This window comes from Cognatazoarcus halotolerans, assembly GCF_009800965.1.
In the GTDB taxonomy this organism is placed as follows: domain Bacteria; phylum Pseudomonadota; class Gammaproteobacteria; order Burkholderiales; family Rhodocyclaceae; genus Cognatazoarcus; species Cognatazoarcus halotolerans.
The window spans coordinates 56,135-113,805 of record NZ_WUAF01000010.1 but is presented as its reverse complement, the minus strand read 5'-3'; the positions used below and the strand labels follow the sequence as shown (position 1 = coordinate 113,805).

The following is a 57,671-nucleotide window of genomic DNA, read 5'->3' as shown; positions in this document are numbered from 1 at the left end:
CAAGCCATCACCCAGTTGCACGACGCTGCAGCGCCCGTCCTCGCGCACCGAGGCAGCGAGAATCGTCGTCGCCATCGAACTTGGGTCATTGCTCGGAAGGGCAGTCAGCCAGGCTCGGTAGAAATCCTGAATGGCGTCTCGCGGCGGCCGCTCGAACAAACCTCCGCGCAACCACTTGTCCGCCACTCGAACGGCCAGCCGAGAGCCCATATGGCTCAGCGGCCTCGATCCAATACCATCCGCCACCGCAAGAAACCAACCTCCCTCGCTTCCCCGCAATCGGAGCGCGTCCTGATTCGGGCTACCTTGCGCCTCGTGCGAGGGGCCGATAACGGTGGCAGCGGCTGCGCGGAACACTCAGAAATCCAGGTCGAGATCGTCGTCTTCGGGGATGTCTGCCAGCACGAGCGGAGCATTGCTGTTCGGCGCCGTGCTGCGCGAACGCGAGGTAACCGACATGGTCACCGCACGGAAAAAACGATGAATGTCACGCGCCTCATGTGCTTTGAAGACAGGCGACTCGGGATCATTGGCGAAGCGGCGGAGCATTTCGACGTCGGCATCGGCACCGATCGCCATGGCAAAACGGGTCGCTTTCTGCCCTCGCTCCGATTTGCACAAAGCATCGAGCGGTTGCTCCCAGTCGTCGTTCGGCAAACCATCCGACACGAGGACCAGAACAGGGCGATAGGCGCGGGACGGGATCATGTCCTTGTCCTCGATTAGCCTTCGGGCCTCTTCGAAAGCCGACCCCATCGGCGTTCTTCCGGCCGCTCGAAGCGGGCTGACCTCAGAGATCTTGTGTGCAGGGGCCAAAGGCAGATGGACGCGAGCACGCTCCCCGCCAAAAGTGATCAACCCCACTTGGATCTCGGCCCGCAACCGGGACTCTGCCGCAAATCCAGCCACCATGTCCTTGAGTGCCAGATTAAGCGCCTCGATCTTTCCACCCACCGTCATGCTTGCGCTGACATCTGCCATCACGATCACAGGTAAAGGCCGTGCTTCTGCGACAGTAAAGTCCTTGAGCTTGCTCGCATTCTCTTGCATTATCTTCGTATCCTTAGTCTCTTCAGCGCCGGCGCCACTTCCCACGAAAGGATCGTGCTCGCGACCGCGAACAATGCTCGCAGCGTAGTAGCGACTGAAATTATCTTCCTGGTACTTGGCAAAACCCATCTCGCTCTCCTGCTAGATCGACACCCTGAGTTCGGGTCACTCGACAGAAGGCGGCCTAGCTCCGTCGCCCCCTGCAGATTTGGTTGGATCTGGCTCCCTAGGGCCGAGCCACGCTATCACATAAGTTCAATGGGATGATGTGATCAACGTCATATGCGTGCGAGGTTCATGCAGCTTCTATCGCCCTCAGTGATAGACGCGATGGCGACGCTTGCTCGGGCGGATCTTTCGCAACTCGTGGTTACGGTACGCAGTCACCACTGAGCCATCGTGGGCGACCAGCACATGCACGCCGTCGGCTTCGGAAACGTCGATGCCGCGCTCAGCGCAACGGACGACCTCCTTGTGCCCGATCACACGGTAGCCCACCCCCCGCGCATGCATGGTGCGACCATAGCGCAGCACCATGGCCACAACCCTTTCCGATATTCCACGCTGCCCCATGCGCATCTGCGCATGATCAGTGAGAGGCAGATCGGTCGAAAACTTACTGGAGTCGGCTGAGCATTGCATGGCTTTATCTCCCTTTTGCTTATGTTCGATGCAATGCGAAAGCCATGCCAGGCTCCCAGCGCTAAACTTTTTCCTTTCGTTCAATGCCTTAGCGATTCCGAGGGAAACAGCTGCATTGCCGCAAGATAAAATTTCAAGCATAAAAGAAATTTTTTTACCTCGCGACACTCTTTGCTATGGTCTAGCGAGAGCAACACACTCTGATAGATCTGCACCACTCAAGCACACAAGCTGCACGCCCCTTATCCACGCTGAACAAAGAGGTCCCACAGAATGGGTTGATCAGCGAGTTGCGCGGCGAACGTCTTCGATGCTTGCATAGCAAAACCACGCACGAACACCCGGTCGCGCCTCCTGCACATAACCTGGTGTCAGAGCAACGTAGAGGCTTGAAACGACTCCGTGCCGAATCGCGCTGCGATGCGTCGCAACTCCGTCTGCACATCGCCACGGAGCGGCTGCTGACCAAGCGCCCCTTTGAAAACTTCCCTTGATTACGCTGGCATGCGCTCTTCGCATCTGGCTTGACGACGCATCGGTTGCCTGCGAAGCCCCGCGGTAAGCGATCCGGACTGTCGGCCACCTATCCCTTGTCGTCGGCGCCTTCAAGGTCGAAGCGCCTGAGCCAGTTGGTCAGCGTCTGGTAGTGCGGGAAACCGAGCAGTTCAGCCGCCAGTTTCTTCCGGTTGCTGGCTTGCTGCATGGCGCGCTCGAGATAGTGGCGCGAGACCTCGTCGAGAAGCGTCTGTAAATCAAAGCCCTTGTGAAGCGGCCTGTCGAGGACGCCCTGACAGCGCGGTGTCATTTGCAGCAGCGCCTCGCGGACCTCCTCACCGGTGATCGTATCTCCGTCGGACCAAATCACCGAACGGACAAGTGCGTGGTATAGCTCCCGGATATTGCCGGGCCACGGATGCACAAGAAGAAATCTTCTGGCCTCAGGAGAAAGTTTTTTGTGCTGCACCTCCGGCTCGAAACCCGCACCCGAGTTGAGTTGGTCGAGAAAGTGATCGATGAGCAGTTCGACGTCGCCATCACGCTCGCGCAAGGCGGGCAGATGAATGATGCCGACGGCGAGACGATGAAAGAGGTCTTCGCGAAACCGCCCAACTGCGACATCGACCTGCAGATCTCGATGGGTAGCCGCGATGATGCGGACATTGACCTCCATCGGCTTCGAGGCACCAACGGGGGTGACCTCCCTCTCCTGCAAGGTGCGCAGCAGACGCACCTGAGTATCGGATGGCAAATCACCAATCTCGTCGAGAAACAGGGTTCCGCCCTCTGCAGCCTTGAAGTGCCCCTCACGATCGCGGTCCGCACCCGTAAATGCGCCCCGTTTGTGGCCAAAAAGCTCGGAATTGGCAAGCTCGCGGGGGATGGCGCCACAGTTCACGGGGATGAACGGATGACTCGCCCTTTTGCTCGCGGCGTGGATGGCTTGGGCAAACAACTCCTTGCCAGTACCGGTCTCGCCCAGCACAAGCACCGGCACATCGAAGGCCGCAATCCGCTTCGCGCGGTCCAGTTGCTTCCGCATCGCTGGGCTGCGGTGAATGATCCGCGCAAACTCCGGCGCCCCAAGCTGCTCGCCCGCCAAGCGCTCGATGCGGTCCTCGCTGCGCTTGAGGTACTCGGGAAGAAAGTCGCTCGCGAGGTCGAAGTTGAAGTCGACCCGTTCGAGACCTCGTTGGGCCGAAGTCTGGATCAGCCTCGCAGGGAAGCGCGTCTTGGCGAGCAGGATCCAGACCGCAATCATTGCAGGCGTCCCGGGGCTCAAGTGGAAGGTGGGCACCACCTCCGGTCTCGGAAGCCGAACCAACTTGAGCTCGGCACTGACTTTCTCGTAGATCTCCGCGTAGTTGATCGGGCTGCTCAGGTCGATCTCGTACAGATCGACATCGGCGTATCCCGTCAGCACCTCGAGCCAGTCACAGTAGGGCTTACTGCGCTCGAAGCCATAGTTGGTCAGCAGGAGCACACGATCGAACCGCTCATGTGCGAGCAACGCTGAAGCGATCGGACCAGGCCGCTCACGGTCATCAGCCTCCGCCGCTTGATGGTCCGCCGCCCCGATCCAGGCGAAGAGCCAGGATTCTTGCGTCATGGAGGCATGATACGGTGACCGTGCTGCTGGAGGAAATATTTTTCTCTCGAGAGAAAATTTCACTCAAGCTCTCGCGACGAGAGGGCGGACGACCTGTGATCGGCCTTATGCGAAGCTAATGAAATGGACTCCGATTCCCCAAGCGACGGCATCGATCGGACCTTGCGTGTGGCAAGAATAGCGGAGCCACTCGTCACCCGGAAAATGCCATTGCGATACAGCGTTCTCGGTACCTATTCTGATCAAGATCTACCCTCACCACACCCCATCGCGCCCGATTGCTCACGAAGGTTTCCAACATCGACATCGTGGGCTTCTGTCGCGCCAGGGCGAACCGGAGACCAAGCCCATGAGTCACGTGACCCTTACCGATGCCGAATGGATCAACCTGAACGTGCTCGTCGTCATACGCGCCGATCTCCAGCATGATATGGCTTCGACCTGCTGCCGATACGGGCTCGACACCGAACAGGCCAACTACCTTCGGAGCTTGAGCCTTGATGATCTATGGTCTCTGGTGATCCACGTCGGCGACACGACCCTGTTCCCGCCGCGCGCCGACCTGGTAACGCTCTTGAACGCTCCCCGGCCGCTGGCAGGCCCCATGGCACTCGTCCATCCACCCAAACCCATCGAAGGCCGGCGGTAAGGAACCGAGCCCCATGCCGACGCGCGGCGACCGGCACCTGCGCGCCATCCAACTGGCGAAGCAGTTGGCGGCGCTCGGCGCACGGCTGAAGACTATCCACCTCATCACCGGCATCCCGCCGCGTCAGGTGCAGGCTCTCTTCTTCCCCGATCCCCGAAGCATCCCACGTGGACGCGCCCCCAATTCGGCCGAGTGGTACCACGGCGCCAACCTCATTCTGCGCACCGACGCCTGCCTTATCGGCGCCAAGTATCGTCAGTTGCGCGTCCAAGGGCTCACCGCCGGCGACGCCCTGGTCCTCGCCTACCGCGCCTACCAGGCCACCACGCAGCCGCCTCACCGCGTCAGCCTGGATCGCGCCTTCAACCTCGTCTCCTATATCGATGGCATCTGGCTGGCCACCGCACCCACGCTGTCCGTGCTCCCCTGCCCGAGCTGCGGCTGCGAGTTCATCGCCGCGGTCGGCACCGTGGCACACGGCGACGCTTGCCCCTTCTGCAAGCTCCTGGAACGCTTTCACCTGGACCATCGCATCCAGGCCTCCTACCCGGCCCGCACCACCCGCGACATGACGGAGCGCCAACTGGGCATGCTGGCGCTCTTTCACCTGCTGAGCCCCGGGAGCGATACCCCCGCCGAATAGGCCCCGTTTCGACGCGACAGGCCCGCGCCGACGCCACGAGAATGGTCACATCCCATTCCTTCCGGCATCGCGGTGCCGCCATGCCTGCCACACCCAATGCCCGCCACTGCGTACCCCGCATCCGACCCCGGTTTCGCCGCGCTGCCCGTCGACGAGTTGCTGGCCGGCGAAGCAGACCTGATCGCGCGCATCAAGCTCTGCTACGGCGCCGACCGGGACGGCTTCGAGCGCGACATCTTGGCGCTGGTGCGCCACTACGCCGCCTGCGTGCACCTCCTGCCGGCGACCGCCGACAACTACTTCAGCACGCCTGGCGGGCTCTTCCGCCTCGGCCTGGAGACGGCCTTCTTCAGCCTGCAAGGCACCGACGCGCACATCTTTTCAGGGCGGATGAGCATCTCGGCACGCCGGCAACTCGAGCCGCGCTGGCGCCACGCAACCTTCATCGCTGGCCTGTGCAGCGAATTGCACCGCCTGATGAGCCATGTCATCGTCACCGATGCCGCCGGCGAGACCTGGCCGGCCTTCCTGCAACCGCTGACGGACTGGTTGGACTCGCGCGGCAGCGACCGCTATTTCCTGCGCTGGCGGCCCCAGGCCGTCGAAGCGCGCGGCCTGGGACTCTTCGCCCTGCCCCATGTGGTGCCGCCCGCGGTGATGGCCGACCTCGCCGAAGGCAATGCGGTCATCGTGCCCCACCTGCTGGCCAGCATCGGCGGCATCCCGGTCTATCGCGACCACAACATCCTCGACGAGCTCGTGCGCCGCTCGCTGGCGCTCGTCATCGACCGCAATCTGATCGCCAGCGCCGACCGCTACGGTTCGCCGCAATATGGCTCCCACCTCGAACGCTACCTGGTCGATGCCCTGCGGCGGCTCACCCGCGGCAACTCCGCCTGGCTGCCCAACCGCGATAAATCGCGTCTGTGGTTCGGGCAGGATGGCCTGTTCCTGATTTGGCCCGGCGGCGCCGAGGATATCCACCAGTTGCTCGAGGCCGACCAACTGGCCGGCATTCCCAAGGCGCCCGAGACCGTGCTGGAACTGCTGCTGGCCGCGGGCGTGTTCGAGGCGGCGACGGCAGGCCGCTCGACCTGGTCGATCCAGCCGCCCGGTGCCAAGGCCCCGCTCGAAGCCGTCAAGCTCTCGGCCCCGGCGATTCTGCTCGCGGGAATCGATCCGCCACCGGTAGCCCTACCTCAGGCGCTGGAATTCAAACCGGAGCGTGCGCCCGCCCCACCTGCGCCGCAAGCGCCCGGGCCCGAGCCTGCGTCGGTGATTCCCGTCAAGAGCGGCACCCAGCTATCGCTGATACCGCCGCCCGAGCCGCCCGCCGGCAGCAAAGCCAGTGCAGCGGTTGAAAAAACGCCCGACCCATCCCCGCCGGAGCCAGTCTCGGAGCCGCCCCCCGCCACCTTCGCCCTGCAAGCCCCGATGCGTCTGAATCCGGTCGTGCGCGACGCCCTGGCCGAGGCCATCCGCACGCTCAACGATGGCATGGGGCCGCCCGCCGTGTGCACCATCGCCCAAGGGGTGTTCGTGCCCTTGGTCGAATTCGAGCGACGCGGCATCCAGCCGTCGCTCGCCATGCGAGCGCTCACCGAAACCAAGCTCTTGGTCAGGCCAAATCGGGACGGGCCGCCGACCCTGTCGCGCGATTTCAACGGCAATCCCACCGTTGGCCTCGTGCTCGACCCGCGCTGCGTGCGCGGCCTCGATCTGGCGGGCTTTGTCGCGCCACCGGTGGAAGCAGGCTGAGATGCTGGTACGCCGCTACGAAATGCCCTGGCGCCGGGCCTACGAGGTCTATGCCGGTATCGCCTGGTGGCTGGCGCTGCTCTATTTCGTCGGCGTCGGCGTGACCGGCGCCCTCCCCCCGCAATTGGCCCTGCCGCTGGCGCTCGTCTGCTTAGCCATGGGCGTGCTGCGGGTAGCCCAGGCGCTGCACATGCTCGTCTTGCGGGCGTCGTTGGGCGGGCGCGGTATCGAGGTCATCGGCACCGACGACCTGGCCCACTGGTGCAAGGATCCGGCCGCGGTCTTCCTGGGCTTCGGCTTCGAATGGCGGCCAGTGCATTCGCAACGGCTCTACGAGCTCGCCAAGATCGACTACCGGGAATTCGCGGTGTCACCACGCCTGCTGCGGCTGCTCGGCTACAACGCCAAGCCCCAGCCTGACGCCGAGATCGGCCTGCCCTACATCCACGGCGTCGAACCGAAGGAAGGCCCCCTGCACCGGCCGCTGCAGAATTTCGAGGGCGGCACGCTGCTGGTCGGCACCACCCAGTCCGGCAAGGGTGTGGCGCTCGCCAACCTGATCACCCAGGCGATCCGGCGCGGTGACGTGGTGATCGTCATCGACCCGAAGAACAGCCGGCGGCTCAAACGCGTCGTCGAGCGTGCCTGCACCGACTACCGCGAGCCGGACACCTTCCTGGAATTCCACCCAGCCTTCCCGGAACGGGGCGTGCGCCTGGACTTCACCTTCAACTGGCAGAAGCCCACCGAGATCGCTTCGCGCATCCAGTCGATCATGCCGCCGGATACCGCCGGCGCCTTCTCGGCCTTCGGCTGGGATGCGGTCAACGTCGTCGTGCAGGGCCTGGTCGAGATCGAGGAGCGGCCGAATCTGGTGAAGCTCACCAAGTACATCGAGGGCGGCATCGAGCCGGTTCTGGAGAGCTCACTGCGCCGCTACTACGACCACACCCTCGGTGCCGGCTGGCGGGAACTGCCCGAGATGAAGAAGCTCCTCAACGACGCCCACCGCGGCAACCTCAAGCGCCCGTCGGAAGCGGCCAGCGCCGACCTGGTGGCCTTCGTCGCCTACTACGAGCACCACATCGCCCAAAACCAGCGCAACAAGGTGATCGACGCCCAGGTGCGCACCTTCCGCCACAACCGGGAGCACTATCAGAAGATCACCGCCAACCTGCTCCCCATCCTGTCGATGCTGACCTCGGGCGATCTGGGGAAGAGCCTCTCACCCGACCCCTTCGATGCGGAGGACAGGCGGCCCATCATGAATTTCGAGAAGATCGAGCGGGCAGGTCATGTTCTCTACATGTGCCTGGACTCCCTGCCCGACCCGTCCGTCGCCTCTGCCATCGGCGCCCTGGCGCTGGCCGACCAGGCGGCGCGGGCCGGCATGCGCTACAACCTGGGCAGCTATCGGCGCATCGCGCTCTTCGTCGATGAGGTCTCGAACGTCATCAACCAGCCGCTGATCGAGATCCTCAACAAGGGCGCCGAGGGCGGCATCTTCACCACCTGCGCGATGCAGACCCTGGCGGACCTGGCCAAGCGGCTGGGCAGCGAAGATGCGGCACGCATGGCGCTGGGCAACCTCAACAACCTGATTGCCCTGCGCACCAAGGACCGGCCGACCCAGGACTTTGTCGTCGAGACCTTCGGCAAGACGGCGATCCACACCGTGCGCGTGGGCTTGAGCCACGGCTCGGACGCCCACCTCGGCGACTTCTCGTCGAGCTATTCCACGCAGCTCACCGAGAGCTTCGAGGAGATGGTGCCGGCCGACGTGCTGGGGAAGCTGCCCAACCTCCAGTACTTCGCTTCGGTGTCAGGCGGGCGGATCGTCAAGGGGCGGTTTCCGATCCTCGACCCCGATGCGACGCCGCACCGCCCGGCAGGGAAGACGCCATGATCCGCGCCGTCGCCGTGGTATCGCTGCTCATCCTGCTGGTACTCGTGCTGTATGTACCTGCGGCACATCCGCCGGAGCGCTTCCTCGCCCAACTGCGCGCCGAACATGAGGCGGCGGCTGCATACTGGGGGGGCGAGCCGGCCACCCGCATGCTGAATCGGTCGCTGAGAATGCAGGAGACGACGGCCGAGATTACCCCGATTCCTGCCGCGAAGGATGCGCCCTCGCCGGCGGGCGTGAATGGCGCCGTGTCCCGGGAGATGTCGTCGGTCAACCAGCGCCTCTTCAATAACGCCTACTTCCGCGCCGTCGACGCCCTGCTCCTGCTCGCCAGCTACCGGTTCGCCACTCTGCTCGAATGGCTGCCCGAGTTGACGGTGTTCGTCCTGGCCGCCCTCGTTGATGGCGGGTTCGCACGGCTCATCAAGGCCAAGGAATTCCTGCAGCACGATCCGGAGATGTTCGCGCTGTATGCCAGCCTGGGAATCGCGGCGCTTTGCGCCACGGTAATCGGCTTCGTGCTACCGGTGAGGCTGCATCCCTTGCTGTTGCCTTGCGTGCCGCTGGTGGTCGGGCTGCTGGCGGGACGGGCGGTGGGATGTTTTCACCGGAGAGGGTAAGGAGCAAGTCTCGCGTTTCTCGATTGACTCAGCTCCAAGCCTCATATTTTATGGACCACATTCAGGCGTCCGTGGCGGCTCCGGAAGGGACAGAGGCGCCTGGCTTGCCGTCCCCATAACTCTTGCCGACAGGTCTGCCCCCGAAACATCCTCGTAGCGCGCGGGAATCTTGTCCTTCAGACGAAAGAGCCGCTGGTGAGCAGTCCTCGTTAGTTGGCCGTAGGTCGTGGCGACCACCCGTCCGCGCAGCACGCCCTCCTCCTTGATCTCCTTCTCGCGCGACGTCTTCTGAGCGATCTCGTGTCCCACTACGAAAGCCCTGAACATCGGCGTGCCGTCCAGAGCACCACTTCCGAGGAAGTCCTGCACGTATCCATCGGCCTGGTTCATTTCTTCTCTACCAATGGTCGATTTGCCCTTCTTCAACTCAACGATCAGCACGTCTCGAATGCGCATGAGGTTCGAATCGGCCGCGTCGAAGGACTCTGTGCCCACCACGGAGCAGGTGGCGTCGGCCAGGACCACAATATCAGGACGCTGGCGTGAGTTGGCGAACGCAGTCGTGGACACCCTCTTGCCGAAAACCTTCTCGGTGGCTGTTCTGAGGCTGACGTTCGAAGCGTATTCGCTACTGTCGAACTCCGGGCCGAAAAGCCAACGGGCCTGGGTAACGAGAGGGTGCAGGGTGTGCAGTTCGTCCGTCGCAGGATCGCCGCAAAGCTTTTCGATGGCTGCGATAACGGCCAGACGGTGGTCTATCTCGTCCAGGACGGACAGCGCGTCCCTGACCGTCCACTGCCCGAGAAGCCTGTCCAGCCCCTCGATGTCAGCATCGTCGAGTTTGGTAAGTTTCTCGAGCAGGGCGGCCCCGCCCCGGGAGCGCTCTAGGTTGATGACGGCCTGGACGGCCGCCGAGAGAGTGTCGGGGTGGATGGCCGGGTTGGCCTTCACCAGTTCCTGGGTGAAACTGGCAACCTCGATTCGCCCCAAAGGCGAGAGTTCCCTGAACTGCTCGCGGTTGCGCACGAGCACCTCCTCGGAACTCTCCTCGACGAGCGTTGCGGAGAGTTTGGCGAAAACTTCCTGTGCGTACATGCGCACCGCAGCGAACAGTGCGTCAGTTTTCGGCCCCGCCTTGAACCGCGCCCAGTCCGCCTCGACCTCACCCATCCATCCGTCTTCGGTCTTTACCACGATCGAATAGCGCTTGGCGAAACGCGCCCTTCCGTCCACGACGGCATCCGTCCCGACGACCCAGCCCGGCGTCCCGACCAAACGACCGTTCACCCAGAAGGCAACGCCCTGGTAGATGGTCGATTTTGCCGCACGGGTTGAATCGACTACGAACGCCTCCGCGGCAGGACAACCGGGTATTTCGAGCGCGGCCCGCTCAATGAGGCCCGATTGGTCGGCCAGCGATACTGACTGACCGTTGACCCTCACAACGAATTGCGGATCGTGCAGAAAGCGCGCCGATAGGATTTCCCGAATGCGATCCGGATCCGGAAGATGGCGCGCCACAGCCACGGAAAGCCGGGTCCCGCTTCCGGTCCTAAGAAAAGACGATTCCTTCTCGATCCTGAAAGGGTTCTCTCGGCTCTGCGTACCTATCTCGAAGCCGGCCCCCTTGCCCTCGCGCCACGTTTCAACCGAATAGGAGTCGGCGAAACAGAGAAGCCCGTGGCGTCCCACGCCATTCCGGCCGTAGGCGCGTCTGCGCCAGTTCTTTCGCTCGGCGGGGAACTCGACGTTCGCCCCCTGGTGGCGCAGCCGATCATAGCCAAGCGTCATCCAGCGCCCCTTGAACTGCGCTGCGCTCATTCCGTGTCCATCGTCCTGGACGACTAGCGTACCGTCCCTAACAGGGGGAATCGTCAGATCGACCAGAGAGGCACCAGCGTCCCATGCGTTGGCCACCAGTTCAGTAAGTGCAACCTCCGGATCGTGCGCGATGCGCCCAAGCGTCCTGACGAGGTAATCTTCCTCGAACAGCGAGCCGAATCCGGTCTCCTTCTTGCGCGGCCTACTAGCCATGTCAGGGCGCCCCGTCCTTGAAGCCGGGAACCGTGAAAACGTCGATGTCCGTCCTGCGGACGCGACGGCTCGCCGGACGGTGCGAGGCCAAACCCGTGGCCGGCTTATATATGTCCAACCCTCTACCGAGCTTGAATAGCAAGCCGTGGTCGCACACCACATACCGGTCGTGAATCGTCGGGTCGATTCTGATGGTGAGGCTCGTTCCGAACGAACGAAACAGGTCGGTGCCAACCTCGTCCATGATTCGCGCGCTCGCGCCGGTACCCTCGTTCCACGTCGCGGACGTGACGACAAGGATTTCCTTCGGTTTCGCCACCTCGGCCACAACGAGTAGGAATTCCTTGAGATTCCGAACCTGATGAGGCAGAGCTAGATACGGGTCGATGAGGGCGATGCGGGAGCATCCGGAAAGAAGCGACCGTTCGAATATCTTTTCGAAAGGCCATCCAGCGTCGCCGTCGTTGAGTCTTAGCCGTTTGCGGGTCTTCGTAGCCTCCTTTTGGATCGACTCGAACCAATCCTCGGTTTCGGCGCCATACTCGCTCGTCCAAGCCCTTTCCTTCTCAGGAACGTCCGGCGGTTGCGGCACCGGGTCCTCCGGGGTCTCCAACAGCGGAGTGCAGGCCTCGACAACGCCCAGGATGGCCGAGACGGTGCCGTCGCATTCGCGCTCGAAGGATTCCCGTTCACCGCCGATATGCGCCGTGGCCGCAGCCTTGATGTCCTGCTCCGCGCCGGCAAGGGTTGCATCCACCTCGGCCAATGCGTTCCGGGGAACCCCGTCGGCCTCGACGACCAGGAACCGGCCGAAAGCCGCACCCCGCTCCCGAAGATGCGCAGTCAGCGCGTCCTGAAGTAGATTCCTGACCTCCGAGTAGAAGGCACGCACCTCGTTGGACTGGTGGTAGGTGGTGCCCTTCCCGAAGATGTCCGCAACCTTCTCACGGGCAGCAGAAATCTTGTCGGACACCTCGTCGGAGACGAAATCGTCAAGGAACGAGACGATGCGCTGCTCCTCGGCTGCGATGAGGTCGTTAGCAGCCGCCAGCGACTTTTCGAGGGAGCCGGCCAGAGTCTTGGTGAGATCGAACGGCAAGGTCGCACCGAGATCAAGTTTTTCGGCCAGTTCACCGCTCGACGACGAGAGGGCCGAAAGATGCTTCTCGAAATGTTCGACGAACACGGCGAAATGGGCCGTCATATCTGAAAGCAATTGCTGCACGCGGGGGAATATCTTGTTGGCGACCTTGCCTTGAAGGTCGTGCATATACCCCCAATAGCCGGAACGGCGCGTCTTCCAATGCTTCCCGACGTCAGTCGATTCGAAAGCTCCCAGTTCCCTGTCAGCCAGCAGCCCTATTGCCTCGATAAGGTGATCGTTCCTTTTGTCGGCGTCCTCGAGGTTCTTGCGCAGGATCGCGACATCGGATTCGGCTGCGGATTGAAATCTTTGCCGAGCAGACTCAAAGTCCTTGCGAAAGGTGGCTAGCCTTTGTTCGGCCACCTCCCCGTCCCTGATGTCGCGAAGAGCGGCCCGCCGGTTCGTGATGACACCTAGGAGATCGTCCAGGGCCGACTTCGATCCGGAAGCGATATTGTGGGCGACCATGGCCAAGCGGGACTCGGTCGAAAGCAGTTTGAGGAGTTGCGCCTTCATTCGCTCGATGCCGCCGGGATCCTCCGGGTGGATACCGTGCTCGACGGCCTTTCCATCCTTCCAGTCGCGGTGCTTGCGCGCGGAGGTGAAAACCAGGCCAACGACGCCAAGTTGTTCGCGATATCGCCGCATTGCAGGCGAATCGTCGCTCCCGAGCTCGGCCAACGTCGCGTCGATCTCGTCTCGGATGCGCCTCTCCTCCCGCCGAATGCGGTGGGCGAGCGTCTCCGGATCCTCGTCGTTGTCTTCGGCTGCTGACAGGTGCTGCTCGTAGGTCTTGTCCACCTGCGTTATGACGAAGATGAGTTGCTTGACGGTCCCTCGTCGGAGGAGCGTCAGCATGAAATCTTTCTCGGACTGGCCGTAGGCGACTCCGGATTGTGTGAGGAAGAGGACCGCGTCCACTTCTTCGACAGCCTTTTCCGTGAGCGTCACCCGGAAGCGCTCGGTGTCGTCCAGGCCCGGGGTGTCCACCAGCAGCACGCCCTCCTCCAGAAGGAGTGATGGGGAGGTGATTTCGATTCCCTCGACAAGGCAGTGGTGAGGACGAGTGCCCGAGGTAAACTCCTTGAGGCGCCTGCGGAACGCGTTCTCTGCGGACTTCTCGCCGGGCTTGTCGAGCGTGATTTCCAGAACATGCCCGCCGGGCTTCACGTACGTCCTTTCGAGGGCCGCAAGGTCAAACGTTTCAACGACCTGCCCCTCGGCGTTCTTGCGCGCCTTGCCATCGAAGCTGAGCCACATCTTCATGCGGTGGGCGTCGATGTGCTTGGGATCCTCGGCGTGGAGCTTGCGAAAGCCATCCCATGCGTCGGCTCCGACGAAGCGGATTCTGGCTTTCACCGTCGAACCATGTACGAAAGTCGTAACGGCGGCAGTTTCGGGACTGGTGTCCTCTCCGGCGAGTCTCGCGCCGAGCAGTTCGTTCACGAAGGACGACTTGCCCGCCTTGAAGCGCCCGACAACGGCAACCTTGTAGTGTTCGGGAACGACCTGGGTTTTCAGGATCGAATCAAGGGCCTCTGCCGTCCTCGCGCAGTCCCGGCCTATGCCCCAGGCAGGTTCCCTCGCATCCCTGACCTTGTGCAAGAGGGTGTCCCTGATTCCCTCGACGCTCGAACGCAGGGTTTGGATTTCCGTTCTCAGCTGTTTCGGCGATTTCACTTGGCTTGCCTCCTCAGTCATGATACTAATCACAATGCGACGGATACACGATTTCTAATGGTTTGATGGACACATTCTAGGGCGACTTATATACTTTTGGCAACGATCTGCATAATCATTCATCAACTCGACCGAGACACCCCTGGATGTCGAACGAACAGCTTGCCAACCTGACCCAGCCGCAACGGGATCGCTTGGCCTTCGTGGAGTTGCGCGTCCGCTTCATTGGTGAGATACGCCGACAGGACCTGGTGTCCCGGTTTGCAATCCAGTCAGCGGCGGCGACCCGGGACCTAGCCCTGTACAAGGAACTGGCCCCCGGCAACATCGACTACGACGCCACTGCGAAGGCATACGTCCGGGGCGAAGACTTCCGGCCGGTGTTCGACTTCCCACCGGAACGGGTGCTTTCCTGGCTCACTCAGGGCTTCGGCGACGGCGAGCCCTTGCGCATCAAGGTTTGGGTGAACAACGAAATCTCGGCGCGACTCACGCAGCCCGACCTGGATGGGCTCGCCTGCGTCACCCGGGCCATCCATCAAGAACGCCCGCTCAAAATCGAGTACCACTCGATCTCCAGCGGTCGCACCCAGCGGGAGATCGTTCCCTCCGCGCTGATCGATAACGGCTTGCGGTGGCATGTACGCGCCTTCGACCGCAAGACCCGAGAGTTCCGCGATTTCGTGCTGACCCGAATCAAGCGCCCCATCGTGCTCAAAGGCAGCGAGATCGAGGCGCACGAGCGCAGCGACCAGGACATCCAGTGGACGCGGATCGTCGAGATCGACTTGATCCCGCACCCGGATCAACCCAGGCCGGAGATCACAGAAATGGACTACGGCATGCACAACGGGGCGCTGCACATGAAGCTCAGGGCAGCGACGGTCGGCTATGTCCTTCGCAAATGGAGCGTCGACTGCTCTCCCGACCATAGCCTCCGCGGGCCTGAGTACCGACTTTGGCTGAAGGACCATCTCGCGATCTACGGCGTCAAGAACGCAGTGCTGGCCCCGGGATACCGGTCCCCTGATCTACAGCGGTTTGAAGCCGAGACGGACTGAGGAGACGGCGTGGTCGAACAGTTGGATCGCATCGTCGACGAGGTCGAAGCACTGCAAAGCAAATTGGTGTTGCTGATCGCAGAAGGCGGGATGAGCAAGTCCTCCTTACTGCATGAGCTCGCTCAACGTCGCGCCTCGACGGTGATGAACATCGGCAGCGAGTTGGGCGCGCGATTGGCCGCACCCCCTTTCAAGCAACGTGCATTGGCTGTTCCCGAGGCATTGCGGGAGCTCGCAGACAGGCATGCGGCTCACGGCGTGGTGCTGCTGGACAACATCGAGCTGCTGTTCGACCGTAGCCTGCGGCTGGATCCGCTCGACCTGCTGAAGCAACTTGCTCGGGCACGTCGGGTGGTGGCGGTCTGGCCCGGTCAGTTGCGTGAGGGACGGCTGATCTACGCCGAAATGGGACATCCGGAGCATCAGGACTACAGCATCGACGGTCTGGTGCCCTTCGAAATTCAGTAACGGGGAGGAAAGGAACGCATGCGCTACGGCGATCTCATTCAGTTCGAACCGATCGAATCGGTCATTCAGCTGCTCGACGCCAACCGGCCGGACGAGATCGGGCGGCCATGGAAGTTCAAGTTATCCGAGGCGGATGAATGGGTCCGCTCGGGAGGAGCCACGGACGATTCGTCCGACAACAAGAACGACAGGGTGTAACGACGGGTATGCTGCCTTCGATTTTTGAAACGTGCACGCCGAGAGCCGAGATCTTGGCGGGGACCCTTCCAGACGCCATCTTCGCTGCCGATCTCTGGGATGTTTTGACCGCCCGCGCACATCAGGACTACCTGGACCCGGAGCGCTTTTTTGCGGGCACCTATCCGACCGACAACCTCAAGCTGTTGCTGCGCGACGTTGCAGAACGTCTCGCCGGCGTTGAGGGTGGCAATCCCGTGTTCCGTCTGGAAACCGGCTTTGGTGGCGGCAAGACCCACAGTCTGATCGGCGCCACTCACGTAGCCAAGCACGGTAGCGACCTGGCGCAACGCCTGTCTGATTGGGGCATTCGCTCGTTCCCTATGCCCGGTTCGGCCGGGATCGCCGCATTTGTCGGAGAAAACTCCGACCCTCTGCGCGGCGTTGCACTGAGCATCGAAGGTCGGCAGGCAGTCGCCTATACGCCGTGGGGCCAGATTGCCCTCATGGCGGGGGGGCTTGCCGGCTACGAGCAAATCAAGGAAAACGACATTGCGGGCATCGCACCGTCCCGCGAAGCGCTTGAAAAATCCCTTGGTGAAGGGCCACGACTGATTCTTATCGACGAGTTGGTCTTGTATATGGCGAAGTGTGCGGCACTGCCTGAAGACCAGCCGCGTAGCCGAGTCAATGGTCAATGGCCGACCTTCTTCCAGACTCTCTTCAGCGTTGCATCGCGGCGCCCCGAGACTGTAGTCATTCTCACGCTGCCTTCCGAAAAGGACGCCAACCGCCGCTTGACTTCCGAGCTCAAACAGCACCTACCTACCGTTTTGGAGGTGGTGAACGAAATGGAGCAATCCTCGGCACGGCAAGCGCGCAACCTGACGCCTACACAGTCAACCGAAAGAGCCGCGGTGCTGGCTCGACGCCTTTTCGACAAAGTCGATTCGGGCGTTGCGACAAGTGTTGCTCAAGCATTCGTTGCGTACTACGAGGAGCAACGTGAGGCCGGCGCGCCCATCGATAACCGTGCGTTTGAAGCAAACTATGCGGAGCAGATCCGCGTCGGTTATCCCTTCCATCCAGAATTCATCCGGCTGTTCGCCGAGCGCCTGGCCGACATTCCCGAGTTCCAGGCAACGCGTGGAGCACTTCGCCTCGTGGCGCGCACTGTCGCCGCGGTTTGGGCCAACAAGCGCCAGTTGAAGGGGACGCCGCTCCTCCAGCCGCAACACGTCGATCTCAATCGCAGCGAAATCCGTGATGAGGTGCTTGCCCGTCTTGGACGCGGCGCTTTTGAGCGCGGACTCGAGGTCGACGTCATGCGCCCCGAAGGTGGAACGCATGCCAACGTTGTCGAGACGGGGTGGCCGTGGAAAGCGGCGACCGAATCGGCTCAGGTCGTCTTCCTCCATAGTCTGCCGGAAGGCTCGCGGGGACTCCTGCCCGCGGAGGTTACGCTTGCCCTTGGTCGCCCAGGCACTGACCTGCAATATGTTCCCGCAGCCCTGGAGCAGACGGAGAAACGCGCCTGGTATATGCGGCGAGAGGGCGATCACTACCTGTTCCGCACCCGAGCCTCAATCAACAAGCGCTATCAGGAACGACTCGGCGAACTGCAATCCCACCCGGGCGAGATTCGTGAAACCCTCGACCAATGGGTTGAAGACGTCTTCAGCGGGTTTCGTGACCTTCAGATCGTACTCTTCCCGCAGGATCACACGGCAATCGGCGACCAGGCCGATCGCATCCGGCTGGCTGTCATCCATTACGACAAGGAGTGCGGAGCCGTTGGCGGCGGCGACCGGCTCAATTTCGTGCGCAGGCTGTTCTCGACTACCGGCGTCAACGAAAGCCCCCGTCGTTACCGCAACAACCTGCTCTTCCTGCTCGCGGAATCGTCTCGAGTCGCTGGCTTGAAGGATGCGGTCCGCAGCCTGATCGCGTGGGAGCGTGTCCGGAAGGACATCGAGGACGAGGAAAAGGCCATGGCGCAGGCTGCCGGTGCCGACTTCCGGGCATTGCGAGATCAAGCGCGGCGCGGAGCCACCGGCGTGCCCGCCGAGTTTCTGGCACTGGAGAGCGATCTCGGCGAAGTGCTGGAAAAGCTCGGGCCCCAGGAACTCAATGTCCGCTCGAAGCTTCTCGAAGCCTACCGCATCATCACCTTTCCCAAAGGACACGGCGATGCCGATGATTTGTTCGCAGGCGGTGGTGGCGGACCCGTCCTCGAATGCTATCGCGTCGACTTTGGCGAGGTGCCGGATGGCCACCGCCAAGCGCGTCGGAATGTTCGGGAGACTGTGGAAGAGCGACCGATCCTGCAGTGTCTGCGGCAGTACCAGAAGCTCGTCCCCGAGGCGACGCCAGAGAGCCCAATCGTGCTGGCACCCGCCATCGTCAAACGGGAACCTTTGTGGAAGTCCGGAGAAAAGCGGCTCTCAACCGAGGAAATATGGGAGCGCATCCGGCGTGAGCCGGAACTGCCGATGGTATTGCGCCAGACCGATCTCTTGCCCACCTTTACCGCCGGGCTTGCCGTAGAGCCGGATGGGCTGTGGGTCTACTACAATCAGGCTGAGAAGCGCGTCTATGGTAGGGATGGTGTTCCTGCCGTATCGCCAGTCATCGCCGCCAATCAATTCTTGTATGACCCGGTGGCTGCGATCAACGACCGGATCATGCCGGTTGTCGGTCTCACTGCAGAAACGGTGTGGCAACAGTTGTGGCCGAGGGAAGGTACTGAACACAAGCGGACCATCAATTCCCAGCAACTCGCCGAGGCGGCCAAGCAGTCCGTGCATTTCCCGGTATTACCCGAACGGTCAGTTCTATGGCAGGCGCTTCAGGAAGGTGCTCGCGAAAACCGCTGGGTCCTCTATCTGCGTGGCGCCAACATCGCCATCGGTGCTCAGGAGATGGGCGAATGGCCCAATCTGCCCCGCATCGATGAAAGCACGGAGCTGTGGGCCTACGCCGCGGCGCTGGATGGCGGCATTTATCCGCGGGCGCAGGGCGGTGCTCCAGACTCCGAGACACCCATCACGCCGTCGGCAGTGAAAGCCAAGTGCTGGCCAGCAGGCGGCGACCAAGTCGGCACCGAGGATCTCGAGCGCTATGCCCGCAGTATCTGGCCGGGCCTTAGTCGAGGTGCATATCAAGAGGTGGTGCGCGAAGGGGTGACCCAGCGCATTTGGGGTATCTGGAAGAAAGGTGCCGACGAAGCCTTCCATGTGGCGCAAGACCCGCCTGCCCCCTATTGGGTTGGCACTGACTGCGTGCTCGTGGACCTCGCGGCTCCACTCGCTGGGCAACTCGATAATCTTCGGCCAGGACGAGGCCCCCAGCCCGTCGATGCTTTCGACACGCCGCGGCAGGCATTGACCGCCGTTTGGGACGCCCTCGGTGCATTTCCGGGGGTACATCTCTCTCGCATGGAACTGACGGTAAATGCCCGCGATGCGCTCGACAATACCCTGCGGGCCACCTGGGCCGATCGCCCGAGCAACGCCAAAACCGTCGCCTCGGTGTCGGCGAACGGCCAGCGAGACATGGATGGCACGCGCGAAAGCGTCAGCCTCAATTTTGAAGGCCGATTTGAGGAAGTCGCCGCCATGCTTTCCCCAGTCTGGCCGTTCCAGCGTAGCGGCGATCTGGACGTTACTGTCTGCGTCGCAATCGCTTTCGACCCGCCGGTGCCACTTGCCGATCCCGCCCTTGACACCTACCGCACAGCAGTGATGAATGCGAACCAGGGCATGTTGCACTTGCGTGCGATTCCCGCTCGAAAACGCGAGGGAAGTTAATGGAGCGGTTCAGACTCCGTGTTCGAAACGAGCCGAAGCGCGGCGACATCTGGGAACTGCATCTCTTTCCAGATCAGCCTCATCGCATCCTGCGAGAAGTCGATGCCAGAATTTTGGGCTCGGCATCCAGCCCGGAGGCCATCCTCTGGTTGCGCAAGCTGGCTACGCCATATCTCGCACGTAGCAGCGACCAGGCGGGCAATTCGGCAGCGATTGATTCTGAAGAGTTCGGTCCGCGATCCGAACCGCGTTGGCTCGAGCACGAAGACGGAATGCGCCTCGCGCTGGCGTTTTCCAGCGCCCGCTGGCTGGTGACGTCGCGCCAGCGCACCATGTTCCGGGATGGGCTGTATGCGCTGCCTTCTGAGGTGGTCTTGTATTGGTTCACGCTGTGCTTCTATGGTTATCGGCAGGCTGCCGGTCGGGCGGCCTTGCGCGTCCTGCTGGCATACGACGAAGCGAGCGATGACGCCAATGAGTCACGCAAGAAGAAGCGTTCGAGCGAGGAGCCGACCCATCCGCAGCTGTTTGGCGGCGAGTCGGTTCGCGAACAGAATTCCAACGACAATTAAGCTCGGAACACCATGAGCCAATATCGCAAGACCAAACCGTCGTTCCTCGAGGCCGGCCTGCCCTGTGCCTCACTTTCTGCCGAGTGTCAGCGCGACAATAATGCTCGGCAGCGCCCTCCGCAGAATCGGCTGCACATCTGGTGGGCGCGGCGGCCGCCAACGGTCTGCCGGGCGGCTATTCTGGCGGCACTTCTACCGCACGACACCAAGCTGGATGAGGAGGCGCTCCCGGCCAAGGTCGAAGAACCGATCGCTGGCGAGTTGGATGAGTTACCCGCCAAGCTGCGGCCTCATCGAGCTTTCTTTAAGAGGCTGCTAGATGAGGTGGGACCGACGGCACTCAATAGAGAGCATGACAGTTTCCTGCGAGCGCTCGGCATCAAAGGGGATTCGCACCGCGCATATCGCAGGATGGCCGCTCGCGAGGATTATCTGATCGGCAGCAGCCCCATCTTGTTACCAATGTCCTGGACATATCGGCACCCACCAGCGCTCACGGTCGCTCCGAGTACGCTAGTCCTAAAGGCTCTCCATCAAAAGGCGAGAGAGATGTTGGGCCTGGACCTGGATGAGCCGCTGACGGTCCTGGATTTTATGGGTGGCGGGGGTGCGATTCCTTTGGAGGGCGTACGGCACGGCTACAAGGTTTTCGCCAATGACCTGAATCCGGTTGCAAGCCTTGTCCTCAAGGCCACTTTGGAATATCCGGCAAGGTTCGGTACCAGCCTGGTCCCGAATATCGAAGCCTTCGCGAAGGAAATCGATCAACGAGTGCGCGAACGCCTCCTGCCCTTCTTTCCCATCGAGTCCGGGCCGACCTGGTGGGCGGATGAGCAGGAGAACGCGCTAGCGCAGTTTCGTACGGCGACCATTGTCAAGCGAGAGCCAGCGAATCGGGATTCGACGAAGAACTGCTACATGTGGGCTCGGGTCGTGCCGTGCTCTAAGTGCAACCTCAACATCCCCATTTCGACCAACTTCCACCTCGTAACCAAGAAGGGCAAGCCTGAGGCGTCCATCGCGGCATTTCCAGAAGTGCCGAGTCGCGAGGAAGGTAACGACTGCAGCTTCCGCATTGTCAAGCACGCCGAATGGTCGGCCTGCCGCTGGCCGAGGCCGGATTTCACCCACTGGCATCCGCGCGAGACGCCTACCTTCAAGGACGGCAAGGCAATTTGTCCGCGCTGCGCGAATGTGATGGACGGCGATGAGGTCAAAACGACCGCCCGCTCTTATGAGGGAGGGCTGCCTGCGCAGCTTTATGCGGTGTGCTCGAAGGTGCCGGTGAAGCTGACCTACCGCAACGGCGAGGAGAAGATCCGTTACCTCTGGCGCTTCCGCGCACCGACTGCGGCTGACGTAGCGGCCGTTACGGCGGCCGAGGCGGAGCTTGCGCGGTTGCTTCCGCGCTGGCAGGCGCTAGGGCTGGTGCCCGACGAGGAAATTCCGGAAGGCGACAAGACCAAGGAACCTCGCAACATGGGGCTCACCCGCTGGCGCGATCTGTTCCTACCGCGGCAGTTGCTCACCAATGGCGTGATTCTGGAGGAGATTCGCGCCGCGCAGAGCCGAGTGCGCACGGCTTTGCCGCCGGAGGAAGCCGAGGCGGTCATCGTCTATCTCGCGTTCATCCTCTCGAAGGTGGTCAATTACAACAGCGTCAATACCTTCTGGCATTACGGTCGTAAGACGGTTGCCCAGACCTTTTCTCGTCATGACTTTGCTTTCCGTCCGGCGTTTTGCGAGTTCGAAGGTGCGCGGGAGACGGTGATGTGGGGCGTGAGTCAGGTAGTGGATGCCTATGAATCAATCGCCGCGATGATCCATGGTGGGGAGGTGCACCTAGACGGCGGGGACGATGAAGGCGGGGACGGAGACGGCGAGGGCAACGACCAAGAGTCCGTGGAAACGGAGGATGATGAAGTCGAAGAGAACGGCGTGGGTTCTGCAGACGGCGAGTTGGTCCATCAGTCCCTTTCACTGCGACCGGAAATTATCGTCCCGACTGTGACCAATGAGGACGCCGCCGCACTCTCGACACCGGCACCCGGCACGGTCCACCTGATCTGCGTTGATCCGCCGTATTACAACAACGTCCAGTATTCCGAGCTTTCGAACTTCTTCTACGTCTGGCTGAAGCGGGCATTGGTGGACGAACCCGGCCTTTTCCATCTCTTCCGAGAACCGCTGGCTGAGTCCAATCGAGAGGCGGTTGCCAATGCAGCTCGCTGGGCCCGCGAATCTGCGGCCGAACAAAATGCGTGGCAGCAGCGCTACGACGCCGAATTCAAGCGCCTGCGCGCCTTGAAAGTAAAGGTGACAGAGGCCAAGGCTCTGGCGACGGAGGCGGCTGGCGCGAGGCCAGCGAGTGCCAAAGAACGTGCCGACCGCTTCTACGAAGACAAGATGGCCCAGGTGTTTCGCCGAGCGCGGCTCTTATTGCATCCGGCCGGGCGCATGGTGGTGATGTTCAACCACAAGGAGACCTACGCTTGGCGGGCGCTGGGTATGGCGCTGATCCGCGCCGGCTTCGAGATCCGCAGCTCAGTCCCCATTCATACCGAGGCAGAATCCAGCCTGAACATCCGCGGCCTCGATGCCGCCCGAAGTACCGTACTGCTGATGTGCGTTCCACGCGAGGATCGAGAGCAAGCGGCCGGAAACTGGGCCTCGGTGCAGTCGCGCGTGGCCCAACTCGCCAGAGGCGCCGCTCAGCGCTTCCAGGGGCAGGGTCTCTCGGGTACCGACCTATACCTCTCGGCGCTTGGACCGGCGATCGGAGAGGTGGCACGTAATTGGCCGGTGACCGACTTTGCTGGTCGGGAAGTCGATCTGGAAGTGGCGCTGGATGAATCCTACCACTCGGTGGGGCAATGGCGTCTCGAACAGATTCTCGACGAGCTGACCGGCAAGGCGGAGTTTTCCGAGGCGGCAGCGGGGTTCGCAGCGAGCAATGCGGATCGCGACTCACAAGCCTTGTGGCTGTGGCTCGACACCTTCCAGGGCGAGACGGCGCAGAGCGACGACGTGCGCAAACTTGCTAAATCCCTAAACGTTGATCCGGACGATTTCAAACGCATGGGTTTGCTCCACGTGAACAAGGAATTGTTCATCCTTCGCCCACCAGCGGAAACCGATCTCAAGCTGCTGTCGCGCCGCTTGGCCGGCGCTGATTTGCCGCGAGGTCGTGCAGCCCGTGAAGCGGACGTGTGGGAAGAACGCGTCTTCCCAAGCTTCCACGTTGCAGCGGTATGGAATGCGATTGCCCTTATGGGAGGCGTCGAGGACATCGGCGCTCGTGGGCCGGAAGCGGTGCGCCGCTGGCTGAACGCCTCCGGCTATAGTGCGCAACCGGAATTCTTCGGCGCATTCGCCGTGACCCTGCATTTGTTGGAGCACATTTTCGGTACTCGCCCCTCTGGCCCGTGGCACGAGGCTGTAGTTCAAGCGCGACGGGCATGGGATCTGGTACTGAAGACCTGGCAAATCTGAGCCCCTGCTGATGAGACATCTTTTCGATCAGCCTTGATGTGAAACCTTCGGTGAACTTGGCGTAAGGGTGGATGGCACGATGAGTTTCGTTGAGTTGACTGGACTCAAGCGCCGGTATGCCGGCCAGGCGGGTACCTTGGTGCGGGAGTTTTTCATCCCCGTGCTTTCAAGAGCTGTGCGTTATGATCGCCAGACGGGTTACTTCGATTCAGCCAGCTTGGTGCAGATGGCCGAAGGGCTGGCCGGCCTCATCCAGAACGCCAAACCATCCTCCAAGGAGCCGCCGATACGAATAATTGCCGGGGCAACCTGGACGGAGGCTGACGTCGATGCCTATCGTCGAGGCAAGGCGCCCTTGGCGGAATCCCTCGGGACTTCACTGCTGGATCGCTTTGCCCCTAGCGACGATGAGTGCGTCCGGCTGGGATTGCCCAAAGGCTGGAAGCCGGAGGCAGATCAGATTGCTCGCCATCGCTTGGGAACGCTGGCTTGGCTGGTCGCGTCCGGCATGCTGGAAGTCCGTGTGGCCCTGCCACTCGATCCTTCCGGACGTCCCTACCTGCCTGGACGTCAGGGCGCGCTGTATCACCCGAAATCCGGCGTACTCTACGACGGGGAGGGGCAGCGCATTTTGTTTCAGGGATCAATTAACGAAACGGGTGCGGCCTGGGCTCGCAACCGGGAAAAGTTCGACGTAAAGCGTTCTTGGTTCTCCGCACAGGACGTCGAGGATATCGACGCCGAAGAGCAGGAATTCAAGGTCATCTGGGACGGGGACGATCCGCAGCTCCTGGTGCTTCCGCTCCCCAAGGCAGTAAAGGAACGCTTGCTCGACTTCACTCCGAGCGACGGTCCACCAAATCGCGACGCATTGGAGCCCGCCGCGCTAATTCCAAGTGAGGAGGATCGGGTCACTGCCAGGCGCTATCTGGAGGCGCCGCGCCGCCCTGAGAATGCCCATTTGGTACTGTCACCCTTGTGGTCGGACGGTGCCCACTTCCGACCGTTTCCACACCAGGACCGAGTCTATCGTCGAGCGAGCGAAGAGTATCCGCGCTCCTTTCTTTTCTGCGACGAAGTTGGCCTTGGCAAGACGATCGAGGGTGGCCTTGCGCTGCGCAGGCTCCTGCTTCGAGGGCAGGTTTCTCGCATACTCCTGATTGTTCCGCGCTCGCTTGTGCGCCAGTGGATGGAAGAACTACGTGAGAAGCTGGCCCTTACTGGCTGGTTCTACGACGGGCGCGCATTACATGACGTTGCAGGTCGACGACGGGAAGTAGCCAGCGCCCTCGCCGAACCGGGAATCATCGTCACGTCGCGCCACCTTATCGCCCGTTCGGACCGGCGCGCAGAGGTTCTGGCCGCACCACCGTGGGATCTCGTGATTGTCGATGAGGCTCATGCGGCGCGTCGCTCGGGTCTCGACGATGCGCCCAACCAACTCCTCTCCCTGTTGCAAGACATTCGACGTCGCCAGCTCAGCCCGACACTCTGGCTACTGACCGCAACGCCAATGCAACTCGATCCGATCGAGGTATTCGACCTCCTGCGCCTATGTGGCCTTGAGGGTCAAGCATGGGGCGACTGGGTTCAGCCGTCTGGTTTTCAGCAATTTTTCGAAGACTTACGAACCTTTGGTAACCGCCCTCCAATGCGACAGAATGTTGTTCGCATGGCGGGCATCGCTGTTCGTCAGGGGGCACCCGCACTAAATGAAACGGCACCACCAAGACAGCACTGGTCGGGCTTCCAGTGGGAGAACTTCGTCCGGTCGGTAAATCAATCTACCGCTGAGTTCGCCACCCGCTTGGCCATTCGCTTGTCTCAGCTGAATGCCTTGCAGGCGGAGGCGCTGATCCCTTTTCTGGCGCGCCAGACACCACTCGGCGTGCTAATGTTCCGTCATACGCGATCGACCTTGCGGGCCTATCAGGCGGTGGGCATGGTCAGCAAACTCGCCTATCGCCGCCCCGAGGACGTTCCAGTCGATTTTGCATCAGCCGAAGAAGAACATCTATACCTGCGCATCGATGAAATGTGCCGTCAGTTCTACCGCCTGGCGGACTTTCCTCCTGATGAACGCAGCGGTGTAGGCTTTCTGATGGCGGTATTCCGGAAACGTCTGGCGAGCAGTTTCCATGCATTTCGACTGAGCTTGGAGCGTCGCCGGGACTTGATTCGCGCCATCCAGGACAAGTTGTCCGAATACGACATTACCGCAATCCAGCACCAGTTGGTCTCGGCAGAGAGCGAGGAAGAAGACGAAGCTGCCGAAGTCGAGGCAGCCTTCGATCGCGAACGCCAACGCTTGACGCGCCTCTACGGGGACCCAACGCGTCGGCAAAGCCTTGATGAAGAGCGAAAGTATCTGGACGACTACATTCGCGCGCTCAACCGTTGGAACAGCGACAGCAAGTTTCAACGGTTTGACGAAACCCTTAGGGCCTTGGTGGCGGGTGGTCACCGAGTGATCGTCTTTACACAGTATCTCGATACGTTGGACTTCATCCGCGATCGGCTCGTCGCTCGATTTGGCGATCGAATGGCCTGCTATTCGGGCCGAGGTGGCGAGGTGTGGGATGCGAGCGCGAATACTTGGAAATTGGTTGACAAGGCCGAAATCAAGGCACGCTCGAAGCGTGACCATGATCGCGCTATTCATGTTCTGCTGGGAACCGATGCGGCCTCTGAAGGCTTGAATCTCCAGCAGTTTTCTGCCCTTGTGAACTACGATCTGCCATGGAACCCCATGCGAGTCGAGCAGCGCATCGGCCGGATCGACCGTATCGGGCAAGAATCTGAGACAGTTGGAATTTACAACCTCTACTTCCGTGGAACGATCGAAGAGGATACCTACTTCACCCTGAAGGTCCGGATTCGGATATTTGAGGAGGTCGTCGGACCGCTGCAGCCGATCCTCGCGGAGATGCCTCGCATTATGAGCAAGGTAGCTCGCGGCGAAATGGAACAGAATGAGGCGCAACAGTTACTTGACGAGGCCACCCGGAGAACCGCGGGTAGCGGCATGCAGCCGCTCGAAGCCTTTACTCAAACGATGGCCATAGATCAGTCTGATCAGCCCCAGGCAGGCAGCGTTTCGCAGGAGGAGCTTGCCGCTTGGTGTCTGACGCACGTGCCGCCAGGGATGTCGATCATGGCGATTCCGGAGCCCGGTTCTCAGACGACGGAATCAGACGGCCGCCGAGCCTGCTTCAGATTGACGTGGCAAGGAGCCCCGGCGCCGCTTGGCATTCTCGATGACGAAGAGCTGCTTGTGACGTTCAACGGCGAGCTTGCCGATCGGCATCCTCCAACGGCGAAATCTGCTGATGACGAAGAGGAAATTACAGCAACCAGCGGCGAAGGGGTTCGCTTATTGACTTGGGGCGATCCACTGTTGGTGAGCTGGTTGGAGGCGTTTGCGGGCACAAACTGTGATGAGTCTAACGAACATACTGGTGCCACCGGGACTTGATCGAAGAATCCCTGCGCAGCGGCTACGTCTACCAGATCTATGCCTATCTTCGATCACAAGCGGGACGCGGTGACGCCCTCGCTGACTCGGCAAGCGGCTTGCTTGCATCCGTCTATCCGCGAGGAAGTGGACGAAACGGCTGTGATCCAAGGGCACAACATCCGATTTGCGACGGTCGACCTGGCGATGTCGCCTTCTGACATCCGGGCACGACTGCTGGGTCTGTGCGCGCCGGTATGGAAACCGCTTTCATAACGGTCGACTGCGGTCATCGACCTCGAACTGATACCGAAACCCCCTTCAGAAGACCTTCATTCCAGGGAGACTCCCCAGCCGGCAAGACCTACTCTTCGAGCCATACGATTGCAGCAGCGATCGACAGCCATCGACCCGAGGTCAACATCATGCTCATCGCTACGCCGAAGGAATATCCGGACAAGGCCAAGTCTGAGTCACTAAGAATCGATCGGCAGGACATCGTCGAAACGCGACTGTGGCTCGAGGAACACGACTGGCTCTACGGCCTGCTGCGCAGCGACAAGAACGTGTCACCAACGTTCCGCTTCCCGGATCTCATCAGTTCCTGCGTCTCGCTTGTCTTCACGCGCCAGGATCCGTCTGCGTGCATCTTCCAATTTCTCGGGACCGAACTCATTCTTCGATCTCCCCAGACACCGCGCCGCCGTGAATCGATGTGGCGGCGGCAGTACCAGTTGCTGTTGGAGCTACAACGTTCCCCCGCCAACCGACACCCCAACCCCAAGTTTCAACTCGACCAACTGACGACGGCCTGCGTCGCCCTGTGCCGGACAGCGGATCCGTCAGGTGCTGCCATTCTGCAGCGGGCGCGCCGCAACATGGCCGAAAGAGCCCATCACGGGTGGGATGCGCCGCCCGGTTGAGGTTTCGCTCACCTCAACGGTTGTTCCTGATCGGCATACCTACCCGTTCCTGACCCGCTCGCTCACCTCGCCCGGCTAGACGCCGGACTGACCCAAACAAGACCCTGACCGTCTGCGCACCGCCGACGGCCCAGACCTCGCTGCCCGCTTCCCGGCGGGCCGTTCCGGTTTCGTTTGGAGAGGTGACTCATGCGTCGACTGCCGCATCTTGCTGCCCTGGCTGCGTTTGCCGTCCTGGCGTTCGCGTCGACTGGGGCGCAGGCCTGCTGGGAGGAGGCTGCCCAGCGCTACGGCATCTCGGCCGACCTGCTCTATGCCATTGCCCGGGTCGAGTCGAACCTGAATCCCCTGGCGGTCAACCGCTCACACGTCCGGCGCACCGGGTCCTACGACATCGGGCTCATGCAGATCAACAGCGGACACCTGCGGACCCTGTCCCGTCACGGTATCCGCGAAGCCGATCTCTTCGAGCCCTGCACCAACATCCATGTCGGCGCCTGGCTACTCGCGGGCAGTTTTTCGCGGCGAGGCGCGACGTGGGATGCCGTCGGCGCCTACAACGCGGCCTGCTCGCAACTCAAAGGCAAGGACTGCGTCGAGGCCCGCGCCAAATACGCCTGGCGGGTGTACCGACAGTTGCCCCCGCGGCGCGGCGCACGTTCGGCGACGCAGGTGGCATCGACGACGGCGGCGCCCGCCCTGATGTCGGTGAGGGTCTCGCCATGACGACTCGCGTTCTGCATCGCGCCGGTTGGCTTGCGGTTGTCGGCTGCTGCACGGCCATCGCAGCGTCGTGCAGCCTGTTCCGCACGCCGGTACCGGCCAATCCCGCAACCGGACGGCATGCGACGGCGCCCGCACGGCTGGCCCAACTCGACTTCGGCCGCGACGCCGTGTTCGCGCAGTGCGTGGCCCCGGCCTGCCCCACCCGCACGCCCAAGACCCTGGCCAGCGAAGCGCCAAGGCAGTCGATCGACCCTGCCGCGTCACCCGTCCCGGCCGAACCCGTCGCGCCCGCCCCCGTGCAGCCCGCTCCTGCGACGATGATGGCGCAGTCCTCGCGCACGGTCATTGTGCAGTTCGCCCTGAGCAGCGCGAAGTTGAGCCGCGCCGCGCGTTCCCAGCTGAATGCGGCCATGGACGACCTGTTGCGAGTGCGCCGTATCACGATCATCGGCCGTACCGATAGCACGGGGCCCCTGGCGTTCAACCAGGACCTCGCCCTCGCGCGCGCCCTCGCGGTTCGCGACCACCTTCGCAGGACGCATCCGGCGCTGGCCGCGACGCTGACCCTGCGCGCCCGTGGTGCGTGCTGCTTCATCGCCCCGAACGACACCCTGGCCGGCCGCGCCCAGAACCGCCGGGTCGAGGTGGTCTTCCAGATGAACGAGGAGGACCTGCCATGACCTCGTGCCGGTCGTTCGCCGATCTCGAACTCCTTCACCCCTCGAGCGCTCGCGCTCCCACCCGCCGGCGCCCCGACACGCCCACCCGTCTCCCCTACCCCCGTTCAACGCTCGATCCATTTCCGGAGGTTTTCATGAACACTGCAGTGCTCGTCGCTTCCCCCCGCGTTTCCCCGCGCAAGCCGATGACCGTCGCGATGCTGCTCGCGACGATCGTGCTCGGCCTCGGCGCCGCCTTCCCCGGCTACGCCCTGGACTTGGTCGCCTTCACCGGCATCACCGGGCCGCTCACCTCGGCCCTGACCCAGCTCGCCGATCTGGGGCCGGGGATCAAGGCGCTGGTCGGTTTCATCGGCTTCGTCGTTGCGCTGATTTCGCTGTCCGCACTGCGCAACTTCGGCCCCGTCCTGTTCTACGTCGGGCTGGCCATCTTCGCCGCCGTCGGCCTTGTGATCGCGGGCGCGATCATGGGCGCGGTCATCTGAACCGCCGGCCGCCAGCTCCGGGAGACCGGCATGCGCACCGACACCTACATTCCCCGTCGTTTGGACGACCAGTGGAAGATCGGCTTCTGGGACGTCGATGTCGCGGCGCCGGTCTTCTTCATGTTCTTCGTCGGCTACCTGTCCGGCACGAGGATGTCCTTCGCCATCTGCCTGGCGACGGGCATCTTCCTCTCGCGCTGGATCTCGCGACTGAAGGCGGACAAGCACCCGGCCTATGCGATCCACTGGCTGTACTGGCATCTGCCCGCGAGCCCCCTGACCGCGATGCGGGCCACCCCGCCCTCGCACCTGCGCCGCATGGTCGGTTGAGCCCGGAGGAAAATATGAACCCCCACGCTCACTTCGTTCGCTGCCCCCCAAGGGGGCGTTCAGTGCCCTTCGGGCGGCCGGGCGGGCACTGACCATGGACTTCGAACGGCTCAACGGCGACATCAAGGAGATGCGGCGCCGCAATCGCGGGCTCGGCCTGGCGGTCGGCGTGCTGGCTGCCGGCCAGATCCTCGCCCTAATGGTCATCCTCAATCTGTTGGGAACGGTGCGCACGGTCGTCGTGCCGCCCGCCCTCAACCAGACTTTCTGGGTCACCCGCGACCAGGCCAGCCACGAATATCTCGAGCAGATGGGCAGCTTCATCGCCTGGCTGATCCTCGACGTAACGCCGGCGTCGATCGACTGGAAGAAGGACGTCCTCTTGGGTTACGTCGAGCCCGAGCAGCACGGCCCGCTCAAGGCGCGGCAGGAAGTGGAAGCCGAGCGCCTGAAGCGCATCAACGCCGCCACCGTGTTCGCGCCCCAGCAACTCGTCCCCAGCGAAGCGGCGCAGAGCGTCGTCATCCGCGGGCGCCTGCGCACCCTGGTCAACGGCTTCGAGACGGCCAACGAGCTCAAGGCCTACCTGATCGAGTTCAGCTATGCCGGCGCGCGCATGCACCTGAAAGCCTTCAAGGAGGTGCCCTATGCGAGCAAATAGATCAGCAAGTAATCCAGCCACGACACCGCTACCACTGCAGCGCATCGGACAGGCATTGTCGGCGATTGCCACGGTCGCCGCGGTCATCCTGGCAGCGCCCGCCCATGCCCTGCAACTCGTCGAGGCCAGCGACGGCGTTTCCGTCGAAGCCATCCTCTCGATCAAGGAGCCGACGCGCATCCGCATCGAGCACGCGCCGATCACCGACGTGTTCGGCAACATCCTGTCGAGCAACTGCGGCCCGTCTCCGGCGCTGCCCACGACCCCCGGCGCCACGGCGCCTGGGGCCGGCCTGCCGGCGTTCAACCCGGGCGGCGAGATCGTGCTGGAGTGCGACCGCGACAAGGGCGAGGTCTATATCCGCCCGGTAGGCGACTCGGCAAAGCCGGTCAACCTGTTCGTCTCATCGGCCGGCGCCACCTACACGCTGCTGCTGCGCCGCGCCGACACGCCGGCCGACACCATCGTCATCCGCGACAAGACGCCCAAGGCGTTCAGGGCGACGGGGACGAATCAAGCAGCGGCCGGGCCGTCGCCGAATCCCATCGGGGCGATGAAGGCCCTGCTGGTGGCGATGGCCTCGGACCGTGTGCCGGCGGACATCCAGGTGGACGAAGTGCACCGCACGATCCAGCTATGGACCGAAGTGCGCTTCTCCTTGGTACGCCAGTACGAGGGGCGCGGTCTCATCGGCGAGAAGTTCCTGCTGCAGAACGTCGGCACCGAACCCATGGTGGTGGCTGAGCAGGAGTTCGACCGAGACGGCGGCGAGGTCGCCGGAATCGCCATTGAGCACCACAACCTGCGCCCCGGCGAGAGCACCAGCGTCTACGTGATCCGGCGCGGAGGTGGGCGATGAACGCGCCGCGCCAACCCGCCCACACCCTGCGCGCCCTGCTGGAACGCCTGTCGCCCAAGCAGCGCCAGTACGCGATGCTGGGGACCATCGTCGCCGGCGGCGTCGGCATCCTCTGGCTGATCTTCGCCTTCACCGGCTCCAATGCCAGGAACGGCGAGGCCCGCACTGCCGCTGGGCAACCCGGCACCGTCACCAACATAGGCGTCATGCCGCCCGGCGGCCAGGTCAACCCGGTGGACCAATGGGTCGGCACGGCAGGACGCAAGCTCGCCCAGTACGAAAGCGAACGCGAAGAGCAGGCGCGGCTCAACAAGGACCGCCAAGCCTTCGAGGCGAAGACCCTGCAGCGCTTCGCGGAGCTGGAACAACGGCTCACCTCGGCCCAACAAGCCGCCGCCACACCGGCCCCGCCGAAGCCGGCAGATCCGCCGACATCCATGCCGCCGGCGCCACCGCCGCCCAAGGCAGTATCGGCGGGCGCGATGCCTCCCGGCGTCCCGGGGAACCTGCCACCACCCGCGATCGCGCCGGCCATACCCACGATCACCCGCATCTCCTTGGGCGATCGTTCCCGGGCCAGCACGGGTTCCAGAGCGACATCGAACACAGAAACGGCCCCGGCGTCAGGCGCCGGGGCGCGGACGCCACCTACCCTCTCCACCTTCCTGCCGGTGAGTTTCACGCGCGGCACCTTGTTGGGCGGGCTCGATGCGCCCACCGGAGGGCAGTCCCAGGCCAACCCCCACCCAGTGCTGATCCGCCTCTCGGACAACAGCGTGCTACCGAATCGCTTCCGCGGCGAATACCGCGAGTGCTTCGTGATCGCGGCCGGCTACGGCGACATCAGCTCCGAGCGCGCCTATCTGCGCACTGAGAGCCTGTCCTGCGTGCGGGCCGACGGCGCCACGCTGGAAGTGAAGATCCAGGGCAGCGTCTACGGCGAGGACGGCAAGGTCGGCATGCGCGGGCGCCTGGTCACCAAGCAGGGCCAGATGCTTGCCAATGCGCTGCTGGCCGGCGTGGTGAGCGGCATCGGCCAGGGCCTGGCCACCTCGTCAACTGAATACAGCACCTCGGCGCTGGGCACTGTCGCCAGTGCCACCGGCGCCGAAGCCTACCGTGCCGGCCTCGGCACCGGGGTCGGCAAGGCGCTGGACCGCCTGGCCCAGTACTACATCAAGCTCGCCGAGAACACCTTCCCGGTCATCGAGGTCGATGCCGGCCGCGAAATCGACGTGGTGATCACCAAGGGCGTGCGCATCGACGTGCCGATGGCCGCGAATGCCGCCCCGGCATCGCGCTTCCCCGCCTCTCCCGAAACCCGCTACCTGGAGACCTCCGACGATGGCAACTACTGAAGCCGTGCGCGGCCGCCTCGCGGCGATCGCGCTGATCACGGCGTTAGCGGGCGAATTCCCGCCGGCGCACGCCGCGACGTCCGACGAATCCCGCCTTCTGGCCGCCTTGCAGAAGGCCCATCCCGGCACGCGCTTCACCGAGGTCACGCGCTCCCCGGTGGCCGGCCTTTTTGAGGTCTGGATGGACGGCAACGTCGCCTACGTCTCGGCGAGCGCCCCGCGCTATTTCCTGTTCGGCCGGCTGTTCGACACCGAGACCCTGCGGGACCTCACCGGCCCGAAGCTGGCGCAGGCCGCGCGCACCGGCAGCCCGGGCGAATCGGCCGACGTGCAAGCACCAATCCCTCCGGTTGCCTTCGACCAGTTGCCGATGGCCGATGCGATCAAGACGGTGCGCGGCAAGGGCGAGCGCCGGCTCGCCGTCTTCAGCGATCCCAACTGCCCCTACTGCCAGCAGTTGGAGCCGGAGTTGGCGAGCCTCGACAACGTCACCGTCTACACCTTCCTCGTGCCCTTCCAGGGCGAGACCAAACCGATCGCGGTGTGGTGTGCGGCCGATCGTGAGCAGGCCTGGGAGCGCCTGATGCTCCAGGGCGACGAGACGCTCCTCAGCCCCGGCGCAACCTGCGACCACCCCATCGCCCGCAACCTGGAGTTGGCCCGCCGCCTCGGCGTGCAAGGCACGCCCACCCTGGTCTGGGCAGATGGCACGCGTACCGAAGGCTTCGTGGGGCGCACGGTACTGAAGGCGCGACTCGCCCAGGCCGGCATCCCGGAGCGGCAGCCATGAGGACCCTCATCCTGCGCATCGCCACGGCCTGCCTGCTCCTCCCCCTGGGTGCCTGCATGAACATGTCGGGACTGGGCGGCGACTCGAAGTACGCCTGCAAGGCGCCCGAAGGGGTCGCCTGCGAATCGGTGGCGGGCACCTATGCCAATGCCCTGCATCACAACCTGCCCAGCCAGCGGGCGCGGCGCTCCCCCGCCGCCCGGCAAGATGAATCCGACAAGCGGGCTCCCGAAGCGACGACGCGCGCCGCATTTCCCGCAACCGCCGGCGATTCGGGTCCCGGCGTGGCGCCCAGCCCCTTGCGCTCGCAGGCCCGCGTCCTGCGCCTGTGGATCAAGCCCTGGGAAGACGCGGACGGTGACCTGTACGACCAGGGCTACGTGTATGTGCAGGTGGACAACGGTCAATGGCTGATCGACCACGTGCAGCGCCAGATCCGCGACGCCTATGCGCCACTGAAGCCACCGCCGAACTTGCCAACTAAGTCCGCTCCGGATACCGCCACCGAATCGAACCCCGGAGGCAACTCGCCGGCGGCGCCTAGCTTGCTGCAGCGGCCAACCGTCACCGGACCCGGCGCCAGCCGCGCACAGTGAGGACGCCATGAGCACCCCGCATCTCGACACTACTACACCCCGCGGCCGCTCCGAGGCACCGCGCTTCGCCTTCAGCCGGCCGGTGGAGACGCCGGCCGAGCAGTTCGCCAACTGGCTGCCCTACTCCGCCTACCTCGCCGCCGAGAAGATCTTCGTCAATCGCGACAGCATGGGCTTCCTGCTGGAACTCATGCCCCAGTCCGGCGCGGACGAGCGCATGGCGGAAGTCCTGGTCTCGCTCTACGCCAACTGCCCGACCGGCACTGGCATCCAGTTCCACCTTTTCGCCTCGCCCCAGGTGCGCGAGCCCTTGCGGCGCTACGCCAATTTGCGGGTCGAGGACGCGACCCAGGCCGAACAGGCCAAAGCTTGGGGCCGCCCGGCCCGCAACGGCAACCTGTTCAGGAAGCTCGCCCGCCAGCGCGTCGGCCATCTGCTGCAAGGCGCGCAGAAGTCGCTCACGGCGGGCTTCCACTACACGATCCGGGACTTCCGCCTGATGCTCTCCGTCGCCTTCCCGGGCGATGCCGAAGATCTCAACCGGCGCGACGAATTGATGGCGCTGCGCGACTCGATGGCCTCGACGCTGCGCTCGGCCTCCCTCCCGAACCGTGTCTGCGACGCCGCCGACCTGATCAACTGGTGCGCCCTCTTCACCAACCCGGATCGCATTTCGCAGACCGACGCTCCGGACCTTCACTACGACGACGGGCGCGAGCTGCGCGACCAGATCGTGGACTTCGACACCATCCAGGACCCGCACCCGGGCGGCCTCACCTTGTGGAAGGAAGCGATCTCCGACGTGCTGGAGGCGCGCTTCTACTCGATCAAGAGCTTCCCGGAACGCTTCGCGCTCTGGCAGATGGGTTCCCTCATCGGCGACCTGATGCAGCCGGCGCTGCAGTACAGCGCCCCCTTCCTGCTGACGCTGGGCGTGCATGTGCTCGACCCCAACGTCACCAAGTCGGTGGTGACCGCCAACCATGTGCGGGCGACGCAGAACGCCAAGTCGAAGATGGCCGACGTCATGCCCGACGTGAAAAAGAAGCTGGACGACTGGACGGCCGCGGCGGATGCCATCGACACCGGCGGCAGCCTGGTGAGCCTCTACCACCAGCTGGCGCTCTTCACCGCCCCAGACAAAGCGGTCGCCGCCCACGAAGCCGCCAACGCCATCTGGCGCGGCCGCGGTTTTCAGCTCAACGCCGACGCCTACATGCACCGCCAGGCGTTGCTGGCCAGCCTTCCCATGACGCTGACCGAGAAGTTTCACAGGGACCTGGTGAAGATGCGCCGGGTCACGCGCAAGACGATGGCCAACGCCATCCATATGGCGCCGCTGATCGCCGAGTGGCGCGGCACGCGCACCCCGGCCCTGGTTTTCGGCGGCCGGCGCGGCCAGTTGATGACTCTGGATATCTTCGATAACGACCTGGGCAACTACAACTTCGCCATCATCGGCGCTCCCGGCTCGGGCAAGTCGGTGCTGATGAACGAGATGGCCTGGTCCTACCGTGCCATCGGCGCCAAGGTCTGGATGCTCGACCTCGGGCGTTCCTTCGAGAAGCTGTGCCGCAAGGCCCAGGGCACCTACATCGAGTTCCGCCCGGACGTCGACATCTGCCTCGACCCGTTCACCCACATCGTCGACATCAATGAAGACATCGACATGCTGGTGCCGGGCATCGCGAAGATGTGCTCGATGCAGCACGCGCTCGAAGAGGTCCAGTACAAGGCGATCTCGGCGATGGTCTTGAAGCTCTGGCGCGAATACGGGAACGGGCTGCGCATCACGGGGCTGCGCGACGCCTTCAAGGGCGGGACCATCGAGGAACTCGGCGTGGTCAATGATCAGCGCATCAAGGACCTCGCCATCATGCTCAACCCCTATGCACGCGGCGGGCAGTACGAGCGCTTCTTCGAGGGCCGCAACAACGTCGATTTCTCCAATGACTTCATCGTCATCGAGAACGAGGAGCTGAAGCGCCGGCCCGACCTCCATGCGGTGGTCAACATCCTGCTGCTGCACCGGATCACCGGCGAGATGTACCTCACCCGCAACCGGCGCAAGGTGCTGTTCGTCGACGAGCTGAAGCAGCAGTTGGGCGATATCGGCGCCGACGATCCTGTCAAGGCAGCCGTGATCGAGGAGGCGGCCCGGCGTGCCCGCAAGTACGGCGGTGCCTTGGGCACGGCGACGCAAAGCGCCGACGACTTCTATGGCTCGGCCCAGATGGAGGCCGCCTTCAACTGCTCGGACTGGGTCTTCCTGCTGCGCCAGAAGCCCGAGTCGATTGAGATGCTCGACCGCAAGGGCCGGCTCACCATGGACGAGCCGAAGAAGCGCCTCTTGAACTCGTTGCGCACCGAGGCCGGCGTGTTCTCCGAACTCTACATCTCCTCGCCGGTGGGCGAAGGTGTGGCCCGCGCCATCCTCGATCCGGCCACCCATCTGCTGTTCTCCAACAAGCTCGAGGACAACGCCCCCATCGACGAATTGCGCGCCCGGGGCTTCTCGATCGATGAGGCGATCACCGAACTGTTGCGGCGCCGGGGGCACGCGGTATGAAAGCGACCGTTCTCCACTGGCTTGCCCACGGCTTGGTGACGCTGGTCGTGGTGGCCGCATCGCTCGCGGCCTACGACCGCTGGGTGCTGCGGCCGGCCCTGGTCGTCGGGGTGGTCGATGTGGCCGAGGTGTACCGCGCTAAGGAAGCCGAGTTCACCCAGATCCTGACCAAGACGCTTAGTCAGCCCTCCTCGGAAGAAGACCGGCAGAAGGCGCTCTCCATGGCGAAGACCTTCGCCCAGCGCCTGCCGGCCGCCCTCGATGAGCTGCCGCGGGAATGCGGCTGCCTGGTACTCCTCAAGACCGCCGTGGCCGGATCGACGCCCAACACCGTCGACCTGACGCCACAACTGCGCAGAAAGGTGGAAGCCCCATGAAGGAACCGATCCCCCCGGTGGCATCTGAAGTCCCGGCCCGCTCCTTCGGGCGGCGTGCCCTCGACGATTTCACCGACTTCCTGCGCCACATGCGCCGGCGCTGGTACCTCTACCTGCCAATTTTAGCGATCTGGGGCCTCGCCTATGTGCGGCTCTTCGTCGATGCGACGCCGCGGCTGCCCGTGCTGTTCAACTGGACGCCCAGCTTGCCCTACCGGGTCGCGCTGCTGGTGAAGGATGCCGGAGAACTGCGTCGCGGCGACTATGTGGTGTTCGCCTTCAACGGCCGCGCGCAGGCCGACTACCCCGGCCTGCGCGGCCAGCCTTTCTTCAAGATCGTCCGCGGACTGCCCGGCGATGCGGTCACGGTGCAGGGGCGCGTCGTCGCCATCAACGGAGTGCCGGTCGGGGTCGCCAAGACCCACGCCCACGACCGGCGCCCGCTGGCACCGATCGCGCCTACGGTCATCCCGCCCGGCTACTTCTACGCGCAGGGCACCAGCTCCGACTCCTTCGATTCGCGCTATGCCGCGAGCGGGCTGGTTCGCGCCGATCAAGTTATCGGCCGAGCGGTGCCGCTGTTCTGACGGAGGCGGGCATGAAGCATCGCACCGCACCGATGTCGCGACTCGCCCCCGGGCTCGCCGCCGTGGTCCTGGCCGCCACCTCTGCCGCTCTGCCGGTCTGGGGACAAACCAGTCCGGCGCGCGGCCCGCTGCCGAGTTCGAATGCCTACGACGAAGAGATGCCGCTCGACGACTACTTGGGCTTGCTGCAGCGGATCGCGCCCGCCGCCGAAGCCGGGGCCCGGGCTTACCTGGCGGCATTTCCGCAGCGTTGCGGCCGCTCGATGCGCACCAGCGAATTGCGCCGCGCCCTTTCCCAGGGCGGCGGCGATCCAGTGCTACTGGGGCTGATCCGCGCCAGCCACCTGCGGGATGCGGCGGGAGAAGAACAATGGGCCCAGCAGGTGCGCTGCCCGGGCGGGAGCACGCCATGACCGTACTCAAGATGCTCGTCGTCGCGGCGGGTCTGAGCCTCCTTGCGCCCACCGCGTTCGCCGTGGAGTTGGGCGTCATCGGCCCAACCTACGAGATCAGCGAACCCCACCTGCTGCAGATGATCGACCGGCGCTTGCGGGACATGGAACGCAGCGGCGAACTCAAGCGCCTGGAAGAGCAAGCCCGGGGCCGCGGCATCGAGTATGTGAAACACCCACCACCGGTGGCGGGCCTGCACCCCACCGAAACCGCGCGAACCTACTACGTCGATCCGAGCTTCACCCTCGATCGCAACCTCCTCGGCACCCAGGGCGAGCTGCTATTTGCCGCCGGTACGCGCAAGAACCCGCTCGAGGTGGTGTCGCTGTCCCGGCACCTGCTGTTCTTCGACGCCCGCGACCCGCTCCAGGTCGCCCGGGCGCGGCAGCTGATGGCGTCGTACCAGGGACGCGTCAAGCCGATCCTGGTGGGTGGTTCGTACCTGGAGCTGATGAAGTCCTGGCGAACCCCCATCTACTACGACCAGCACGGCCTGCTCACGCGCCGCCTGGGCATCGCCCAGGTACCGGCCCTGGTCTCGCAGGAGGGGCTGCGGCTGCGGGTCGACGAACTGGAGCTCGCGCGATGACCCGGTCGTGTCGTCCCGCCATCTCCCTCGTGCTCGCGCTGTTCGTGGGACTCGCCACCCTGCCGGCCCGGGCCGCCGGCGCGGCCACCTGCACGGGCAAGTTCCCCAACCCGATCACCGACATCTGCTGGTCCTGCATCCTGCCCATCAGCATCGGTGCCGCACGCGTCGCCAACTTCGGCGACCAGGAAGACACCGACAACCCGTCCAGCCCCGTCTGCAGTTGCGGCGTCAATCCGACCATCGGGCTCTCCATCGGCTTCTGGGAGCCCGCACGGCACGTCGAAGCGGTGCGCAAGCCCTTCTGCCTCGTTTCCTTGGGCGGCGTCGATCTCGACCCGGGCATTCCGGCGCCGGAGGCCGCGCGCTTCACCCGCCCGGAAGGCGATGGCGACGGCGGCAGCTTCTACCAGGCGCACTTCTACGTGAACCCGGTGATGTACTGGCTAGAAGTGGTCACGGATTTCCCCTGCCTGGAGGAGGGCTCTTTCGACCTCGCCTACCTCACCGAGGTCGACCCGCTCTGGAATGACGACGAGCTCACCCTGATCCTCAACCCCGACGCCGTGCTCTTCGCCAATCCGGTCGCCATCGCCGCTTGCGCGACCGACTGCGTCGCCGCCTCGGTGGGCTTCGGCCTCAAGGATCTCTTCTGGTGCGCCGGCTGCCAGGGTGGCATTTATCCGCTCGACGGCCACGTGCCCTACCACCTGGGCGGCGTGCGCACCGCCGCGCTGATGGCCCAGCGCCTGACCGCAAAGATGCACCGCGAACTGATCGCCTGGGGCTGGCACGGAACGCCCGGCCTATGCGGACCGTACTTCGAGCCGGTCATGGACAAGACCGCCTACAAGACCCAGCTCACCTACCCGATCCCCAACACCGCGAAGGAGGCCGGCCGTTGCTGCCAGCCCTTCGGCCGCACCACAGTGCTCTGGGGTGCCGGCAAGGAATACCCCGTGCGCGGCGAGGACTTCGCCTTCATGTTGTTTCGCAAAAGGAACTGCTGTGTCGGCTTCTAATCCCGTCCTTCCAGCCCTCGCCTTCGCCGTTGTGCTGGCGGCGAGCGCCCAGACCCTGGCGCAGAACCCGCCGCTCGTCACCGACGCGGACATCGAACGGGTCCGCCGCGAACAGCCGACGATCTCCGATCAGGATATCGAGCAGGTGCGGCAGCGACATCGCATGCTGAGCGACGCCGAACTGCAAGCCGCGCCGGTGCCGGCCCCACCCCACATCGACGCACTGCCGACGCCAGCGGCCCGTGCCCCGATCGACCTCGAAGCCCTCGCGCGGGGCTATGCATCGCAAGCGCAGGCGATGAGTCGAGCAGAGGGACTGGCGTCCGGGCCGGGACTCCTGGTGTTCGTCAGCCTCTCCATGCCGCAGCCTACGCTGCAGCGCCTCATCGAGCAGGCCGCACGCGCCCAGGCTTCCATCGTCCTCCGGGGCTTCACCGACGGGTCGCTGCGCACCACCGTCGTCCAGGTGCAGCGCCTCATCGGCGACCGGCAAGTGGCGGTGCAAATCGATCCGCAGGCCTTCGACCGCTATGCCGTCACCCGGGTCCCGACCTTCGTGCTGGTGCGCGATGGCGCCCGACCGGTCCCCTGCGCCGGTGGCAGCTGCGCGCCGTCCGAGATCTTCCTGCGGACCTCCGGCGACGTGAGCTTGGACTACGCGCTGGAATACATGCAGCGGTCGGCACCCGGGTTCGGCCCGGCAGCCGACATCTTCCTGAAGCGGATTCGGGGATAGGAGGCCACGATGCGTCGCTGGGTCATCTGGATCACGCTCTTCTGCTTCGTCACAACGCAGACCGCTGCCGTGGCCGACCCGTTCGAGGAAGGCACCGCAGCCGGCCAGGCGGCCAACCCGGTGATCCGGGGGACGGTCAATGCGCCGAGCGCCTCGAGCACCGTACCGGGCTATACCACCACGCCGCCGGAAACCGCGTATTACGGCCAGCCCAGCTTGGCGGGGTCGGCCAATGCCCGCCTGACCGCCTGCGCCACCGCTACCGGCGATCCCGTCTGCGAGGCTCAGCGCGGGGCGATGACGTCGGCCAACACGCCGCGCGAGGCCATCTCGCCCTACGACCCGGCAGTGAGCGCCGCCCGAGCCATCGCCGCCAACCCCGCGACGACCCTGGAAGACATCGCCACCTATTACAGCGGCTGCGAGGTCGATAGCGTCGCCACGCCCGCCACCGAAGACCGCGTCTGCCGCCAGTACAGCGGCACCTCCCCGTACTCCTGCACGCGCTCCTTGAGCGTATCGGTGTCGCGCACCAGCAGTTGCACACCGGGCAACTGGTTCGCCAACGCCGCTTCGGGCCGCACCGGACTGGATGTGCAGTGCATACCGGACAGGCCTGCGAGCCAACAGCATTTCCGGGTTACCGACCGGGGTACGCCCTTGACGTACTTCGACCTTGATATGACCACGCCGCTGACCTTTCCCCGCATGGTCGCGACGCTCCCCCGCAGCGGCTCATGGTGGTGGGGCAGCGGCCAGAACGGACTTTGGGTCGCCGACAACCTGTGCGTCGGCGACAGTTGTCGGCTGACCGCCATGGTTGCCCAGGAATACCGGCGCGTCTGCACCGACGGAGGTGGCGACTCGGGCCTCGGGGACTGCGCGCTGGAGCGCCCCTTCCTCGAAGTCTATGGTGCCTGTCCGTCCGGGACCCAGAGTGGCGACAACATCCTGCCCTGGTGGGGCTGGGGCTGGGGCGGCGACATTTCCGCCTTCGAGGCGTCCGCCTGCTATGCGCCGTCCGCGACGGCGTCCGGACTCATCGGCTATGACGTGACGGGCACCGTGCCCGGCTACTTCTGGACCAAGGACGCGCAACGTCCCGTGGTCGGCTGGCGGGTCAATCCGGCCTATGGGTCGATTCCGCAGATGGTCCTGAATTACGAACGGCCCCACACAACGGTGAGCGAAACCGATCGATGGGACGACCAGTGCCCCGGCCTGGACGCCGGTGGCCGCTGCACGGTGGCGGGAACCGCGCGCTGCGTCGACGGCCCGGCCACCAAGGAGGTGAACGGCGCGTCCGTATCGCGTGACTGCTGGCAGTACGAGACGACGCTCGCCTGCGCGCAAGCCGCCGCGACTGATGAGTGCGCACGGCTTATTGCGGCTGGTTGTGCTCCAGCAGGCACCGTATGCCGGCAGATGAACGTGGCCACCGGCATCTGCGAGATCACTGAGAACACCTACACCTGCCCGGTGCCGCCGGGTACTACCGTCACTGCAACGAACTGTCCGGCGAACGTCTTCTGCCTCGCCGGAAACTGCTTCAACACCAGCTACACCAACGACGCCGACTTCGCCCGGTCGATGTCGCTGATGGAGGCCGCACGCGAAGCGGGCGTGTACCTCGACACCGACAACATGCAGGTCTTCAAGGGCGAGAGCAACCGCTGCCGCGACCGGTTGTTCAAGAACTGCTGCTATTCCGACTCGGCCGGCGCCGGCATGACCAATCAGAGCCTGTTCGGCACCGGCTCGCGCCTGGTTTACGACGTGCTGATGAACGCCGACAACCGCGAGTTCCTGTACCAGGGCATGCAGGCCCTGCTGCTCGGCGGCGGCTTCAGCGGCACCTTCACTACCTACGGCGTGACCGTGGCCGTCAATGGCGCCGCCCTGCCCGCCGGCTCGGCGGTCCTTTATGCGGGCGATAGCTTGGTGATCGCCTTCGATCCGTGGTCGCTCGCCATCGCCGTGGTCATCTACATCGTCATGTCCATGTCGTCCTGCAATGAGGAGGAAGGCAAGCTCGCGATGAAGGAAGGGGCCGGGCTATGCCACAAGGTCGGCACGTGGTGTTCCTCCTGCATCCGCGTTTTCGGCAAATGCGTCGCCTGCATCGAGCACATCACCGGCAAGTGCTGCTTCAACAGCAAGCTCGCGCGCATCGTCAACGAACAGGGCCGCGTGCAGGTGGGCAAGGGCTGGGGCTCCGGCAAGAACCCCGACTGCTCGGGCTTCACCATCGCGCAGCTCCAGCGCCTCGATTTCGCGGCGATGGACCTCACGGAATTCTATGCCTCCATCGTCCCGACGCTCCCCAATGTCGGAACGATCCAGGGCAGCAATGCCGCGCGCCTCACCACCTGCTACTACGGACAGGGGAAATGCCAATGAAGCTTGTCTATGCCGCAGCGCTGGCCGTGCTCGCGTCGCCCGTCCGCGCCGACGACGTATCCCGCGCGCCGGTGCCCGATGCGCGCCCGGTGATGCTGGCCGCCCTCCAGGCGACCGACGGGCAGGCCCACGGGATCCTCACCGGGGAGATGGCCGACGCGATCACGCGGCGCTTCGGCGCCACCTCGCCAATCTACATCGACGTGACGACCGAGAAGCGCTACGCGCAACCGGGCTGCGGCCGCTTGAAGGTCACGTTCTGGCAGGAGGGTGTTCTGCTGCCCGGCGCCACGACCCCGCGCCGGCAGACGATGGACTTCGGCATCGATTACTGCCTCGACGGCCGGCCGCCGCAATCCCTGAAGTAGCGGTCCGGCATGAAACGTTCCGCGTTTCCCTCGTCCGTCCGCTTGCCGCTGGCGCTGGCCTTGCTGCTGGGCGCTGGCGTGGCGTCGGCCCAGGATGCCGCTGCGCGCTACTGGTCTGACAGTTGGCGCGGCTGGCATTTCTATGAGGATCCACCGGCCGCGGAACATGAACCCCCGACGTTGCCGGAGCAGGCTGTGCCCTTGGCTCCGGCCTCGAGAGCACCGGAACTGGTCGAGTTCGAACGTCTGCAGAAAACCCTGGAGGACACGCGCAACATCGCCATCATGCGACCGACCGAGGCGAACGTGCGGCGCTACATGGAACTCGAGTCCCAGGTCGTCGCCCGTGCCTCCTATTTCGCCGACGTCGCCCAGCGGGTGGCCTGGGCGACGCCCGAGCTCGATCCGACCCTTCAGGGTCGACCGGTCAACGCCAAGGCGCTGGAGGTGTTCGAGCAGACCCAGCAGGCCGGGCGTTCCCGCGCGATCGCCGATCTGGGCAAGGACCATGTGCTGCTCTTCTTCTATCGCTCGGACTGCCCGTACTGCCATGCCTTCGCGCCGAGCCTGGCCGCCTTTCAGGCGCGCCACGGCGTCCAGGTCGTCGCCGTCAGCATGGACGGCGGTCCGATGCCGGGCTTCCCCGAGGCGCGCCCGGACAACGGCATCGCCACCACCCTGAAGGTCACCCAGGTGCCCGCCATCTTCCTGGCCCAACCCTTCACCGGAAGGATCACACCCATCGGCTTCGGCGTGCTCTCCGAATCCCAGTTGCTGGAGCGTCTCGCCATCGTCTCGACTCCGCAGGGCGAGGCAATGCTGCCCAGCGCGACGCGGCAGATCGACCTTCGTTAGGAGTCCACAACATGTCCACCCTGCCACGCCCGACGCTCCCTTCCATTACCCGCTGGACGAGCGCGTTCGCGCTGGCCGCGGTGCTGGTCGCCACGTCCGCTCCCCTGCACGCCGGCGACCTCAACGCGGAGGTTAACGACATGTTCAACAACCTCGGCGCCATCGGCAATTACACCGCGCCCGGCGCCTTCCGCGGCCAGACCTTCAACACCTATGCCGGCGGCAACCTGATGATGCGCTCGCCCAACAAGGTCTATCAACTCGCCGCCATCCAGTTCCCCAGCGCCAAGGCGGGTTGCGGCGGCATCGACGTCTTCGGCGGCAGCTTCAGCCACATCTCGGCCGAGGAATTCAAGAACATGCTGAGGAACATCACCGCCGCCCTGCCCGGCATCGCCTTCCAGTTGGCGCTCGAAGCCGTCTCGCCGCTGCTGGGCGGTCTCACCAAATGGGCCAAGGGCCTGGAGACCTGGATCAACAATGCCCGCATCAACTCGTGCGAGACCGCCAAGGCCATCGTCAGCACCGCCGCCGAGTCGCTCGGCTACAGCTCGCAGGAAACCTGCGCCGACCTCGCCATCGAGATGGGTCTGGAGAGCGACCGCGATGCGGCGCGCCGGCGCTGCGCCACCGACCGGCCCAGCATCCTGTCCTCTGCGCGGGCCTCCAGCGATCCGAACGTGAAGAACAAGGCCCCTTTCGTCGGCAACCTCACCTGGAAAGCGTTGCAGTACACCGGCTCCTATCTCGACGACCAGGAGCGCGAGCTGATCATGAGTATGGTCGGCACGATCATCTACTACCCCGAGGAATCGGCCCGTGACCCCGAGCCGATCGCGCCCACGCTCACTTCGATCAGCCAGTTGCTCTACGGCCAGAGCGCAGCGAGCGGCACGGATGTCATCCAGCACATGCTGAAGTGCAACGACTACACCAACTGCGACGTGGTCAGCCTGAACACCACCTATACCCACACGCCCTTCACCGCCAAGGTCGAGACGATGATGCGCTCCATCGCGGAGAAGATCGCCTCGCGCACCGCCATCCCCAACAACTCGGCCGAGGTCGGCTTCGTGAACCAGACCACCGAACCGGTCTACAAGATGCTGTCCATCGGCACCAGCATCCCGGGGTCGGGGCTGTCCGACAGCCTGATCGCCCAGTACCGCGACGTCATCGCCGCCGACTACGCCTACGTCTTCCTCGAACGCAACCTGCGTCTGGGCATGGCCGCCCTGGACAAGAACTACACGCTGCAGCAGACGCAACGCGAGCAGGCCACTCAGGTCCGCCAGCGCGCCCAGGCGATGCTCCTGCAAATCTCGCAGGAGAAGAACCTGCTGTACCAGAAGGTGGGCTCCTTCCGGGCGGTGGCTAGCCACCTGGAACAGCTCGAACGCCAGCTGCGTTCCAGCATGCCGCAGCACGTGATGGACATGCTCGGCCAGCAGGCCGCCTATCTGGCGCAGTAACGCCCACGGGATCGCGCGAGGAGACGGACGACCATGTGGGAGATCTATGCCTACCAGAACGCCGACAGCCTGTTCGGCGTCTTCAACGCAGCGGCGGCCATCCATGCGTCGGGCGACTACGCGGCGGCGGTGGCGGCCGTGGCCTTCTGCGGCTTCGTCGCGGCGCTCATCGCCTACGCCTTCGCCCCTGAGAAATTGCAGGGCTGGAAGTGGCTGGCCACCGTGGTGCTGGTCTTCTCGGTGCTGATCGTGCCCAAGGTGACCGTCGGCATCGTGGACAAGACGGGCGGCTCAGCGGTCAAGGTGGTCGACAACGTGCCCTTCGGCGTGGCCTTGCTGGGCAGTCTCACCAGCACCATCGGCCACACCCTGACCGGGTTGTTCGAGACGGCCTTCCAGGTCATCCCCGGCATCGGGGCGCTTCCGGCCGAACTCGCCTACCAGCAGAACGGACTGATGTTCGGCAACCGCCTGATCCGCGAGACCGGCAACGTGGTGTTCCAGGACCCGGCGTTCCGCACCGACCTCATCAACTTCATCCACAACTGCACGACCTACGACCTCATCGACGGCACTCTCGATCCGGCCGCATTCTCCACGTCGGACGATGTCTGGCCGTTGATGGCTTCGCCCAACCCTGCGCGCTTCAGCACTCTCACCAGCGCGGGTGGCAGTGTCGGCGTCGACACCTGCCCCAATGTCTATCAGAGCCTCAACGGGCGACTGCCGGCCCAGATCACTCGTATCGAGGGGCGACTCGCCTTCCAACTCAATCCGACCTTGCCGGGCGCCGCGGCTGCAGCGGCCATCGCCGGGCAGATCCAGCAGGCCTATCTCAAGAACAGCATCGCCACCGCCGCGGCCACCGCCGCCGATCTTATCCGACAGAACGCCATGCTCAATGCAATCGACGACACCAGCAAGATCGTCGGCCAGAAGGTCAACGATCCGGCGGCCATGGTGCTGGCGGTCGGCCGCGCCCAAGCCGTGGCCCAGCAGAACGCGACCTGGCTCAACTTCGGGAAGGTGGCCGAGCAGGCCCTGCCGGTGTTCCGCAACGTGGTCGAGGCGGTGACCTACGCGATGTTTCCGCTCTTCGTCCTGCTCCTCCTGCTTACCAGCGGCCGCGAGACCATGATCGCCTTCAAGGGCTACGCGGCGGTGCTGATCTGGATCCAACTCTGGCCCCCGCTCTACGCCATCCTCAACTACATGGCCTCGATCTACGCGGCCTACGATCTGGCGGCCGCGGCGGACCTCGGTACCGGCACCAAGGCGCTGGCCCTACAGACCGCCTCGACGATCTATTCGCGTGCGATCTCGGGCGAAGCCGTCGTCGGCTACTTGGCGATGAGTATCCCCTTCATTGCCTGGGCGGCCTTGAAGCGCATGGAGAATTTTGGGACGGCGCTGGTCGGCGGCCTGTCGGGCCTGCAGGCGATGATCTCGGGTGGCACCTCGGCCTCGACCGTCGGCAACATTTCCATGGGGAACGTGGGGATGGACCAGATGCACCTGGCGCCCAACCGCACCTCGGCCTTCATGCACAGCTGGCAAAACGACCTGAGCGGGAACACCTTCTCGTCGAATGTGCTGACCGGACGGACGGCCGTCAGCCTGCTGCGCAACCAGGGCTTCGCTTCCCGGATGGTGTCTATGCGCGTGTCCGAGCAGGACGTGGTACAGGCGAGTCGGCAGGCTGACGCGGCACGAAATGAAGCCATCGCAGCCAGCACCGAGCGCTCGGCCGTACTGGCGGAAGCATTCTCCCGCGGGCTGACCAAACTGCGCTCATCGCACAGTAGCAGTGGATCCACCTCCAGCAGCTTCGAGCAGATGGGCGAGACGCTGAACAGGCTGGATCAGATATCAAAGAGTGTGGCCGAAAGCACCGGACTGTCGCAGTCTCAAGTCGCCAGTATCGCGTTCGGAGCGGCCGGTCACTTGGGAGTAAATGCTGGCGTCGTCGGTGGCCGCCTGGACGCTCGCGCAGACAAGAGTTACCTGTCTGGCTTATCGGCCCAGGAACAAAAGGTCCTGGGCAGCATGAGCAGCGAACAGTTGGCCGAGTTCAAGCAGTTCGGTGACAGGGTGTCGCGCGATACGAGCTTCACGAACCTGATCGCCAACGATTCCCGCGAAGCGCGCGACATGACTGCCCGGCTTGCCTCCACCCATGCACGATTGGAACGCGCCGAGGCAAGTCTCGCAGAGCGCACAGCCTTCGCGGAACGTGTATCTGCTGCCCATGAGAAGGGAGAGACCATTTCCATTGACATCGCGCAGGACCCACACAACCTGGAGATGTTTATGCGCTACGCGGAGCAATACGGCGGCGATAGCGCTGCAGCGCACGCCTTGATGGAATCGGAACTGGCGCGGCGATCTCTTCGCCCAAATCGAGTGTTCTCCGACGGGACCGCACTGCCAGCCTCCTTTGGAGACATTCGAGACCAGCATATGCAGCTGAGAGATGACAAAGTGCTGACGCCCGACATCGCAGGCCAGTACCAATCCGGCCGCGAGCAGACCTCGCGGCTTGGGAACGGTACACCAGCGCGGGAAACTGCTGCATCCCTGTCGCCCATTCGAGAGGAGGTTCGTACCCAGGGCGATCAGATACGCTCGGACGCAGAATCGAACCGCGCAAACTTTGACTCCAAGACAGAGATCATCAAGTCGGATGACGGAACGCTTGCATCGAAGAAATCGCTGCTCGTGCAGTCAGGCAAACAGGTAGGTAAGGATGCCGCGGCAACACTCGACGATGCAAAGGATGCGGTAAAGGACTTGCTGCGTAAGTAGTCAGCCGAGTCTGTCAGGATCGAACATGTGCTTGTCGGGTTCAGCTTCGGACGGCTTCATGAACGGTGGGTGGCCCTTGTCGCGCCAGTAGTTCGCGGCCAAATCCTTCGGCGTCGTGCCCATCCCAGGGAGGGGATTCTCCTCCCATTCCAGATGCTGCCGCCTTTTCATACCAATGCTGGCCAGAACCCCGCCAATGGGCGCTCCGAAGAGCGCACCGACTCCCATCATCACAAGGCGGGTTTCCCAACCGCTCTTCGCAGCGGAGATCAAGCCGATTAGCGCCCCCAGCACGGTGAATCCTATGAAGATGAGTTTTCTCATTTCGCCCTCCTGGATTCAGGCTACATCTGATAGGGCTAGTTTCAAACCTATGAGCGCCTATCTCTTTTGCATTTCCACCATCAAGGCTCGCTATCCACCACGCCCCTCACGCTGTTCCCTTCTTTCTCAGCAGCAACTGGATCATCGCGAAAAGGCGGTGGAACAGGTAGTCGACCTGATCCACGTCGATGACGGGCACCTGTGTGACCTCTGAGTGCCGGATGAGATGGCTGTTTCCGATGCCTGTCAGTTCTTTCGCTTCTTCCTCCAGGCGCGCCCGAAGTGACGGCTCCGCGGCAGCGGCATCAAGGATGACTTTGATCGATCTCTTCTTGTCGCCGGGGTCGGCGAGGGATTTGAGCCGCTCCCAGGCGTCCCACAGGCGCTCCAAGGCCTCGCGGCGCAGCAGCGGGTTGCGCTCTGAGAACTTTGCCCGACACTCTTCCAGCATATTATCGAGCGTCCGATCCCCTGTCCGAAACAGCGTTCGCTTCAAGTCTTCCCCAAGCACCAGCGGAAGCACTCGCACAATACGGCCGGTCGACAGCATCTCGAAGGCCAAGCCGTTGCGTGAAAAGATGCGATTGACGGTCGCCCGGAACTCTTCCTGCCCGGACTGCTGATCGAATGTCAGATGATGGTGGCTGAAGAAATCGTGGTGCTTCCCGGGAATCGGCTTCGCCACCGAAGCGAAAACGAACTCGATGAAGTCCAGGATCAGCAACGTATCCGGCGCGAAGGGCTCATGCTGCGACAGGAAGCCGTCTTCCACCATCCTCGTGGTTTCGAGCGGCCACGCCAGTCCCGGCATCTCCGCAATCACGGCTGCGGCCAGGGCGTCCGCATCACATCCACATACGGCCTGTCCATCCCGACAGCGATCGGGGAAACGCAGGCCGAAGGCTCCACTATTGATCAGAGCCTGCACCGTCGCCACCAAGCCCGCCCAGACGGGGGGTGAAATCACCTGCTCGGTTCGCGCCCGCGGCCCATTTTCCCGGTCGCTGAAGTAGTCGTTCACGAAGCTCATTCCTTCGGCACGAGCGGTGCGGCGACCGCTGTCCCATTGACGATCTGTTCGAAGCGCTCGACGCTGGCGAGTACAGCGTCAAGCTGTGGGACTTCGCCGAAGACCATGCCGGCCATTGCTGTGTAGTCTTTGGCGAGCGCCTCACACATTGCCGGAGTGGGCATGAGCGTGAATGTACCGGGTTGGGCGGCATCCAGCCCCAGGTCGGCACTGCCGAAGAACAGCCTCGCGTGCTGGGCACAATCGACGGCGAGCGCATGATCGGCCCGCCACTCGGACGATGCCGACGCCTGCATCAGGCGGTGCACATCGTAGTAGTGGCGCGAGACGCGTTGTCCGCCGTGCCGCAGTTCGCCGCGGCGGTCGTGCCACTGTCGGAGGCCGTGCAGGATGATGACCTTGTCCCAGAAAGTGCGCTCTGGCTTCACGGTGGTGACGTTACCCACCGCCAGATCCAATCCGGGCAGATCTTGTGCGACGTACGGTACGACCGAAGCTGCGATGTGCGGGTCCAGCGCCGACTTCGCGCCGGATTCGATCTTGACGGCTGAGCGGATGTAGCTGTCGGCCGTGGGCGTGACGGCGGGATACCAGAACAGCAGGCTCTGGCCGTCCTGGTCGTCTGGGTCGAGTTCCAACCGGAAACGCCCCTGCGGGATGACGGCCGCGGCGACCTGAGCAAATTGGTCCGTCAAAGGTCCGGCGATGTACGCCTGGCAAGCTGAGCGGATGGATTCGAGACGCGCACGACGTTTCTTTCCGCTCAAGGCTTCTAGTTCCGCCACGTCCGCCGCTTGCCCCAAGTCGTCACGGAAGACCGTGATATCGATGTCCTCGGAAAAGCGGGAGATGAGGCCGAACGCCTTGGATAGGGAAGTGCCCCCTTTGAACAGAAGCCGAGGCCCGTTTGCCGCCAGTCCGTTGAACAACACGTCCAGAGTCCAGCAGACCCAGAAGTCCTTTTCGACGTTCTGGACCGCCGTACCGAGACGGGCAGCAGCACCCAGAAATAGATCGAGCCGGTCCGCGTCGGCGGCGGTGATCACCTCACGGAAAGATGGAGTCACCCGGCCCTCCCTGCGCTTCTGACGGGATCGGGACTCGCCGATCGCTTCACGCTGCTTCGCGGTTGCGGAGTCTTGGCCACGGTGGCCTGCGGGTCGCATCCGGGTAGGTCACGGATTAGACTTTGCATCCACGCTGGCAAGGTATTGAACCCGTCAAGCAGATCCTGGCGAAGTGCCACGCCATGAGTCGGATCGGCCAGTAGTTGGCTCAGGCGGTTCAGGATGCGGTCGCGGTCGGAGACCAACGTGTCTTTCAGCCAGTGCAGCGCTTGGACGACCCGCATGGCGGGACGACCGGCCCAGTAGAGACGACTAGGCGCGGTCTGCTTGAAGTCGATCGTCAGCTTGTCGAGTTTGATTGCCCGGCGGCGTGCATCGGTGTGGATGGTGACGCGGGCCGGGACGGCGTCCGTCAAGCCGAGATCATTGGCTGCGGTCATGCCATCCACCAACAAACGCAGTTGGTCGCGCCGAGCAATGGCCTCTACGATTGCGCGATAGTCCGGGGTGGTGGGACGCTGGGTCAGACGGTTGATAGTGGGTTTGTCGTACAACCCACGGTCGATACGACGCAGGTCGCCCGCCAGCACCATGCGCTGGAGCGTCTTGTCGATCGCATCACGGTTGCCGAGGTGTGCGAAGTCGGTCGGCACCCAGACATGGCCGGCACCGGCGGCGTTGATCTGCGAGGAGATGGCGGATTTGAGATCGGACATAGGGCACCTTGTCCGATATTTGTACAGCTTTTTCGGACAACAAGCAAGAAGCAATGTCCGAAATTTGTAGATCTATTTCGGACAACTGCGACTAGTCTCCTCCCTGCCCGCCACGGGCCCGATCCGACGCGCCTTGCCACGGCGGCTGCGCACCAAGCAGCGAACCAGCGCATTCATCGCCACAGAGGACGTGGCATCAAGGCGGAGACCGCTTGGCACAAGCATCGTCAAGCGATGCTGACGCCTCGTCGAATAGGCACCACATTGGCGCCATTCTTGATCCAACCATCAAGCATATCGGCCCAGGTTTGAAGCATCGCTCTTCGCTGTTCGGCGTACTCGGCCTTGTTGTAGATCGCACGCACACCGCGCTGCTCATGAGCAAGGCACTTCTCGATCCAGTCGCTGTTGAAGCCGGCTTCGTGGAGCAATGTACTGGCCGTGCGGCGCAGGTCATGCACGGTGAAGGGCTCGAAGTCTTCACCGCGGCCACGGATCAAGGTCACGGTGGCATCAATCACCCGGTTCAACGTCGCCGCGCTGATCGGCAACTCCGTCTCGTAACGTCCAGGATGCAGGTACGAACTGGCGCTGAAACAGGTTTTGAAAGCGACCAGGATGTCCAATGCCTGCTGGCTAAGGTACACATTGTGAGGGCGCCCCGCCTTCATGCGCTCCTTCGGGATCGTCCATATCGCCGTCTCGAAGTTCACCTCGCCCCATGTCGCCTCGATGAATTCCGATTTGCGCACCAGAGTGAGCAGCATGAATTTGACCGCCAAACGCAGTGTCGACGTGGTCGCGGTCTGGTCGAGCGCGTTGAAAAAGGTATGAATCTCGGCGGGTGACAGGGCCCTGTCTCGAGCTTTGAACGTGGCGATGGCGCTGGGTCGGATCGCCTCAGCGGGATTGTCGATCTTCAGTCCGCGCGCCTGGATGAATCGAAAAACCTGCTGCACGATTTCGCGCGCTTGAACCGCTGGTGCTGCGGCCCCCCGTTCCTTGATCTTCTCGCACCTCGCCATAAGGCGCACCGGCGTGATTTCTTCCAACTTCAGCCGGCCAAATTCCTCCGCCAAGTTGCGGTCATAGACCGACTTTCGCATAGACCGGGTGGACTCGGCCAAGTCAGCTTCAGCGAAGTACTTTTCCGCCCACTTGCCAAACGTTAACGCGTCTGCAGCCTCGACTCGTTTTTCAACCTTGCTACGCGAAGGGCTCTCGCCTTGCTCCACAGATCGGTGCGCCCGCGCCAGCAGTAGTCGCGCCTCCGCCAGGCTCAAGGACATCCCGTAGTCCAGTTCCACCAGATCACGCGGCTTCTTGGCCCCGAGATTCGGATCGTACTGGCCTATCACCAGGGTTTCACGGCGACAATTCACCCGGTAATCAAACCGGAAACTGACCACTCCCGTCCGCGTGACAGCGACGTAGAGCCCCTGCCGATCAGCAACCTTGTAGATCTTTCCCGTGGGCTTCAGCGCCTTCAACTTCAAGTCAGTGAGCATCTCATCCCCCGAACCGATACCGTCAACTGATACCGTCAGGGCATTTGACGGTATCAACTTTGGTCGTTCAAGGCCGGCTCTTCGATACCGTCACCAACACCGCCAATTTGGGCACGCTTTAGTGAGGCGAGTTGAGACCAGATGAGACGCTAACCAATTGTCAGGGCTTGCTTTTCTCCCGAAAACCGGACGACATGGGACGACCTGACATGAAGATAATTTATTCCCACTCGATCGTGGCTGGCGGTTTTCCCGAAATGTCATACACGACCCGATTGATCCCGCGAACCTCGTTAATGATGCGGTTCGAGACCTTGCCGAGCAGCGCATGCGGCAGTTCGGCCCAATGGGCAGTCATGAAATCCTGGGTTTCCACCGCCCGCAGCGCCACGACATATTCATAGGTGCGGCCGTCGCCCATGACGCCGACACTCTTGACCGGCAGAAAGACCGCAAAGGCCTGGCTGGTGAGTTCGTACCAGGTTTTGCCGGTATGCGGCTCGGTGGTGGTTCGCAGTTCCTCGATGAAAATTGCATCCGCGCGACGCAGCAGATCGGCATAATCCTTGCGCACCTCGCCGAGGATACGCACGCCGAGACCGGGTCCCGGGAATGGGTGGCGATAAACCATGTCGTGCGGCAGACCAAGCGCGACGCCAAGCTCGCGAACCTCGTCCTTGAAAAGCTCGCGCAATGGCTCGAGCAGCTTGAGGCCGAGCGTTTCGGGCAGGCCACCCACGTTGTGGTGGCTCTTGATGGTCGTGGCCTTCTTGGTCTTGGTGCCACCTGACTCGACCACATCCGGGTAAATCGTTCCCTGAGCCAGCCACTTTGCATTGGCGAGCTTTCTGGCTTCGGTCTGAAACACTTCGACGAACTCACGGCCGATGATCTTGCGCTTTTGTTCTGGGTCGGTCACGCCGGCGAGATGACCCATGAACTGGGCCGTCGCATCGACATGGACTACCTTCGCGTGCAGGCGGCCCGCGAACATGTCCATCACCAGTTGTCCCTCGTTGAGCCGCAGCAAACCGTGGTCAACAAATACGCAGGTCAGTTGATCGCCGATGGCGCGATGGATGAGTGCCGCGGCAACGGAAGAATCGACTCCCCCGGAGAGGCCCAGGATGACCTCCTCGTCACCGACCTGCTCGCGAATGCGTGCGACCGCTTCCTCGATGTAATTGCCCATCACCCAGTCGCCGGAGCATGCGCAGATGTCGCGGACGAATCGCTCGAGCATCGCCCTGCCCTGCAGCGTGTGCGTCACTTCGGGGTGAAACTGGACGGCGTAATAGCGCTTTTCCTCATTGGCCATGCCGGCAATCGGGCAGCTTGGCGTCGAGGCCATCAGCTTGAAGCCGGGCGGAAGCTCTGTGACCTTGTCACCATGGCTCATCCACACCTTGAGCATGCCGTGCCCATCCGCGGTCCGAAAATCCTCGATGCCATCGAGCAGCGCCGTATGGCCATGTGCCCGTACCTCGGCATAGCCGAATTCCCGATGCTCGCTGGGCTCGACCTTGCCACCCTGCTGCACCGCCATGGTGAACATGCCAAAACAGATGCCAAGTACCGGAACCCCGAGATCCCATACTGCCTGCGGTGCGCGTAGTTGGTGATCCTCGTAGGTCGACGCGTGGCTGCCGGAAAGGATGATGCCTTGGGGGTCGAATTCGCGAATGAACGCTTCGGAGACATCGTTCGGATGAATCTCGCAGTAAACGTGGCTCTCGCGGACTCGCCGGGCGATCAGTTGCGTGACCTGGGAACCGAAATCGAGAATGAGGATTTTCTGGTGGGACATTACAGTCTCTGAAATGAATAGAGGCGGCCAAGGCCGCCTCGGAAGCCGCAACGACGCTCAATCCACGTGATAATTGGGCGCTTCTTTTGTGATCTGCACGTCATGCACGTGGGACTCTCGAATACCTGCAGAGGTAATCTCCACAAATTCGGCCGCGTTCCGCATTTCATCAATGCTCGCGCAGCCCACGTATCCCATCGACGCGCGCAGTCCACCCATCAACTGGTGGATGACCGCGGTAACCGTTCCCTTGTAGGGGACACGCCCTTCGATACCTTCTGGAACAAGTTTGTCGACGTTGGCGTCGGCTTCCTGGAAGTATCGATCTGCGGCGCCTTTCTGCATCGCTCCGAGCGAACCCATGCCCCTGTATGACTTGTACGAGCGGCCCTGATAGAGCACGGTCTCACCCGGCGCTTCTTCCGTGCCGGCAAAAAGGCCGCCGAGCATCACTGCATTTGCGCCTGCTGCAATGGCCTTCGAAATGTCGCCCGAGAATCGAATCCCCCCATCGGCAATCATCGGCACTCCGGTACCCACCAGGGCCGTGGCGACGTTGTCGATCGCGGAAATCTGCGGAACGCCCACCCCTGCAATGATTCGGGTAGTGCAGATCGACCCCGGGCCGATACCTACCTTGACCGCGTCCGCGCCCATGTCGACAAGCGCCCGCGCCGCGTCAGCGGTTGCAATGTTTCCACCGATGACTTCGATATGCGGGAACCGGCTCTTGACCCATTTGACCCGCTCGAGCACGCCCTTCGAATGACCGTGCGCAGTGTCCACAACGATCACGTCTACGCCCGCCTCGACAAGAAGCTCGGCCCGCTCTTCGGTACCCGGGCCGACACCGATTGCCGCACCGACATAGAGGCTGCCATGAGCATCCTTCGCGGCACAAGGATGCTCATGGGATTTGAGCATGTCCTTGACCGTGATGAGGCCGCGCATTTCCCCCGATTCGTTGAGCACCAATACGCGTTCGAGGCGGTGCTTGTGCATCAGCGCTCGTGCCTCTTCGAGACTGGCGCCCTCACGTACGGTGATCAGCCTCGATTGCGGTGTCATGATCGCCGACACGGGTTGATCGAGATTGGTCTCGAAGCGCAGATCACGGTTGGTGACGATGCCGACGACCTTGCCACCATCGATTACTGGCAGACCAGAAAACTTGTGCTGCCGTGTCAGCGCCATCACGTCGCGCACCGACATCGTCGGGGGAATCGTGATCGGATCCTTCAGCACACCGGACTCGAACCGCTTCACCTTGGAAACCTCGGCCGCCTGCTCCTCCGGCGTGAAATTCTTGTGAACGATTCCGATACCGCCTTCCTGAGCCAGCGTAATGGCGAGCCGAGCCTCGGTCACCGTATCCATGGCGGCGGATACCAACGGGAGATTGAGACGAATGTTACGTGTCAGTTGCGTAGCGAGACTTACATCGCGCGGAAGGACATCGGAACGGGCGGGGATGAGAAGGACGTCATCGAACGTCAGCGCCTTCTGGCGAACACGCATGGCTTTTTTCCTTGCAGCCAAAACCGTATTATACAGACCGCCCCGCATCTCGGAAAAGATCAGCACGATGACCATCAACCGCACGCATTTCAAAGTGGTTTCGTCGGTACTTGCGCTTTCGTGTCTCGCCGCATCCGGTGTCAGCTCAGCCGGGGAAATCTACAGCTGGAAGGATTCGAATGGTCGGACACACTATTCGGATATGCCGCCGGCAGGCGCCGAAGTGAAATCCATCCATGGCGCGACGGTAACGCCGCCGGCGGCGTCACAGCCTTCCGCCGCACCAAGAAGTGTTGCCGAACAAGAACTCGATTTTCGGAAAAGACGTGCTGAACAGGCAGACGAACGGGAAAAGGTAGAACAGGAGAAGGAGCGTGCCGAGACAAAGGCCCGCTATTGCGAGCAGCTATCCCGACAGATCAAGGCAATCGAGAGCGGTCAACGCATGAGGCGTTTGAACGCCGAAGGCGTGCCGGAGTATCTCAACGACGAACAGCGCAGGACGGAACTCGACAGCAACAAGGCTGACTTTGAAAGGACCTGCAAGTAGCGATTCGATCGGGGGCGATCATTCATCCCCGTCACCCTTTTTCATCACCTTGCCTTCTTCAGCCCGCTTGCGCCGAACTTCTTTCGGGTCAGCGATCAAGGGCCGATAGATTTCCACCCGATCCCGATCACGCAGCTCGGCATCGAGTTTGGTGAGTTTCGCAAAAACACCCACCTTATTCCCCTTGCCGGGATCAAGATCGGGGTATTTCTGAAGCAGCCCGGACGATTCGATCGCCTGCTGC

Annotated in this window: 49 protein-coding genes (2 of these 49 running past the window's edge); 35 read left to right on the top strand and 14 right to left on the bottom strand. The window is 63.2% G+C overall.

From position 1 onward, the window contains the following. The 4 genes from GQB03_RS13880 to GQB03_RS13865 all read right to left on the bottom strand — a co-directional run. Window positions 1–357, bottom strand: the 5' portion of a protein-coding gene (locus tag GQB03_RS13880; protein ID WP_159690430.1) for a PP2C family serine/threonine-protein phosphatase. It extends 345 nt beyond the left edge of the window; only the first 357 of its 702 coding nucleotides appear in the window; it begins with the start codon at window positions 355–357; its stop codon lies beyond the left edge, outside the window. Beyond that, window positions 358–1,179 (bottom strand): vWA domain-containing protein, encoded by an 822-nt coding sequence (locus tag GQB03_RS13875; protein WP_200832224.1) that lies wholly within the window; start codon window positions 1,177–1,179, stop codon window positions 358–360. A 186-nt stretch (window positions 1,180–1,365) separates the two neighbouring features. Continuing rightward, entirely contained in the window at window positions 1,366–1,692 is a 327-nt protein-coding gene (locus GQB03_RS13870) for a DUF4258 domain-containing protein (protein WP_159690428.1), read from the bottom strand. Window positions 1,693–2,275: 583 nt separating this feature from the next. Then, the gene (locus GQB03_RS13865) at window positions 2,276–3,799 is read right to left on the bottom strand and encodes a sigma-54 interaction domain-containing protein (RefSeq protein WP_159690426.1); all 1,524 of its coding nucleotides are present in this window, start codon (window positions 3,797–3,799) and stop codon (window positions 2,276–2,278) included. Window positions 3,800–4,148: 349 nt separating this feature from the next. On the opposite strand from GQB03_RS13865, the gene GQB03_RS13860 reads away from it, so the two are divergent. The 5 genes from GQB03_RS13860 to GQB03_RS13840 all read left to right on the top strand — a co-directional run bounded on the left by GQB03_RS13860 (window position 4,149) and on the right by GQB03_RS13840 (window position 9,375). Further along, the gene (locus tag GQB03_RS13860) at window positions 4,149–4,448 is read left to right on the top strand and encodes a hypothetical protein (RefSeq protein WP_159690424.1); all 300 of its coding nucleotides are present in this window, start codon (window positions 4,149–4,151) and stop codon (window positions 4,446–4,448) included. Between the two features lie 13 nt (window positions 4,449–4,461). Beyond that, window positions 4,462–5,091, top strand: coding sequence for a FlhC family transcriptional regulator (locus GQB03_RS13855; RefSeq protein ID WP_159690422.1), 630 nt, complete (start codon window positions 4,462–4,464; stop codon window positions 5,089–5,091). Between the two features lie 96 nt (window positions 5,092–5,187). Further along, window positions 5,188–6,849: a MobH family relaxase gene (gene mobH, locus GQB03_RS13850; RefSeq protein WP_159690421.1), complete on the top strand. Its 1,662-nt coding sequence runs from the start codon at window positions 5,188–5,190 to the stop codon at window positions 6,847–6,849. A 22-nt stretch (window positions 6,850–6,871) separates the two neighbouring features. Beyond that, on the top strand, window positions 6,872–8,755 hold the full coding sequence (gene traD, locus GQB03_RS13845) for a conjugative transfer system coupling protein TraD (protein WP_235027065.1): 1,884 nt from the start codon (window positions 6,872–6,874) through the stop codon (window positions 8,753–8,755). Continuing rightward, a complete protein-coding gene (locus GQB03_RS13840; RefSeq protein WP_159690418.1) occupies window positions 8,752–9,375 on the top strand; it encodes a DUF4400 domain-containing protein in 624 nt (207 codons plus the stop codon). The genes traD and GQB03_RS13840 overlap by 4 nt, the downstream gene beginning before the upstream one ends. 48 nt (window positions 9,376–9,423) lie before the next feature. Here the strand turns inward: GQB03_RS13840 and GQB03_RS13835 are convergent, their stop codons facing one another. Beyond that, window positions 9,424–11,409, bottom strand: a complete 1,986-nt coding sequence (locus tag GQB03_RS13835) for an ATP-binding protein (protein ID WP_052484460.1) — start codon at window positions 11,407–11,409, stop codon at window positions 9,424–9,426. Window position 11,410: 1 nt separating this feature from the next. Then, a complete protein-coding gene (locus GQB03_RS13830; RefSeq protein ID WP_159690416.1) occupies window positions 11,411–14,254 on the bottom strand; it encodes a dynamin family protein in 2,844 nt (947 codons plus the stop codon). Between the two features lie 125 nt (window positions 14,255–14,379). Here GQB03_RS13830 and GQB03_RS13825 point away from each other — a divergent pair, with 125 nt between their 5' ends. The 29 genes from GQB03_RS13825 (at window position 14,380) to GQB03_RS13685 (ending at window position 48,907) form a co-directional block, all read left to right on the top strand. Further along, the gene (locus GQB03_RS13825; protein ID WP_159690414.1) at window positions 14,380–15,294 is read left to right on the top strand and encodes a WYL domain-containing protein; all 915 of its coding nucleotides are present in this window, start codon (window positions 14,380–14,382) and stop codon (window positions 15,292–15,294) included. A 9-nt stretch (window positions 15,295–15,303) separates the two neighbouring features. Beyond that, window positions 15,304–15,762: a BREX-3 system P-loop-containing protein BrxF gene (gene brxF / locus GQB03_RS13820; RefSeq protein WP_043745917.1), complete on the top strand. Its 459-nt coding sequence runs from the start codon at window positions 15,304–15,306 to the stop codon at window positions 15,760–15,762. Window positions 15,763–15,780: 18 nt separating this feature from the next. After that, window positions 15,781–15,960, top strand: a complete 180-nt coding sequence (locus GQB03_RS22985; RefSeq protein WP_200832223.1) for a DUF6079 family protein — start codon at window positions 15,781–15,783, stop codon at window positions 15,958–15,960. A gap of 53 nt (window positions 15,961–16,013) precedes the next feature. Beyond that, complete coding sequence (locus tag GQB03_RS13810; protein WP_159690410.1) at window positions 16,014–19,748, top strand: DUF499 domain-containing protein; 3,735 nt, start codon at window positions 16,014–16,016, stop codon at window positions 19,746–19,748. Beyond that, a complete protein-coding gene (locus GQB03_RS23625; protein ID WP_156147852.1) occupies window positions 19,748–20,320 on the top strand; it encodes a DUF7680 family protein in 573 nt (190 codons plus the stop codon). The genes GQB03_RS13810 and GQB03_RS23625 overlap by 1 nt, the downstream gene beginning before the upstream one ends. Before the next feature lie 12 nt (window positions 20,321–20,332). Beyond that, window positions 20,333–23,812 carry a DUF1156 domain-containing protein gene (locus GQB03_RS13800; protein WP_159690407.1) on the top strand — a complete coding sequence of 1,160 codons (3,480 nt, stop codon included), beginning with the start codon at window positions 20,333–20,335 and terminating at the stop codon, window positions 23,810–23,812. Window positions 23,813–23,891: 79 nt separating this feature from the next. Continuing rightward, window positions 23,892–27,287 carry a DEAD/DEAH box helicase gene (locus tag GQB03_RS13795; protein WP_159690405.1) on the top strand — a complete coding sequence of 1,132 codons (3,396 nt, stop codon included), beginning with the start codon at window positions 23,892–23,894 and terminating at the stop codon, window positions 27,285–27,287. A gap of 236 nt (window positions 27,288–27,523) precedes the next feature. Continuing rightward, window positions 27,524–28,189 carry a hypothetical protein gene (locus tag GQB03_RS13790; protein ID WP_235027064.1) on the top strand — a complete coding sequence of 222 codons (666 nt, stop codon included), beginning with the start codon at window positions 27,524–27,526 and terminating at the stop codon, window positions 28,187–28,189. Window positions 28,190–28,378: 189 nt separating this feature from the next. Continuing rightward, the gene (locus GQB03_RS13785; protein ID WP_159690400.1) at window positions 28,379–28,915 is read left to right on the top strand and encodes a lytic transglycosylase domain-containing protein; all 537 of its coding nucleotides are present in this window, start codon (window positions 28,379–28,381) and stop codon (window positions 28,913–28,915) included. After that, entirely contained in the window at window positions 28,912–29,595 is a 684-nt protein-coding gene (locus GQB03_RS13780; RefSeq protein WP_159690397.1) for an OmpA family protein, read from the top strand. Before GQB03_RS13785 ends, GQB03_RS13780 begins: the two co-directional genes overlap by 4 nt. Before the next feature lie 134 nt (window positions 29,596–29,729). After that, window positions 29,730–30,080 carry a hypothetical protein gene (locus GQB03_RS13775; RefSeq protein ID WP_159690396.1) on the top strand — a complete coding sequence of 117 codons (351 nt, stop codon included), beginning with the start codon at window positions 29,730–29,732 and terminating at the stop codon, window positions 30,078–30,080. Between the two features lie 30 nt (window positions 30,081–30,110). Beyond that, complete coding sequence (gene traL, locus GQB03_RS13770; protein ID WP_159690393.1) at window positions 30,111–30,410, top strand: type IV conjugative transfer system protein TraL; 300 nt, start codon at window positions 30,111–30,113, stop codon at window positions 30,408–30,410. Between the two features lie 94 nt (window positions 30,411–30,504). Beyond that, a complete protein-coding gene (traE, locus tag GQB03_RS13765; RefSeq protein WP_159690390.1) occupies window positions 30,505–31,071 on the top strand; it encodes a type IV conjugative transfer system protein TraE in 567 nt (188 codons plus the stop codon). A 55-nt stretch (window positions 31,072–31,126) separates the two neighbouring features. Beyond that, window positions 31,127–31,930 (top strand): type-F conjugative transfer system secretin TraK, encoded by an 804-nt coding sequence (locus tag GQB03_RS13760; RefSeq protein ID WP_235027063.1) that lies wholly within the window; start codon window positions 31,127–31,129, stop codon window positions 31,928–31,930. Continuing rightward, a complete protein-coding gene (locus GQB03_RS13755; protein ID WP_159690385.1) occupies window positions 31,927–33,288 on the top strand; it encodes a TrbI/VirB10 family protein in 1,362 nt (453 codons plus the stop codon). Before GQB03_RS13760 ends, GQB03_RS13755 begins: the two co-directional genes overlap by 4 nt. Beyond that, window positions 33,275–34,078, top strand: a complete 804-nt coding sequence (locus GQB03_RS13750) for a DsbC family protein (RefSeq protein WP_159690383.1) — start codon at window positions 33,275–33,277, stop codon at window positions 34,076–34,078. Before GQB03_RS13755 ends, GQB03_RS13750 begins: the two co-directional genes overlap by 14 nt. Beyond that, entirely contained in the window at window positions 34,075–34,674 is a 600-nt protein-coding gene (traV, locus tag GQB03_RS13745; protein ID WP_159690380.1) for a type IV conjugative transfer system lipoprotein TraV, read from the top strand. Before GQB03_RS13750 ends, traV begins: the two co-directional genes overlap by 4 nt. A gap of 7 nt (window positions 34,675–34,681) precedes the next feature. After that, window positions 34,682–37,243 carry a type IV secretion system protein TraC gene (gene traC, locus GQB03_RS13740; protein ID WP_159690377.1) on the top strand — a complete coding sequence of 854 codons (2,562 nt, stop codon included), beginning with the start codon at window positions 34,682–34,684 and terminating at the stop codon, window positions 37,241–37,243. Continuing rightward, entirely contained in the window at window positions 37,240–37,620 is a 381-nt protein-coding gene (locus tag GQB03_RS13735) for a hypothetical protein (protein WP_159690374.1), read from the top strand. The genes traC and GQB03_RS13735 overlap by 4 nt, the downstream gene beginning before the upstream one ends. Further along, a complete protein-coding gene (gene traF, locus GQB03_RS13730) occupies window positions 37,617–38,207 on the top strand; it encodes a conjugative transfer signal peptidase TraF (RefSeq protein WP_159690371.1) in 591 nt (196 codons plus the stop codon). The genes GQB03_RS13735 and traF (GQB03_RS13730) overlap by 4 nt, the downstream gene beginning before the upstream one ends. Window positions 38,208–38,218: 11 nt before the next feature. Further along, a complete protein-coding gene (locus tag GQB03_RS13725; protein ID WP_159690368.1) occupies window positions 38,219–38,620 on the top strand; it encodes a hypothetical protein in 402 nt (133 codons plus the stop codon). Beyond that, window positions 38,617–39,249, top strand: coding sequence for a type-F conjugative transfer system protein TraW (gene traW / locus GQB03_RS13720; protein ID WP_235027062.1), 633 nt, complete (start codon window positions 38,617–38,619; stop codon window positions 39,247–39,249). The genes GQB03_RS13725 and traW overlap by 4 nt, the downstream gene beginning before the upstream one ends. Before the next feature lie 29 nt (window positions 39,250–39,278). Then, window positions 39,279–40,271 carry a conjugal transfer pilus assembly protein TraU gene (gene traU / locus GQB03_RS13715; RefSeq protein ID WP_235027061.1) on the top strand — a complete coding sequence of 331 codons (993 nt, stop codon included), beginning with the start codon at window positions 39,279–39,281 and terminating at the stop codon, window positions 40,269–40,271. Then, window positions 40,258–41,007 (top strand): type-F conjugative transfer system pilin assembly protein TrbC, encoded by a 750-nt coding sequence (gene trbC, locus GQB03_RS13710; protein WP_159690360.1) that lies wholly within the window; start codon window positions 40,258–40,260, stop codon window positions 41,005–41,007. Before traU ends, trbC begins: the two co-directional genes overlap by 14 nt. A gap of 9 nt (window positions 41,008–41,016) precedes the next feature. Further along, on the top strand, window positions 41,017–43,407 hold the full coding sequence (gene traN / locus GQB03_RS13705; RefSeq protein WP_159690357.1) for a type-F conjugative transfer system mating-pair stabilization protein TraN: 2,391 nt from the start codon (window positions 41,017–41,019) through the stop codon (window positions 43,405–43,407). Then, complete coding sequence (locus tag GQB03_RS13700) at window positions 43,404–43,775, top strand: hypothetical protein (protein ID WP_159690354.1); 372 nt, start codon at window positions 43,404–43,406, stop codon at window positions 43,773–43,775. The genes traN and GQB03_RS13700 overlap by 4 nt, the downstream gene beginning before the upstream one ends. Window positions 43,776–43,784: 9 nt before the next feature. Beyond that, window positions 43,785–44,630: a conjugal transfer protein TraF gene (gene traF / locus GQB03_RS13695; protein ID WP_159690350.1), complete on the top strand. Its 846-nt coding sequence runs from the start codon at window positions 43,785–43,787 to the stop codon at window positions 44,628–44,630. A gap of 11 nt (window positions 44,631–44,641) precedes the next feature. Beyond that, window positions 44,642–46,102, top strand: a complete 1,461-nt coding sequence (locus GQB03_RS13690; RefSeq protein WP_159690345.1) for a conjugal transfer protein TraH — start codon at window positions 44,642–44,644, stop codon at window positions 46,100–46,102. A 33-nt stretch (window positions 46,103–46,135) separates the two neighbouring features. Beyond that, a complete protein-coding gene (locus tag GQB03_RS13685) occupies window positions 46,136–48,907 on the top strand; it encodes a conjugal transfer protein TraG N-terminal domain-containing protein (RefSeq protein ID WP_159690341.1) in 2,772 nt (923 codons plus the stop codon). On the opposite strand, the gene GQB03_RS13680 is transcribed toward GQB03_RS13685, so the two are convergent. The 7 genes from GQB03_RS13680 to guaB all read right to left on the bottom strand — a co-directional run bounded on the left by GQB03_RS13680 (window position 48,908) and on the right by guaB (window position 56,877). Next, on the bottom strand, window positions 48,908–49,231 hold the full coding sequence (locus tag GQB03_RS13680) for a hypothetical protein (RefSeq protein ID WP_159690339.1): 324 nt from the start codon (window positions 49,229–49,231) through the stop codon (window positions 48,908–48,910). Window positions 49,232–49,337: 106 nt separating this feature from the next. Then, window positions 49,338–50,261, bottom strand: coding sequence for an AbiJ-NTD4 domain-containing protein (locus GQB03_RS13675; RefSeq protein WP_327516817.1), 924 nt, complete (start codon window positions 50,259–50,261; stop codon window positions 49,338–49,340). Continuing rightward, window positions 50,258–51,328 carry a nucleotidyl transferase AbiEii/AbiGii toxin family protein gene (locus GQB03_RS13670; RefSeq protein WP_200832222.1) on the bottom strand — a complete coding sequence of 357 codons (1,071 nt, stop codon included), beginning with the start codon at window positions 51,326–51,328 and terminating at the stop codon, window positions 50,258–50,260. Before GQB03_RS13670 ends, GQB03_RS13675 begins: the two co-directional genes overlap by 4 nt. Continuing rightward, a complete protein-coding gene (locus GQB03_RS13665; RefSeq protein ID WP_159690327.1) occupies window positions 51,325–52,044 on the bottom strand; it encodes a DUF6088 family protein in 720 nt (239 codons plus the stop codon). Before GQB03_RS13665 ends, GQB03_RS13670 begins: the two co-directional genes overlap by 4 nt. A gap of 227 nt (window positions 52,045–52,271) precedes the next feature. Beyond that, window positions 52,272–53,552 (bottom strand): tyrosine-type recombinase/integrase, encoded by a 1,281-nt coding sequence (locus GQB03_RS13660; RefSeq protein WP_159690322.1) that lies wholly within the window; start codon window positions 53,550–53,552, stop codon window positions 52,272–52,274. Between the two features lie 220 nt (window positions 53,553–53,772). Then, window positions 53,773–55,359 (bottom strand): glutamine-hydrolyzing GMP synthase, encoded by a 1,587-nt coding sequence (gene guaA, locus GQB03_RS13655; protein WP_159690316.1) that lies wholly within the window; start codon window positions 55,357–55,359, stop codon window positions 53,773–53,775. Window positions 55,360–55,416: 57 nt separating this feature from the next. Beyond that, window positions 55,417–56,877, bottom strand: coding sequence for an IMP dehydrogenase (guaB, locus tag GQB03_RS13650; protein WP_159690311.1), 1,461 nt, complete (start codon window positions 56,875–56,877; stop codon window positions 55,417–55,419). Here guaB and GQB03_RS13645 point away from each other — a divergent pair. Next, on the top strand, window positions 56,876–57,427 hold the full coding sequence (locus GQB03_RS13645) for a DUF4124 domain-containing protein (RefSeq protein WP_159690305.1): 552 nt from the start codon (window positions 56,876–56,878) through the stop codon (window positions 57,425–57,427). The genes guaB and GQB03_RS13645 overlap by 2 nt on opposite strands. An 18-nt stretch (window positions 57,428–57,445) precedes the next feature. Here the strand turns inward: GQB03_RS13645 and GQB03_RS13640 are convergent, their stop codons facing one another. Then, window positions 57,446–57,671, bottom strand: partial view of an RnfH family protein gene (locus GQB03_RS13640; protein ID WP_159690303.1) — the 3' portion only. The gene runs 89 nt beyond the window's last position; the window shows 226 of its 315 coding nt (coding positions 90–315); the start codon falls outside the window, past its right edge — the gene reads right to left on this strand; the stop codon is at window positions 57,446–57,448.

Coding starts and splice junctions, on each gene's coding strand:
- GQB03_RS13875 (WP_200832224.1), bottom strand. CDS start 1,179: ATGGGTTTTGCCAAGTACCAGGAAGATAATTTCAGTCGCTACTACGCT.
- GQB03_RS13870 (WP_159690428.1), bottom strand. CDS start 1,692: ATGCAATGCTCAGCCGACTCCAGTAAGTTTTCGACCGATCTGCCTCTC.
- GQB03_RS13865 (WP_159690426.1), bottom strand. CDS start 3,799: ATGACGCAAGAATCCTGGCTCTTCGCCTGGATCGGGGCGGCGGACCAT.
- GQB03_RS13860 (WP_159690424.1), top strand. CDS start 4,149: ATGAGTCACGTGACCCTTACCGATGCCGAATGGATCAACCTGAACGTG.
- GQB03_RS13855 (WP_159690422.1), top strand. CDS start 4,462: ATGCCGACGCGCGGCGACCGGCACCTGCGCGCCATCCAACTGGCGAAG.
- mobH (WP_159690421.1), top strand. CDS start 5,188: ATGCCCGCCACTGCGTACCCCGCATCCGACCCCGGTTTCGCCGCGCTG.
- traD (WP_235027065.1), top strand. CDS start 6,872: ATGCCCTGGCGCCGGGCCTACGAGGTCTATGCCGGTATCGCCTGGTGG.
- GQB03_RS13840 (WP_159690418.1), top strand. CDS start 8,752: ATGATCCGCGCCGTCGCCGTGGTATCGCTGCTCATCCTGCTGGTACTC.
- GQB03_RS13835 (WP_052484460.1), bottom strand. CDS start 11,409: ATGGCTAGTAGGCCGCGCAAGAAGGAGACCGGATTCGGCTCGCTGTTC.
- GQB03_RS13830 (WP_159690416.1), bottom strand. CDS start 14,254: ATGACTGAGGAGGCAAGCCAAGTGAAATCGCCGAAACAGCTGAGAACG.
- GQB03_RS13825 (WP_159690414.1), top strand. CDS start 14,380: ATGTCGAACGAACAGCTTGCCAACCTGACCCAGCCGCAACGGGATCGC.
- GQB03_RS22985 (WP_200832223.1), top strand. CDS start 15,781: ATGCGCTACGGCGATCTCATTCAGTTCGAACCGATCGAATCGGTCATT.
- GQB03_RS23625 (WP_156147852.1), top strand. CDS start 19,748: ATGGAGCGGTTCAGACTCCGTGTTCGAAACGAGCCGAAGCGCGGCGAC.
- GQB03_RS13800 (WP_159690407.1), top strand. CDS start 20,333: ATGAGCCAATATCGCAAGACCAAACCGTCGTTCCTCGAGGCCGGCCTG.
- GQB03_RS13795 (WP_159690405.1), top strand. CDS start 23,892: ATGAGTTTCGTTGAGTTGACTGGACTCAAGCGCCGGTATGCCGGCCAG.
- GQB03_RS13790 (WP_235027064.1), top strand. CDS start 27,524: ATGGAAACCGCTTTCATAACGGTCGACTGCGGTCATCGACCTCGAACT.
- GQB03_RS13785 (WP_159690400.1), top strand. CDS start 28,379: ATGCGTCGACTGCCGCATCTTGCTGCCCTGGCTGCGTTTGCCGTCCTG.
- GQB03_RS13780 (WP_159690397.1), top strand. CDS start 28,912: ATGACGACTCGCGTTCTGCATCGCGCCGGTTGGCTTGCGGTTGTCGGC.
- GQB03_RS13775 (WP_159690396.1), top strand. CDS start 29,730: ATGAACACTGCAGTGCTCGTCGCTTCCCCCCGCGTTTCCCCGCGCAAG.
- traL (WP_159690393.1), top strand. CDS start 30,111: ATGCGCACCGACACCTACATTCCCCGTCGTTTGGACGACCAGTGGAAG.
- traE (WP_159690390.1), top strand. CDS start 30,505: ATGGACTTCGAACGGCTCAACGGCGACATCAAGGAGATGCGGCGCCGC.
- GQB03_RS13755 (WP_159690385.1), top strand. CDS start 31,927: ATGAACGCGCCGCGCCAACCCGCCCACACCCTGCGCGCCCTGCTGGAA.
- GQB03_RS13750 (WP_159690383.1), top strand. CDS start 33,275: ATGGCAACTACTGAAGCCGTGCGCGGCCGCCTCGCGGCGATCGCGCTG.
- traV (WP_159690380.1), top strand. CDS start 34,075: ATGAGGACCCTCATCCTGCGCATCGCCACGGCCTGCCTGCTCCTCCCC.
- traC (WP_159690377.1), top strand. CDS start 34,682: ATGAGCACCCCGCATCTCGACACTACTACACCCCGCGGCCGCTCCGAG.
- GQB03_RS13735 (WP_159690374.1), top strand. CDS start 37,240: ATGAAAGCGACCGTTCTCCACTGGCTTGCCCACGGCTTGGTGACGCTG.
- traF (WP_159690371.1), top strand. CDS start 37,617: ATGAAGGAACCGATCCCCCCGGTGGCATCTGAAGTCCCGGCCCGCTCC.
- GQB03_RS13725 (WP_159690368.1), top strand. CDS start 38,219: ATGAAGCATCGCACCGCACCGATGTCGCGACTCGCCCCCGGGCTCGCC.
- traW (WP_235027062.1), top strand. CDS start 38,617: ATGACCGTACTCAAGATGCTCGTCGTCGCGGCGGGTCTGAGCCTCCTT.
- traN (WP_159690357.1), top strand. CDS start 41,017: ATGCGTCGCTGGGTCATCTGGATCACGCTCTTCTGCTTCGTCACAACG.
- GQB03_RS13700 (WP_159690354.1), top strand. CDS start 43,404: ATGAAGCTTGTCTATGCCGCAGCGCTGGCCGTGCTCGCGTCGCCCGTC.
- traF (WP_159690350.1), top strand. CDS start 43,785: ATGAAACGTTCCGCGTTTCCCTCGTCCGTCCGCTTGCCGCTGGCGCTG.
- GQB03_RS13690 (WP_159690345.1), top strand. CDS start 44,642: ATGTCCACCCTGCCACGCCCGACGCTCCCTTCCATTACCCGCTGGACG.
- GQB03_RS13685 (WP_159690341.1), top strand. CDS start 46,136: ATGTGGGAGATCTATGCCTACCAGAACGCCGACAGCCTGTTCGGCGTC.
- GQB03_RS13680 (WP_159690339.1), bottom strand. CDS start 49,231: ATGAGAAAACTCATCTTCATAGGATTCACCGTGCTGGGGGCGCTAATC.
- GQB03_RS13675 (WP_327516817.1), bottom strand. CDS start 50,261: ATGAGCTTCGTGAACGACTACTTCAGCGACCGGGAAAATGGGCCGCGG.
- GQB03_RS13665 (WP_159690327.1), bottom strand. CDS start 52,044: ATGTCCGATCTCAAATCCGCCATCTCCTCGCAGATCAACGCCGCCGGT.
- GQB03_RS13660 (WP_159690322.1), bottom strand. CDS start 53,552: ATGCTCACTGACTTGAAGTTGAAGGCGCTGAAGCCCACGGGAAAGATC.
- guaA (WP_159690316.1), bottom strand. CDS start 55,359: ATGTCCCACCAGAAAATCCTCATTCTCGATTTCGGTTCCCAGGTCACG.
- GQB03_RS13645 (WP_159690305.1), top strand. CDS start 56,876: ATGGCTTTTTTCCTTGCAGCCAAAACCGTATTATACAGACCGCCCCGC.
- guaB (WP_159690311.1), bottom strand. CDS start 56,877: ATGCGTGTTCGCCAGAAGGCGCTGACGTTCGATGACGTCCTTCTCATC.